Source organism: Cellvibrio sp. pealriver (assembly GCF_001183545.1).
Taxonomy (GTDB): domain Bacteria; phylum Pseudomonadota; class Gammaproteobacteria; order Pseudomonadales; family Cellvibrionaceae; genus Cellvibrio.
In genome coordinates, this window is record NZ_KQ236688.1 from 689,506 (window position 1) to 747,176 (window position 57,671).

Below are 57,671 nucleotides of genomic sequence, written 5' to 3' on the forward strand. Positions count from 1 at the left end.
TACCCTCGCCGAAATGCAGGAACACTTCGATTTGCTGCGCGTTTCCCTCGGCGGCCCGATTTTCGATGTGGAAAAACTCAGCTGGTTAAACAGCCTGTGGATTCGCGAGAATTTCACTATCGAGCAGCTGGCAGAGCGTTTACATAACTGGGCGCTCAACAAAGAAACCCTGTTGCAAGCACTGCCACACGCCCAATCGCGTATGACAACGTTGAGCGACTTTGCACCGCTTGCCGGTTTCCTCGTGAGCGGCATGATGCCAGTGACCGAAGCGAGTTTTGCAGGCAATAAGCTTGATATCGAAAAACAAAAAGAATATCTGCAATTTGCGCTCTGGCGTTTGGAAGCCTTACGCACTTGGGATCGCGATACTTTGTTTGCCGAATTGAAACTACTTGCCGATCAAATGGGCCTGAAAATCAAAGACGCCATCGCCCCCGTGTTTGTCGCCATCGCCGGTTCCACTGCGTCTTTCCCGGTAGTGGATTCCATGCAAATCATCGGCCCCGACATGAGCCGCGCGCGCATCCGCCACGCGATCAATGCACTCGGTGGCTTTGGTAAAAACAAACAAAAAGATTTGGAAAAGGTCTTTGATAAATTAGGCGCAACCCCCGAACAACCCGCTGCCTAATACCCACTGGCCTCAACACAGCCGTGCTGAGGCCAGCAAATACGGCATTGTTGTTAAGTAACTGGTTGATTTACAAACAAAATCAGCGCAGAGGGTGGAGTAAAAACTGCTTGACACTCCGCCAGTCGCTGCATAGAATGCGCGCCACTTACGACACAGTCGTATCCCGTTTTTGGGGCTATAGCTCAGCTGGGAGAGCGCAACACTGGCAGTGTTGAGGTCAGCGGTTCGATCCCGCTTAGCTCCACCAAATACTAAACCCGCGTTTCTCACGAAACGCGGGTTTTTTATTTGCGCGAAAATAAATGTTCGAAGTGGAGCTAAGTGGGTGAGAGCCGCTGATGCGGTTCACAAAACGGTAGGATAGCCGTTTTGCACAGCGAAGCTGCCCGCAGGGCGAGGCACATGGATGTGCCGAGTGCATCCCGCGGTCGGGATGTTTAAGCTAAGTCTATGGATTGGCAGGATTGTGGGTGGAGCAGACTTAGCTCCACCAAATTAAAAACCCGCTTATCGCAAGATAAGCGGGTTTTTTGTTTTGTGTTAGCTAGTTGGGTTGGTCTGTGCTTTTTCCTGTACTGACAGCCAATACATTCGGTTGTACCAGCCCTCGCGCGCAAGTGTGGGAGAGTTGATCTCAATTCCTTTTGGTACTTCTGTATCAAGCAAGATAAAAGCAAGTCGTTCAGCGAGGCGAGCTAAATGCCAGTGAGCTACAGCAATTGCTTGAGCGTTGTGTCCCTTTCGTAACTGGTGTGCCAGCAAGTCGCGGATTTGTTTTAAACCGGGTTTTTTTTCATTTCCTGAGATTGGCCATAAATCTGAAGTGTATCGGTTGAAATGGGGATAAGTATTTTGAAATTTTTTAAGTCTCACCATGAAGCTTGGTGGGGATGGATTTTTGACTTTAGAAATTAACCCATCTATTCGGGCTGTTAGTATCTCGGCATGAGTACGATTTTCGCCCTGGATGTCTAATTTTAACTTGAGCAGTGCTGAGATAAGTGCATAATCTGTTTCATGGAGTTTCTTTTTATCTTCCTTAGTTAATTTCTCAATCGATACCACTTGTTCTAAAACACTAAATAACGCAAAAAAATTTGCGGATGTCGTTTTTTCAAGATGTGGTGATAATGCGGCAGATAACAATGTCACGGCCTCTTTTATTTCGGCATTGGACGCAAGAAATTTTTCAACCATATTTTGTGCTTGAGACTGAAATTCTTTTTCAATGCAGAGATCCAGAATCGGTTCTATTGCCATGTCAGGTGCGAGATTAGGGTTAAGAGGATAAATCCAAGTAGTTTCCGTGCCATCGCTTTTGCACCATTCCCAGCCATGCAGGGTGATTGCTTGCCGAGTCAAGATTGACAGAGGTATGAGAATATCTCGGATTTGATTGGAAATCTCTGTAATGCAGGTTTTCATTGTTCCTGCGCAATTTACTTCTACTGCGAAGCTTGCATGAATTTCTGCTGTGATATCTTTTTTCTCAATATGGTGGATGTACCAGTGCTTTATGAATCGAATATCTCCAAGTTCTGTTGTATTCAGTTTAAACAGCTCTAGCTCCATGCTTGGAAGATTTGAATAATTAACAACAATTGCATTGAGATGCTCTTGAAAGAACCTTATTGGCGAAAGATTAAATCTGAGTCGCGGTAGGTTACTCTTGCAATGATGTGATCGTATTGAAAGTTGGCCTGCGTGTTCAATTTTAAAAGTTCCTCTTTCATGCTTCCTACGAGTCCTGCCAGCAGGCATTGATCGATACCAAAGGTCTTGAACTTCAATGTCATAGCTACTGTTTATGCTATGTAATATGCAAGGGTTTTCAAAGGAGGTGATTTCCTCACCCATTAAAGGAATTTCTATCGAAATATCTGCGGGTAAACCGCTTGATGGCGGTTCGGAGATTCTGCACTCTGCCTCCAGTTTTTTTCCGTTGGAATCGGTTATTACTGCGTCGAAGGAAATATTTTTAATAGTCATGTGTTCGTCTAGTGCCATGTAGTGTTGTTGGACAAGAAGTTCGTTAAGCGTGAGAGCGCCAAGCTCTCACTTTGCTAACATGCAATTCCAAATTCAACGACTTGAGCACTTTGAGAATTGTAGCGAAGCTCGGGTTGCCTTCACCTGATAAAGCTTTATAAAGACTCTCGCGGCCAAGGCCGCAATCTTTTGCCAATTGGGTCATTCCTCTGGCTTTGGCAACGTTACCTAAAGCTTTGGCGATAAAGGCCGCATCATAACCTGCTTCTTCAAAGCAGGTTTCCAAATAAAGAGCTATGTCATCTTCTGTTGTTAAGTGCTCAGCAGAATCCCATTTGCGCAGTTTTAATGCGGCCATTTTATAACTCCAATTCTTTGGCGAGAGCTATCGCCATTTTATATCTTTTGGTTGCGATGATTTGTCGCCACCAACTAACAACACAATAATTTCCAGTCCCGAGCGTTTGAAATAAATTCTGTAGCCCGCGCCATGATGTATGCGTAATTCAGATACACCATTGCCTACGGATTGGCAGTCACCAAAATTGCCGTCTTCCATACGATTGATTCTGACCTGTACCAGTGTTTTGGCTTTTCTATCGCGGAGTGAGGTGAACCATTTATCAAATTCTTCTGTGGTGAGAATGCTATACATGCTGAGTGTATCCTAAAGTATACATATTTCAATCCTTGTGTACTGCGATAGAGCGAGTAGTTTTGCTTGGTGGAATATACCTGAATTTATTTTGAGCCTCCTGCACTCGATTTGAATGCTTGAGGGAGGTGCGGCATCCAAGCTATATGAGATTGATTTTTAGTCACCCCAATGCTACAACTGTCCTTTGTCCTGAAACAAAGGACAGTTGTGTTTTGATGGTAAACCACCAAGGGTATAGCGATGAAAAGCCAGGACATACTGCTGTTGCTGAAATTGATAAGCATGGAAAAGTCCGGTGCGCCGGATGCGGATTATAGTGTGCGTCAATTGGAGGCGTTTACTGGTATCAGTAAATCGGAGCTTAGTGCATCGCTTAATCGCTGTATTCGTGTCGGGTTAGTTGCGCGCGAGCATCAAACTGGTGTGCCAAAAGTGAATCGCAAGGCGCTGTTAGGGTTTTTATTGAATGGTATTCGGTATGTGTTCCCGGTTCGACCTGCTGAATTAGTGCGTGGTATTCCAACGTCGTTTGCTGCGCCGGTGATGGAAGGTAAGGTGATGTCTGCCGGTGACATCATTAATGTATGGCCTGATGCAACCGGTAAAACGAAAGGGCAGGCAATTGTGCCTTTATTTAAATCTGCGCCCGCAGCTGCCAAAGCAGATCCAAAACTTTATGAATTGTTGGCATTGGTCGATGCTGTGCGTATAGGAAATGTGCGTGAAGCCCAGCTTGCGGCTCAATTACTTGAAAAGGAATTTGTTTATGAATCGTTATAACACTCACCGCGATATGATCGCTATAGTTGCCAAGGCGTTGTCAGGATTTTTTGAGTAGTCGTGATATTGAAGATATTCTCAATTTAGTTGATGGCCGAGTTGAACTTGGAGTAGAAGTTACCCAAGCTCCTGATGACGTTAAGGCTTATTTAATTTCGGAGTTCGCTAACTTTCTTGCTTCACCTGACGCTCTTTATGCCGTGCAATCCACGGCTAATGGCGATGTTGCACGCGAGAAAATTATTTTTGAGCGTATTGAGCATATTATCTTTCTTGGAAAAAACGATACGGAAGTGAGTAACCAGTTCCGACCATCGACATCACGATTAAGTGCGATTATTAAAGAGGGAGAAGATTTAATCGCGAATACAAAAGCGGATGATTTGAAAGGTTTTTCGGAGTAATTCTGCCCGGCTGCCTGATGAAAAATAAGACGTGATGGGTTTACCTAACCCATCGCATCATTTCCCAAACACCATTACCCCCACCACAATCAAAAACAACCCCCACGACAACGCCAGCAATACCCACGGCAAGCGGGTATTGGTTTGGGGTGTGGTGATTTCTTCTTGAGTGTTGTCTGGTTTTTGTTGCGACAACTGATTGGACAATTGTTTTACTTTTTTTACGCGTTTATCTAATTCGCGAGTTTTTTCGCTTTGTTGACGCAAAAATATTTCCATTCCCCGCTGGATTCCGTTGGCGATGGCTTTGGTTTCGACCGGGGTTTGGCCTTCGGATTTGATGGTGTTGGCGATTTTTAGCGCTTCAACGCGCAGGTCGCGTGCGTTTTTCTTTTGTTTGGTTTTAGTTGCGGGTTGTTGTTGCGTCATAACGGGATCTCAACAATTGCAGGGAGACGATTAAATAAAAATACGCATTTCTTCGCCGATTTTTTTGCGCATCTCCATTAATTTAATGGCGGTTTCGTGTTGTTGTTTATCGTCTTCGGTTTGTGGTATCCATGTTGGTACGGGAACCGGTTGGCCGGATTCATCGACCGCGACCATGATGACAATGCAATGTGTGGTGAGCCGTCTGCTCAGGGATTTTGGATCGCACGCGTTTACTTCAATGGCGATGTGCATGGATGATTTGCCGGTATAAATAATTTTTGCGGCGACCTCTACCAAATTGCCCACATGGATGGGTGATACGAAACGGATACCGCCTGCATAAGCGGTTACGCAATAGCGGCCGCTCCATCCAGCGGAGCAGGCGTAGGCTGCAAGGTCGATCCATTTCATCACGGCACCGCCGTGCACTTTTCCTCCAAAATTAACATCTTGTGGCTCGGCTAAAAAACGGAGGGTGATGTCGCGTTGCGGATTGTTCATAGTTGTTCTCGCTGGAAAATAGTGGTTGTCGTCATCGCAATATCGGATGATTTTATTTGTTTGCTGTTACCAAGCCAACACCGCCAATCACCAGCGCAGCGCCGAGTAATTGCACCAGTGTAATGTGTTCGTTTAAAACGAGTGCACCTAAAAATAAGGTGATCACCGGGCCTATGCTGCCGAGTACGGCTGTTTTGCCGCTGCCCAGTAAGCTGATGCCTTTATTCATTAAAAAGCTGGGGATAACGGTGCAGAAAAAAGCGAGCAACAGTGCGAGCACATAAACATGATTGGATTGGTGTAGTTCAGCAAGGTCACTCAGTGTAACGCCATGCACAATAACACCGGTGCAAGCCGATAACATTGCATAGGCGGTGAAGCGGCTGGAACCGACTTTGCGGATCATATCGCCTGCGAGCACGACAAATAATGCAAAGAAAATCGTGCTGAGCATCACCAGACCAGCACCGAGCAGTGTGAGGTTCCAATCGCTGGTGAGGCGTAAATCCTGAATAAAAACCAACAGCATACCGCTGTAGGCAATCGCTAATGCAATTTTGGTTTTGCCGGTTATTTTTTCTTTTTTCCAATATGCCAGCATCAATAACACCAGCGTTGGGTACACATACAAAATCAAACGCTCAAGTCCGGCGGAAATATATTGCAGCCCCATAAAATCCAGCAGGCTGGATAGGTAATAACTAAGCAGGCCTAAGCCGGCGATTTTCCATCCGTCGCCTTTTGCAAGCGGCGCTACCTTTTGGGCATGTATCCAGAGCGCGACGGCAGCATAAAACGGCAGTGCAAATAACATCCGCAATAACAATAAAGGTGCGGCAGTAATACCGTATTGATAGGCGAGTTTGATGATGATGCCTTTGCTTGCAAAACAAAATGTGCCGATAAATACGCACACAATACCGATAACGGTGGGAGAGAAACGGGAGTGGGAATTTTCCATAAGACAGGTGCACCGACAAAACAGGATTGCACCTTGCCACAGATAATAACGCTGGGCAAATTAACCTGCTCAGTCAATAAAGCAGGCGGCTAATAAAACAGAGAGCAACTAAAACTCGCAGTAAATAAAACAGACAGCAAGCAAAACGACGGCCGCCGTTTTGCTTGCTGAATTTTCAGCGGTAACGATTAACGCTTATAAGAACACTTGTTTGGATTGCCGCCCGGGTCAGAACCAAAGGCTGCTACGGTGCATGCAATACTGCCAGGCACGGATACACGTTTGGTCACCCACTTACCTTTGCGGCCAAAGGCAACCCAGCCATCACCAGAGGTGACTGAACAAGTGCCACCCAAATCTGCGCACTTGGAAAAACCATCAGGGTAATCGCCCGTACCGGTTAATACCGGCGCGCCAGATGAACTTGCCGCTGCGCTTGATGGAGTGACTGATGCTGCCGAGCTGGATGAGCGACTGGAAGAAACCGCTGCAACCGACGAGCTTGCAGGCTTGCTGGATGCAGCAATGGATGACGCTGTTCCGCTACAAGCAGCTGCAGTGAGTTGCGCACCGTTTTTACCCACGCCGGCATATTGCGCCAGCTTGTCCTTCACGCATTGCGGACTCACCGGCGAATAGCTGTAAGGGATGCTGATAGGGAAGGGGGCAGTGGTTGTCCAGTTGGTGGCATCGATGGTGCCGCCACTTGTCCAGGTGATGTTATAGGTCGCAAAATCGCCCGGGCTCGTGATGTTGTTGCCGCGCAATTCCCACTTGCCACAGTTGCTGCTATCAAAGCGGCAGGTCACCGGGTTAAGCGAATTTTGGAACCAGTTATTTTCAATCAGCGCGTAACCATTCTGGCGAACATTAATACCGGAGCCGGTGATGCCGTCGTAAAGGTTGTTGTACATGTGCGTCCAACCACCGCGTTGCAGTGGCAAGCGCGCATTTACGTTGCGATAAATATTATGGTGGAACGTAATCTCGCGCCCACCGGCAATATCGCTACTGCTGGAACCATCGAGCCCGACTTTTTTACTATCGCGGATCAGGTTGTAAGACACCGTAATATTGTGCGAATCTTTTTTAATATCGATTGCACTTTCAAATGTCAGATCGCCATCGGGTGAGCCATTACATTCGTTATTCACTGCAAATAATTCGTTGTGATCAATCCACACATTGCTGCCGCTATCGATGCGCAACATATCCGCATCGTTATTGGCACCGGCGAGCGCACCGATTTTCATATTGCGCACAATCACGTTATTAGATTTATTAATCACAATACCAAAGTTGGCAGAAGAACCATTTGCACCAACGATAGTAATGCCCTTGGTAAATTCTTTGATTTCCACATAGCGGTAGGCATCATTCCAGCGCGCTTTGGGGCAATTGCCGGATGAATCGACGGTGTGGTCACGAATCACTTGATTGATCAATGCATCTTCATTGCCGGTGTAAGTGATGATGAGCGGATAAGCGCCGCCCGTCACTTTATTGCCGTTTGCATCCAGCTTGGCATTGGCGATGATGGTGTTGATTTGCTCGTAAGTTGATGCAGTGAACGATTGCGCACCTGAAATGTTGCCGCCATCGGTTGTAGAGAAACCACCGGTTGCTGCAGCAAAAACAGTTCCGCTCGTTGCAAAAGCAACTGCTGTGGCGATGGATTTAATGCGGAAAGAAATTCCGTTTTGGTGTGATCCAAAAGGTTGAATAGTAAACATATTTACAATCTCGTCTCAGTTATTAATTGGTTTATTAATCAGGACGGATTGACCGAAATAGGCTGGAGATGGGTAAAACTTTTTCCAGTAACACAAGGCCGTATTATTGTTATTTATGCCTGCCCGGAGCGACTATCGATACCAACTGTACATCAGTGTCAGGGAAGTGCACGGTGCACTTTAATGCGCACCGTGTTTCTATTTTTACACCCGCGTAGGCAGAAATTCAAATTTTTAATTCTGGCGAGATTCACTTGTTTCAAAAAGTGACAATGCAAAAACTACGTCACACATTTATTTTTCCTTGGCGGGTTTAAGCGCAATAAAACCGGCGGCTGGCCGTGTCTCGTTGTAATCGCCGTGATACATATCCAAATACACACTGTGTGTAACGGCTCCTTTGTTGGTATCGCAAATCACATCATACAGATCGATAATGTTGCCGAAGGGGCCGATGCCCGCGTTGCCTGCGCGTTGGAATGCCGATACTGGCTCATTGTTGTCGCACACCAAACGCGAGAGATAATAGCGTTGCCCCATAGGGCCACTTACGCGCACAGGGTTGTCTTTTGAGCCCAGCGGATATTTGGCTACTGCTTTCTCATCCACTTTTTTACTTTCACCCAAAAGTGCGACGATTGCGGAGGCGAGTTCCTCGTCTGACATTTCCTCTTTTGCCGTTGGCTCAGGCTTGGTGGCGCAAGCGCTCAGCAACAAAACGATAACGGCAATGTAACTGGTTTTGATGATAGTCATGGTGAAATCCTTGCAGTGTATTGAGTAATTGTTTTTATTTTGGATGGCGTGATAACAAGTGACTTGCCACAATCATGGCCAAAGCAATCAACGCACCTAAAAATTCCCGCGCTTCTTCAATGTAAGGTTTTTGCGGATTCATGCTTTGCATCAGTGGCTCGGTGTTGCGGTGCAGGTAATAGTTATAAGCACCTTCGGCATACAGCCCCAATGTAATTCCACAAATCACCAGTGCAATCCAGAACACCGATTTCATCGGGCGGTTCATTAATGCCAGCAGCGGCACTGCGGCACAAATCAGGTAAAACAAAATCCAACTTGCAGGGTCCGGATCATTGATTTGTAACGCAGCAAATGCGAGTAAGCACAGAGCAAATAATAAATGAATGGATTTTTTTAAGTAGATCATAGTGGTTGCTGTTCCTCTAATCAGTGTTTGATGGCAACAAAAAATGCATTAGCTGCACCGGTTTCCCAAGGGGCGATGGTCGCGCCAGCGCGCATAGTTGCTCTGCTCGTGATAATCAATATCGGCACACATAAGATCATAGTAACCAGAGAGGTCGGTATAGAGCGCAGAGGAGGTTGTAGCAGCAGAGGGGGGCGTAACGGAGGGTTTGTTTGCAGTCATAGGGCAGGGTATTCCGGTTTGTGGAGCGCAAACAGCGCGGGGCTGTTTGCGCGAGCGCTTAAGGATCGCTCTTTAGGCGGCAATACACAATTACATATCGCCCAGCAGTGCTTTATCGTTAGGCGCTTGCAACCATTGGGCAACGTCCTTACCCATGGCTTTCATGGTACGGCCCAGTACGGAACAAGAACCTTTGTAGCCTGCAAACGCGCCACCCATTGATTGGCGGCGTGCTTCAAATTCCGCCACTTTTTTACCGTCCTCATAGAGCGTACCGCGCGCAGCGGCATATTTATTGTGGCCCATGAATGCGTTGCCCATGCTCACCGCTTCGGTAATCTCCATTTGCAATACACGGCCTTTAGCCGCGGTATCGATGGTGCCTGCCAGTTGTACCTCAACTTTGAATTTCTTACCAAACTCCTGGGTAAACTCGGCAAACTGTGTACCCAGTTTGGTACATTCATTGCGGATATTCTGGGCAATGCGCGAATCCGCTGCATAAGGAATAACCGATTGAACAACAACAGGGTCAGCAAAGCTGACTGTGCTAAATGAAGATGCCAACACTGCAATAGCCAATGTAGATTTTTTTAACATCGTGTAATCCTTGTTCCTGATTGAAAATTAAATTGTTATATAAGGCTTCGCCCGATAAGCCACGAAGGCTGGAGCAAATATACACGATAACGGTAAATTATCTATTCCGGCCTGTAATCCAATCAGGCAAGCGCCGTCTGCGCAGTACGAATGGAAACAAGGTGTTACAACCAGCATGTTTCAAACAAGGTAGGGTAGGTTCATACACTACAGACTATAAAATAAAATCATCCAGCCTTAAGGATATAAGCATGAACATTAAAGCAGTCATTGCCTGTGTGTTGGGCGTTCTTTTGTTACAGGGTTGCGAGTCAACTTACCAGTCATTCAATAAAGACATTCCTGATAAATATATTGAAGTCGTTCAGGACGATCCGAACGTGGATGTGGAGGAAACCCTTAAAGCATCAGGCAAGCCTTATGTGTGCAAAGAATTGTACTTTGGCCATAACTCCTCCCAAAACCGCCGCGCGTGTTTTATTAAATTACCGGAAGATGACCAGATCGAACGTCTGAAAATCAAAATGGAAGGTACCCCACAAGCCATGTTGTTAGATACTGGCAAAAACGTCCTTGTTGTCGGTGAGGTATTCCTTGGTTTTTTATTTTTTGGGTATGTGCCGCTGGATTAAATCAAAACGCGTAACCGGCTCCCACCATCACTACCAGTGGATCAATACTGGCATCGACGCTTGCGGCTTTTTTGCCATTAACGGAAATGTCGGCCGTTGTCTCGATATCAATTTTCCAGACGGCCGCATTCAAATACCAATTGTCGGTGAGTTGCCAATCTGCACCGACTTGAAATGCCAGCCCAACAGAATCATCCAGTGAAATATCCGTTTTGCCTGCAAGTGCGGTGTCTAAAGTGTTGCTGGTATCGTTACTAAAAAAAGTGGTGTAATTCAGCCCGATGCCAATATAAGGTTGGAATTTGCTCTCGCTAAGTGGGTAGTACTGCAGTGAAAGAGTGGGTGGCAAATGTTTGGTGCTGCCAATATCAACACCGTCTAACGCACCGGTACCCACAATGTCATGCTCGAACGGAAAGGCTGCCAATAATTCAATACCAATGTGCGGTGTTGCAAACCAGGTGCCGGAAAAGCCTATGCCTGTTGCACTATCTACATCCACTCCGCCGCCTAACACAGTACCGCTACTGGCATCGGGTTCAATCTGCACTGCACCCACACGCACAAAAAACTCGCCATCTTCATGTGCGAATACCGGCGCTGTAATACAGGCACTACCTAATAAAACCATTAATCCCAAATGACGCATTTGCACTACCTCTGTTGTTAATCACAGAGGTAGTGTTGCGAAATTTATGGCTGTAGTGATTGATGTATATCAACTGATAATCGGTATGAAAAAAATAAGCAAAAATAATAATAAAATTTGATCTGGTGCAAAGTGCTTAGCGTGTAAATGTACAATTGGGTCTGCTTCCAGAGTTAAGTCTGCGTAGTTTTTTTGTGCACTTGTATGACTTTCACTGCTGTTGCTTACAATTCAGTTGGGTGCGATAGGGGATGTAAATTACCAAATCGATAATGCCCGTGCGCTGCCATTTAACACGGTTGGAAATGCCGTCTAATTGAATATCGCAGCTCTGGCCGATGGCTTGGCGAAGCGTGTTATTTTCCTCCGCGATTTTCTTGATCACCTCGTAGCGGTATTTTTCTGGGTTTACAATGCTCAGGTCAGCTTCACCGCTTAAATCCAATTCTGTACGGCCAATCTTTTTGGCCGATTTAATGAATTTCTCAAGCGATGCTTCTTGTTCAGTGGCCGGTAATTGTGGATTGACCTTTTGCTTCACAGAAAAGTAAAAATAACTGGTATCTGCACGCGACCTGTCTTCGGTAAATACCAATGATTTATCTTTCGGGTCGAGTGTACGCAGGAATTCATCGCCATAAGACAGTTGCATATCCCCTTGCTTCTTGGCGGATTCTGCTAATGCCAACAGGGTTTCACGTATTTCCTTTTCACGCATTTTTTTATCGCGCGTATCGTTAATCATCTTAACGTCTTGCACCAAAAAATCGCCTTGCTTTTTCAGCGTAACTGCAGGCATTTCATAATAACCATCCGTCTCCATAATGCCGGTGACGATAACCTCTTCAAGCACATCGTCCTGCGCTTGGGCGATTCCGCAAGTTAATACCAGGGTGGTAGCGATTATTTTTTTAAGCATGATTATTCCTTTGTCTAATTGTTTGATGATTTTTCTGTACCCTTTAACTGCTTTTTTCTTTTGATCTGGTCATTTCATATATTTTTGTTCTTTCATTTATTCGCCTAAGTTCTGACTTGGAAAGATAGATCCAAAAAATAGTTGGCGGTAGGAGAATTAATAGAAAGATTAAGCTTTTATTGATTGACTTTTGTAGATACTCTTCGATGGAGTTGCTTGATTTAATTAGGTTGCAAAGTGCAGTGTGCTCATTTTTGGAAAGATATGAGCTTTCTGTGTTTTCGGTATTACAATCTGAGGTAAGTGAAAAATGACTTTCAAATATCGGTAGGTTGGTGACCGTATTGCTGGAGTTTATCAGAAGGTAGTGTTTGGTTTCTTTTGTTTTAATTAGTGCGAATCCAAATACTCCAGAAAGGTATGGCGTGCTGAATATTAAGACTGCGAGGAAAAATGATAAGGTAATCTGTGTTATTTGTAAGCTTTTTTCAATTTTTACAAAGCTTGGTTTTTTGAAATTAATGCCGTTGTTGTCTTTGTTGTAGATTATGCTAGAAGAATGAGCTCTTGCTTCTGTTAAAGATAAGTCATATTTTTCGCACCATTTAATTATTGCTTTTGCATGGTCTAGGCTTGTTATATTTAGCCCCCAGAAAGCAATTTTTATTTTTTCCAAGTCTAGTTGTTTTTTTACATGATTGTTTAGATCTTTGTCGTCGAGAGTGAAGTTTTGATTAAATATTTTATTCCAAAGATAATGGACTAACATTATGCGAGCGCGCGGGCTTGCTATCAAAATAAGCAGTGGAATTAATATATATGCCCAATCTTTTAGAAATGCGTATCCAAATTCGTATAGATTTGTGTTTTCCATAAATTTTCCCTTTTTCTATTGGTAATTCGGTGGTGAGAACCCCAACATGACCATGTGTTCGCAACCACCAAAACCAAAATCTGTGTGCTTATATTTGGTGTGTAAGTTATTTATCTTGTAAAAGCTGTTTTGAAAAATTAAGAAAATCATCCAAATGGTTGGCGATGATGTTTTCCACTATAGGCAGCAAGAGTTTTTGGTAATCGTGAACCGCAATATTGCGGAAACCGATCATTCGTTTCATGGTTTCGGCGAGGGTATCATCGATAAGACCTGCTTGAGCGAGCAGGGTAAATACATCGCGCGCACTTTGCGTTACGCCGAGCTGTTTGGTGCGAATAATGTGTTGCCCCATATCCAGAGAGGCTTCGCAGGCTCGTTGAATATTCAGGATTGCCGCATCTTGTCTGCTGTAATCAATCGCAAATTGGGCACCGGCTTTGGTGTACTCCTCGCGTACGCGATTAATGCATCGCTCTATGCTGGCGGCTTTATTGATTAATATGTCATTTACCATACACACGTCCAGTCTTGCGGATTTCATTGAGTTGTTCTGCGCGCAGTTCATCTAAAGCCATTTTTTCATTCAATACAAATACATCGAACAAATCGGCTTGCATATCTTTCGCCCACAAACGACGGCCAGTGGTGATGACTTGGTGCTGCATCACGGTAGAGGCGGCGCGCAGGTCGAGCAAGTCTATCTCGTAACCGAGTTTGTCGGCCAATTGGTTTGCCATTTCAAATAGCTGCAATGGGTCTGCATAACCTGTGACTAATACCGCTAAATCCAAATCGCTTTGGGCGTTGGCCGTGCCTTGCACGCGGCTGCCGAAGGCGTAAATACCGAGTGCATTGGAAAAGGCTTTTTGCAGCTCGGTGCAGATTAGGGCTTCGGCTTCGGGTGTTAATGAATGGTCGGTCATTGCAGCTCCAGGGTTATTCTTGTCACCATAAACCAAATCATCTTTTTCATGCAAATGTACTTTTGCATTGGGGTGATAGAAGCCACCGCGTTTGCCTTTGTTGAAATCGTATTCGTCGCGCATACAGTTTCTTCTAAATAAAATTGTGGGCGAAGTGTGCAGATAATCATGCCCAACCTAAGTGTTAGATGTAATCAAAAAACTTGCGGCGCTCTGTGCCCGCGCTGTTCGAATTTATTTTATTGGGGTGTTTGTATTCCCTCCAGCGGTCCACCTGCTTGCCCACGTTCAAGTGTGGGAACTCGCCAGCAGCGCTGCTATCGATACCTAAAAAAACCAATAATTGTTTCAAGTTGCCTGACTGACTAATGTCGATTGAAAGAAAATCATCGCGCTGGGAAAAATAGTTAAACACTGCTTTTTTGTGCGTGTTATAACAATTTTCCAGATGCGCTTGGGATAGTGGATTTTCACAGTTAAAAAGTGAAAAGGTATTATTCATGCAGCGTTTCAAGACTGGATTAAGATAGCCAGTTTTGGGCGCTAACTCCGGCAGCATTTTATTCAGGAGCCTTTGCATGGAAGGCACCCATGCGCTCAAGGCTCTATCCAGATACACAAACTTTGAGTTGGGGAAAAGCGCATCCAATTCTTTGTAATCAGCAAAACAGGGTGCATCTGAAATGACATCGGCCAATTCAAATGCACGCTTGGTGTAAGCCGTGTGTGCTACTTTAAATCCGTAATCCAGCAACGCAACACTAATACTGGTAGTGCCAGTGCGCGGTAGGCCGATGATGAAGATTTTATTCATGGATGCCTATATTGCCGGTTGAGTTTTCGTTTTCGTTAACGGTTGCGGTTCGTAAGCGGCGTAGGTTGGCGGTGAGGAACGAACCCCAACATAACCATACCTCCGCAACCACGGAAACCAAAATGTGTGCACCGTTGATTGGTTTTCCGTATTCACAAAACATTGTGCGATTTGCGAATACGAGTGTTGGGGTTCGCAAGCTCACCGCCAACCTACGCGAACTGATGAATGCTTGAATACGGCCAGTCTTGCGCGTTGCCTACGTAACCGTGTTTTACAGGGTTGTAATGTATGTATTCAATGTGATTGTAAAAATCCCGTTCGTCACGAATCGTATGCTCCCAAAAGCGGCGTTGCCAGATTCCGCGTTCGCCCTTTTTTAAACGAGTGGTTTTTATTAATTCATCTTTGGCAATGCGGCGGGAGAAGTTGGCTTTGATCAACGCCCAGCGGGTAGAGTAGTCGTAATCATTGCGTGGCAATGTCCACAAGCAATGCAGGTGATCGGGCATTACCACCATCGCATTAATCTCAAACGGATGGTTTTGTTTTACCGTTTTAACCGCCGCTCGCAAACAATCAATCTCCTTCACCAATAAATCGCTCTTACGATCCGGCAACGCCAAGGTAAAAAAATAATGCCCACCCTCAACATAAACCCGCCGGTATTTCATAAACTCTCCTTGTAAATAATTCAATTTATTTCATTGCACCCGTTGGTTGCGGCGGGGCGCGTAGCCTGAGGAACGAACCGCAACATGACCATATATGCTCAATCACCAAAACCAAAATGCATGTGCCGTTAATCGGTTTTTCGTATTCACAAAGCAATGTGCTGTTTGCGATTACGAATGTTGCGGTTCGCAGGCTCACCAGCAACCTACATCAGTCCAACCTACGTGCTATCGATTTTGCGGATTAACAAAAATGGGTGACCTAATTCAATAGCGCCTTCAAAAAACTCCTGCCCAATTAAATGTGGTTCCACATTTTTCCAGCCATAGCTGCTCTGACTACAGGCAGAATTCACCTTGCCCAGAGCCAAATCGCCAGCACGAATCATATCCCCATCTTCGACCTTACAATAGCCCTGTGGAATAGGATGCATTAATAATCTACCTAGTCTGATGCCCTTAAGTTAGTGCGTAATAAAAAATCACTACGCCCCCTTTAATCTATATGCTCAATCACCAAAACCAAAACCAAAACCAAAACCAAAATTCATGCACCTTTAATTGGTTTTTCGTATTCACAAAACATTGTGCCATTTGTGATTACGAATGTTGGGGTTCGCAAGCTCACCGCCAACCTACATGTTCTCGCGTAATTTGTTCAAGGTGCTCCGTAGGTTGGTGGTGAGGAACGAACCCCAACATGACCATATATCCGCAACCACCGAAACCAAAATTCATACACCGTTGATTGGTTTATCGCATTCACAAAACAATGTGCCGTTTGCAATTACGAATATTGGGTTTCGCAAGCTCACCGCCAACCTACATTCAGCCCAACCTACGTGCTACATTCAGCCCAACTTACAAGCTATGTGTTTTTGAGTTGCATTCATATTTCTAAGAACTTCTTCATTTGAATTCATTATTGTTGAAAATGCATCTTCTAGTTTTTTGAGTCTCGATAGGTCGTAATGTGGGTCAAAACTACATGCGTAAAGTAATAGGCTGGTGAGCTTCCATGCGGAGTCCAATGGCACTAGAAAAGTATCTGCAAATTGCTCGCTGGTTAATCGAGATTTAATAGATACTTTGGTTTCGTCAAACATATTTTCTTCGGCAAAATCTGTCAGCCGTAAAAATATTTCGGTGCCGCTGGTAAGCATTTTTTCTTTTACTGATTCTAGATTCTTTACGGAATGATTTTTCTCGTAGAGTTTTATTGGTTTTATTAATGCAATAATAACTTTCATGGTTTTTGATATTTCCGATGCGGAAATTCGATAGTCGCCGTGTTTTGCAAGAGGGAATAGCAAATTGTGCAATTTTCTTGAGTTTATGTTTATAACTCGGTTGCTTTGGTATGCGTCCATATATTTCGTAAAGAATTCTATGTGACTGTAATAATTCGAAAAAGTGTTTTGCTCTTTCGAAAGTCTATTCGATTCTTTGGATTGCTCTGAAATGTGGTTGGCAGCAAAAACTGCAAGAATGGGAATTAGGGTTGCTAGGATGCTAAGGGGAACTTTGAATACGGTTAGGAGTTGATTTATTCCTTTGTACGAATAGTCTGCTTCTAAATTTGAATTTTTTATAATTATAATGGTTACAGCAATAGAGGCCGCAGCTAATGCTCCAATAAATAACCTGACAATAAAAAGATTAAAAAATGATTTGTCAGGATCAAAGTATTTAGATGTTCTTTTGTGCACGTGCCATCCTTTTTTGTTCTGTAAATAACAAAAAAGGCAGCTTGCGCTGCCCGTTTTGTTTACAACGGATACACCAAGATCAATATTGCGGATGCTCTAATAATCGAGGCAATGTCTATCGTAATTGTGACTCTCTTGGTACTAAAAGTGAACATTGTGTGTTCCTCAATCAGTCCCAAGCCGGCTCAGGATAAAATTAATCACCCAAAGTTTAACGTGGTCGGCCACCACGCCAATTAGAGGTTTGCTGCCTCTTTCATGGATTTTTTGCTGATAGTTCGAATACCAGCATCGGAGTGTCGAACCTCTTGCGTTCAAGCCATATCGTAGGCCGACGAACAAGCACTGCTTGCATGAACACTCAAGCACTCCTCTTTGATGAGAAGGTTCACCCTAGCTCATCGCGGTTCTTTTTCGGCGAACGACACATCCAGTGTCATAGCGTACCTATTAAAATCAATGAGTTAGCCCTCTGTCGCGACGCAACCTACCACTTCAGTGCGACACATCATATGTCATTTTTCCCCAAAAACGACACAACCCGTGACATAAAAATATTTGCTTGTTTTTGCTATCATTATCAATCTTTTAATAATTAAAAACTATTGCGAGATAAGTGCTCTATCGGAGAGGTTAAGATGTTAATAGCTCCTTTCCGGTTAAAGCGGCCACCTTTTGCTGGCCCAGATCAAGCAGTGTTCGATGGAGAGATAGCCGAGGGGGATTTTCATCCAAGGGGAAGGTGCTGCCTTATCACGGCGCACGCTAAGAGCTGACATATGGATTTTTGCCTGCAAAATTATGTTTTAAATACGATATTTACGGCACGTTAGTATCTAACGTGATGAATTCATAACACTCTCCAGTGAGTTTTCATCACTCATGTTATTGGTCGCCCGCGCGCCCCTTAAAAATCCTTTGGACGAACCAACGGCTTTTTTCACAACTGAAATAACTCCCTTTCGATCTACGAAGACTGATACTTCATCACCCGGCTCGATACCTGCTAAGAGACACAAATCGATAGGCAATGTGACTTGTCTTTTGGAACTTACTTTTGACATAAGTACCCCTTTAAATATTGGCTCCCTTATCGAATGCGAAATTCAAGAACCAGATTTTTGATATTTGGAAAACCATACTTTAGCTCTTTATTTATAGGTAAGACAGATACCTCCGGTCTCGGCATTTGATTACTATATTTACATTTCAATAAAGTGGCTTCTATAATCGACTGGCCGATAAAGTATCTTCTCGACGACAGGCCAACTAACTCCTGGCATGTCCAAAAAGCCGCCTACCGAATAGGCGGCTTTTTGTTTTTGAGGGGGAGACTTTGAGAAAGCAGCATGTGATTTCTGAGCAGAGGTTTACATTGTAATAAAACGGCTTATAATCCAAGAACTGACTAAGTATCTGCATGACGATAGCCCAGCTCACCACTGTGTTGTCACAAAAAACCGCTGAAAAGCGGTTTTTTTGTTTTTGGAGAAATATTTTATAATAGGTTACAACTATCGATTATAACCTGGCTGATATCTGTACTGCTCGGTAAAGCCATAAGCACCGAAAGTGGTTAGATAGCAGTGCCATATAGTTTTACCTAAAGTCTCTAAATCTAGAGGAGATTATTATCTCTTGCTGTTTTATGTGCTCCTGCTCTGTAGTAGTAGGCTATAAAGAGCATTAAAACTCCCATTAATCCCCCAAGCAATACTTTGATCATACTTGGATCATCTTTAAGTAGGATCATTGTCGTCAGAATCATAAATACCATCCCATAGACCGTCATCAGCGCGGAAAAAAGAACCTCTACAATGACCATTCCCCAAGCCGAAATTTTTCGTGTTAAGGGCGACGGGGCAGGGATAGCGGAAAAATGATTTCTAGCTTCCTGTTTTATTCTAGTAACCATCAGAGGAATCGCTCTAACGAGGAGTCGGACTAAGTGATCGATTAGCCGATTGAGCTTTCCTTTCAGTACTGTGTCAAACAATCCAAATAAAAAAGCTGAAAGCACTATTGTTTTAAGTGGCTCGCTTTCAGTTAGCGCAGTAAACACATCAGGGCTTAGCATAATGAGATTTCCTTTTAGCATGGGTCAGCAAGGTAGGTAGTGTCCCGATCTAATCGAATCATGAGTCGGTTAAATAACATACTATCCTTGATTTACGGCATGGTCAAGAATACAGTATGTTTTTATATACAGTAATTGCTTGTACAGTTATACGCCCTATGTCTCTGATGAACATTATGCGCACTTCCAATTATCTTTCGGCGGCCATACCAAATTTTTCCTTTAAACGCAGAAAATTTATATCGTCTATTGAGTACAGGTCGAGCTTTTTCTCGGTATCGAATGGTGCGTGACAGGGTATTATTTGACCTCGCTTTTTAAGATTATTTATATGGGTGCGGTGTCGTCCAAGAAACCTGCTAGCTTCATATGAAGTAAAGTGAGTGTCACGTATATCAATCATCGTCTGCGCGTCAGAGAGTGACATCAGAGTCCAATATTTGTAATCGTATATGGGTAAAATTTCCTTGTTGATTATGTTGATGTAAAGCCATTGCTTGGTGCAGCCAATCAGCTTACATGCGCCGTTGATACTAATTAGATCTGTCCGATTAATTTGATGTTTTAGAAACGTAACAGACTCAAGAGTTATGAAAATTTTAACCTTTTCGCATGGATCTCTTTTTAAGATTCCCTTTCTAACCAGCGTGGCTACCTTTTGTTGGCTGAGCTCTAGCAGCTGAGATGCTTCTGGAACTGATACGCTTGTTTTAACGTTCTGTGCCTGCGTTCGAGATCCATTAGGCTTTCGGCCAGCATTGGTCTTGTAAACCTTAATACTGTTTATCATTTCCTTGGAAATTTTTTCTAGGTCGCTACGCCGAAATAATGTCGTTAGAAGTCCATCAATTGAGGGGCCTGCGATAGGCTCTATATCAATTGATTTGAGTTTTTCAGCAAGATTCGTTGAGTTTAGCTCAAGCTCTTTCGCGAGCGTCCCAACAAGCACGTATTGCGCATCAAAGTCGATGAGATCCTGTTTAAGGATGACTTTTCTGAATTGCCCATCGACCAGCAGCTCCTCCGTTTTAAGCCAATTGTGTTTACAGAGACTTCGGACATATTCTGTATTTATCATAAGCTCGTCACCAGCTGTCGGAAAATCGGTATATTCATTTGGTAAACTAAGCTTCTTGGGTTTGAAGAATGCCTTGCTATTGTGAATGGCTGCATTTGCCTTTTTTAGAATATCTAACGGTGCTTTTGCTTCCCGGCTTTTAGTCGTTGGCCAAACGACAATTTCTTTCTCTATGTAGGTATTTAATTTTTTTTGGCTTATTCGGAGAAGTTCGGCAGCCTGTTTTTTGGAGATGTCTGCTTGTATATACATTTGCAGGTCATTAAATTCTTCCCTGTTTATCAGCTCATGCAATAGCGGATCTATGAGACTTTTGGGTAGGTTGAACTGTAAATTAAGCCAATCCAGGAAATCATGAGGGTTTTTAACGCGAACTTTTGTGTATATGGACGAAGCTAGCAAGTTTGCCGCTTTGTTATGATCACAATACATCTCATACAGTATTTCGTTGGTTTCGTAACGCGTTAATGAGGTATTTAGCTCTTTGGTAAATTTCTCAATAAATAGCCAAAGATTCTTATATCGATCGGCATCATCCTGTGATTTGAAAATGTGGTTTTCAAATAGGAAGCGAAATTTGGACGCATCCACTGATGGTGAACTCGGCAGTTCAGCATCGCACCTCTTGCAATAGTTAATAGATCCGCGAAATGCATTGGTTTCCCTATGGCATTTTTTGCAAATTGTAATAATTTCTTTTTGATGGATGTGACATACGGAGTAGGGGATAAAACGCCAAATCTTTCTTAGGTATCCGTATTCCCTAATGCAGTCGGGGCAATATGCTATTCCATCTTTTCGAAAAAAGGATTGCGGATATTGAACGTCATTGATAACTATGTCTGAAAAGTTAGTGGAAATCAGTTTTGGATAAACCAGCTCGTGCGATAAACTAAAGCCTAAGAGTTTAATTAGATCATTAAAACGAGTTTGATCATGCAAGTCTCCGTGGTTGATAAATTTATCTTCACGATCCAATGCAAGAGTAAATAAACGGTGAACCGATTCATGGCCATTTGCTTGCGCTGAACGAATCAGCAGACTTGCTGCTGATTCGTCAGGGAATGGAATTGGCTTAACCGGGAGGTTAATGGACTCCATTTCCACCTCGCAAATGTGAAGCTAAAACACCTGGACTCATTTTGAATGGGTTGGTTTTAGTTCGGCTAGCCAGCGAGCATATTCCGTCCTCCCAAGCCAAGCCAAAATCATCTACAGTAACTATGCTTCCACCACTTTGTGTGGTGATATAGATTGCTTCTTTAAGCAGGGACATAACAAATGCTGGATTTCCGGAGGTCGCAGCATAAATTTGGTTGCAAGTATGGTCTTCAGAAAAATCGGAAGTAAAATCGATACCCAAAATTTTCTCGCAACGTAAGATTATTCCCTCAACAAACGGCTTTATTGATCCAGAATATTCCTGTGTTGAAGGTTGCAGTGGATGCATTCGAAATTCTTTTGGAAAGCGCCTACTGAGTTGAGAATCGTGTACTAAATGGCTAGGAAAATCAATATTTCCAACCAAACAGAACATTATTGCTGTGTCATTAACTATGGACTTAATCCAATTGCAAACCGCCGTATTCACTCGTGTTGAGTTTCGTAAATTGTCATAGAGATGATGAAATTCATCGAGGAAGACTAACCTTGTTTCACATTTTTTCAGTAAGTGACAAACTCGCTTGGTTAACTGAGCAGTTGTACCGACAAAGGGATTTGGATCTTTGAGTTGAATAAGTAAGGCGATTGCTACACTTTTAACGGTCGCAGGCGAAGGCACAGAACAGTAAAAAGCAGGTATCACGATTTTTTCATGGTTATCTACAATTTTTGTTTCACTGGGCATTTTGGACATGACAACTCGACAAATAGTTGTTTTTCCATAACCACCTTGACCAGTTAGCATGCACCCGACAGGTTCTCGGAAAGCACTACTTTTTTGCAGGCAGTGTTCAATACCCTCAATTGCTCTGTCAAAATCTGGATGACAGATAACAATTTTGTCGAGTTTTGCAATAGATTTGATTGAGTTATCGGTATTCATAGTCTTACTCCAGCTCGATAGATTTGAAAGAATTGTAGTTTTCGTTTTTGATACAAGGTTTATTGGACTCGCTCAGCGAAATTACCTCTATTGCAGGGGCAGGTGAGGCCACCTGTTTCCCTGGTTTACTATCTTGAGTTGGTGGTGAGATTGAATTGTTGATCTCTGATATCTTTCTCTGTGTGTAAACATTCCGAGATTCACCATTGGTGAGTTTTTTTATCCAGCGCTTCATTTTTATCGCTTGTTCCTGTACTCGCTCAAGAAGTTTCCAGCGAGACAATGCAAATGAGAGCTTTCCTAATTTAGAGATATCCGACTTTGTCATTTCCTTGCGAATTTTCTTGGCCTCTTGATGCTCATAAATAGTCAGACCTGTGGTGTACTCTGGATCATTGGATTCAGCAAGAATTAGAGTTGCTTTATCCTCAGGGTGTTGGACCAGAATAGAATTAAGGTTGAGATCATCAATAAGAATCGTCACATTGGTGTGTCCTTGGGCTTCCAAGGTGGCGAGAGCATGTGAAAAATATTCAATATAATCGTACTGAATTAACCCTTTGTTAATTGAACGTGTTTCAGGCCGGCGAGCGAGAGCGTTCACCTCGTCTTCTGACAGCGATATTGGAGCGATATTTTTGGTCTTTTCTTCCCAAAAACAAATTGGTGCTCGGCCCGTTTTGGTGTGTATCGTTTTGTGATATATCTCGTTGATCCACTCTTCTATAAAGCTACGGATTTGATCAATCGTAAAAACCGATTTTTTTAATGAGTCGTAGTCGCCAAGCTCGGTCGGGTTTGAAAATGTTGTTCCCGGAAGTTTCTGTACGATTCCGTGTGTCAATGTGCGGAATAGAGATTCAATATGTGCTTTACCATCTGGATCTCGAATTTGTGCTGGCGAAATTGTTACAGCAAGAAACTCACATATCCTGGCAAACGAAGTGTTAGCGAACTCCACTCCGTTATCTGGGACTATGCGAACTGGAATACCGCCTGGCAACCCTCTATTCGCGCGTGACAACATATCCTTAAGTGCTCCCAGTGCGGTTGTTGCACTTGGGGGATACATACATATATGAATACCAACAATTGCCCGTGTTGCAATATCCATTACGCACGTCAGAAATGGCCTTCCAATCACATCGCCGGTACTTTCATCAATCACATGTACGTCAAGGTAGTGTGTATCTATTTGCACGAGTGCCATAACAGCTTCGCTGATAACTTTTCTACCAGATGCCCGTGCCATTCTCTCGGCTGCCAGAGGTCCTTTCTTTGCTCTGGTGACAACGTATGGATCAAGCTGTTTTATTCGTCTTTGTATCGTGCGTGCTGTTGGAAATTGAATTTCTTCTCCTGATCGATTACATAAACCGATTTCTATAGCTCTACCTATAACATAGCCACAAACATCTCCAGCGGAACGACGCTCTTGAGTAAGATATATTTTTGATATTCCTTCGTTTATCAGATATTCGATCTCCGGGGAAAATCTCAGATTTTTATTGCCGGTATTCTGCCGATTGATAAGCCCATTTGTTCCACTTTGCCGGGTTTTTTTTACCCACCGCGCTACTGCTCGCGGGGTTGGCGGAGTAAGGTCGTTTATTTCATTACTAACTCTATTAATTACCGCGCGTAAACCTTTTAGGGATGTGGGGTGTATCAATTCAACGAGCGCTGCTTCTACATATCTGTGTCGATATATGACATGCGAAATATTTTTCTGTGTTACTTCGTTATCGGCGACATAATCGACTTGAATTTTTCCGGCTCTTTTTAAGGCATCGAACTGTTCAAATGTAATCTGGTGTGGTTTTCCACCTGCACTAGATGCGTAACGAATTAAATCATGCTCAGCAAACGCTATTTCGAAATTGGAACCATGAAGTGAAAAACGTGTGCCGATTTTTGGTGTGAAGTTAATGTCCATTTTACACCTCCTCACCAAGCATAGATTTTTTAAGTGCAGGCAAATTCACAATGTCATGAAATATCAGATACTCCAAGATATGTGCGGGAAGGTCGTTTTCCTGGAGTAGCTCATATCCTTCGATCAGCTGATCGACAGGGTTTAGCTTTAGAAGAGCAGCTCCTAACGAGATTTGACTTTTAGTCCAGTACCCAACGTGCCCACGTGAGTAAACCTCAAGTAATTTTTCAGTTTTTTTAAATGATGGAATATTAGATGAATCAATAATCCTAAAAACTATGCCTGCGGAGTGCAGAATTTTTTCTACGATTTTTAACTTTCTTATTGTCTGCTCATCAAGATAATAAATGTCAGGTTTTACTTCATGGACTTCATAAAACCCTGTATTTGTAAGTACAACGAAGTCGGGGTAGCAACATTTTCCACCCGGTAATTCAATACGAATAGCTTGGCTTCGATAATTTTTGGATGTCCGCTCAAGATTTCCTACAGCATGCGCTAGCTCAAGCTGGCTTTCGACGGGAACAAGTCCACCGGCTTTGCGACTTGGGAAAAGCGATGTTTTTCGCCCTTTACAGCCTTGCTTTATAAGTCTTTGGCCGGGCAGCACGTTTGCCTTTGTGGGTGGTCTTTTGAAAGCAAATTCAATCTGATCAAGTATTTTTTGATATTGGCATTCCTGGTAATTCAGTTCGTCATAAAAAAATTCGGGCAAAGAAATGTTGGCTGCCGACGGGGCAGAATTTGGGATGTGCAAGTACATAAGTATCTCCAAAAGCTTGAGTTGGTAGTCAACCTTTAGGGGTGTATAGGGGCGCCCCTAAAAAAAGGGGTAAAACGGTTGACTTATGGATGCTTTCAGATAACACTTATGGCGCTGACCTAGTAGTTATCTGAAAGACTTCTAGAAAAAATGCAAACGGCCCCTAATGGGGCCGTTTGCATTTACGGCCCTCGAACATATTTCATTTTTTGCCTCCTTCAGCTGCTATGTGTGGTTACTGGTCTACCTTCACTCTGTCTTTATTTCGCCGCCACAGCCCTATTAATAACGTTTGAAAAGTCTAGAGTAGTTTTGGAGGGCTCTTCTTTAAGGCCTAGCCTCAAAGCGATCAGGTGACTCTGTCCCCGCGACGGTACGTTTTTTGATCGAAGCACTCTGTACACCAAGTCGGGATTGAAGCCCTCGGCTCTTGCCCACTCGGCAATAGCCACACCTCGTGCTTTAAATTCATTAAGAACTCGCTCTGAATTTTTGTTCATGTCGATTTGTTCCAGTTTGATCAACTCTTATCTTTGGAATATAAGTGATGACCGGCCTCAGTGCAACATATTGATTTAAAAGGAAAAAATGTTAATTTTGCGTCGTTTGGGTTTTTTGACAAAAGCTAAAAAAATATTGTTAGAACGGTGATTTTTTTCTGCTCAGCCGAAAATGGCTAAAGTGTAATAAGGTGTAATTTACTAACCAGTAGATGGCACATACCTTATTAACTTGGGGGATCTCAAACCTGCTGTTTGCTACGATGAATTGAGCGACGAGATTGTTTGATGTGTATTCCCTAGTGCATCCTTATGTGACATATTTCACATTTCGTGTTCATAACAATAATGGAAATACAGGATGATGCATCTGCAAGAACGCCAGTGTAGTAGTGCCTTCCTACTCAATGAGTGGATCGAGTTAAGTAATTGTGAAACATCTGTTCAGCATGCTGTTGTTAGTGTTGTATTTACTAAAGATCACAACGGAGATTGGCGGTATCTATTAGGCCATTGCGAATTAGTTTCCAATGGGTCGCTTGACTCTGTAGAGGTCGTTTATCCTTCATTTTCTTTTATAAAAAGAGAGATACTGAATTTCTCTTTATCTGGGTTTGTTGCTGCATTAGAAGGCGACGGATTCATAATTTCCGAAAACTTCCCACCGTTAAAAAAAACCGATTCATCCCAGATAAATTGGATGAGAGGATTAATACCTAGCCATGCAACTAAAAGCGAATTTCCAGTATTGAAATATTCAGCAAGATTGGAAAGTGAATTATCTTTTTATGAAAGCCCTCTTATTGGTTTCGATCTCCCGTATGTCGATTCTGTAGGTCAGCATATTAAAAATTTTCTTGAGCTTGAACATTTCCATGGTAACTCTGATGGGCAAAAGGGCGAATTCTCTATAAAAATAAATAATTATTCGGCGCGTATAAATTTTGATGGCCAGTTCTTGTCATTTAATGCGAATGTATATGCTCGCTTAGTCGGAAAAAATTCATCTAGTCAGTTAATAAATCTGTCCGAAAAGCAACAGCTCCATATGACGGTGCAGGATTTATCGGATTCTGAAATATTTTTGATAAGTAGGAATAATGAAATTCTTGATTACAGATCAAGATCGTCCTGGAAATATAGGTTGGAGAGTGGCGCTGATAAAACTACTTCAAAAAAGCTATTGGCACTAATAGAAGCTGGAGAAGGCCAGTATCTGGAGTTTAAAAAATATATTGAGGTTACTAAAAATAGGAATCAAAAATCTGAAGAGCTTGAGAAAACGGTGTGTGCTTTTTCTAATGCTTACGGTGGTCAGCTATTGATTGGTGTTAACGATGAGGGAAATATTGATGGCCTCAATGACTTCCTGGTGCAGCATTATAATTGCGCTATAGAAGAAGCCGTTCCTCTTTATGTTAAGGGGATTAATAAACGACTATCTGAAAACCTGAAAAATAATCAATGCTACGATGTTAGTCACCTCGTAATTGGCGATAAATACATAATTGTTGTAGATGTTGAGAGATCTGAAGAGCTTAACTACGGGGTTACTCAAGAGTGGGCCTATGTTCGAGTAGGGGCTACCAGCCGGAAAATGCGCTCTGCGGAGTCAAGGCCGGAAAACAGAAAATTACCCCTGGAATTTTGATTTTATTTTTTTGCATGTCCATGGTAGGAGTCATGATAGATGTGGCCAGATAATGAAACAGAACGAGATTTTCTAAATTTTTCCGGTGTAGCAGATACTGTTGCAGAAATTATTGTTCAGGCGCGAGGACGTCCAATTTCTATAGGCGTATCAGGAGCTTGGGGCATTGGAAAATCCTCAATGATTAAGCTGACCCAAGCCTCTTTGGCCGAGCGGCCACGCCAAGAAGGCGAGCGTGAATTTATATTTGTCGAGTTCAATGCATGGCTCTATCAAGGATACGATGATGCGCGTGCTGCTCTTATGGATGTTATTGCTTCAAAATTGGAGATTGAAGCTAGGGCACGTCAAAAAGGAGTTGAAAAAGCGAAGTCATTACTTAAGCGCGTTAATTGGCTTCGCGCTGCAAAACTGGTAGCAGGATCTGCTGCTGCGATGTCATTTGGTTTGCCTCCTACAGGACTGCTTGGCGAAATCTGGGGTTTAGGTCAGCGCGCCATCTCAAGTGGTGTCGATGCAAATCTCCTTGAAGATGCTGGTGCGAAAGCCGGAGAGGTGGCAGAGGTTGGGAAAGGACTACTGAATCCGGCCGAACAAACTTCCCCTCCAAAAGAAATTCAAGCCTTACGTGATAATTTTGAGGAAACTCTGGAGGAGTTAGGGGTGACTCTGGTGGTTTTAATCGATGATTTAGATCGATGCCTGCCCGAAACAACTATATCGACACTTGAAGCAATACGATTGTTCTTATTTTTAAAAAATACGGCGTTCGTAATAGCTGCTGACAACGACATGATTAAACATGCTGTGAAGAAGCATTTTGAGGGTGTTCCAGATGATAAGCTCATTACCAATTATTTTGATAAGTTAATTCAAGTGCCCATACGTGTTCCTCCATTAGGAACTCAAGAGGTGCGAGCTTACATGATGATGCTGTTTGTAGATAACAGTGAGTTGAGCCCCGATATTAAAGAAACTATTAGGCAGGGAATATGTAGCCAGTTACGGCAAACATGGCAGGGAAAACGTGTTGATCGTGCGTTTGTGCAAAGCCTTCATCAAGCAATTCCTCAGAAATTAATTGGTAAATTTGATACGGCGGATCGATTGGCTCCCTTGATGACTACGGCCTCTGGGATATTAGGGAATCCTCGATTAATCAAACGTTTTTTAAATGCGTTGTCAATTCGCATGTCAATATCAAATGCGCAAGGCGTTGGAGTTGATGAAGCTGTTTTAGCAAAACTTCTTTTGTTTGAACGTTTAGGTAATCCAGCAGCTTACTCAGAACTGATGCAAAAAGTTAGTTTGAATGACGCTGGAAAACCAACCTTCCTTTCTGAGTGGGAGGAAAAAGCGAACGCTGGCAAAGAATTAACTTTAGATGATCCTTGGAAAGATCAGTTCTTTAAAGAATGGTTAACTTTGCCACCGGCTTTGGCGAATACAGATCTTCGAGGAGCTTTATATGTTAGTCGAGAGCACATTCCATTAATCACTCCAGAAGACCGACTTTCATCGGAAGCGGCTGAGCTACTTACTGCATTGCTACAACATCCAGACATGGCTGCAAATTTAAAAGATCGTTTAACTGCACTCGCACGATCTGAAACTACAGTGATCATGGACCGTTTATTGGATCGAGCACGGCAAGAGCAGGAGTGGGGCGTCCCTCCTATATTAATCGCGTGTTTAACTTTAACCGAGGTCGATCCACCGCAGGGGCCTAGATTGGCGGCGCTTCTCCGTGAGCGACCCGCTGTTCAAATTAGGGCGAACATCATACCTAAAATAGGTGATCAGCCTTGGTCTCAATCTGTATTTGATGAGTGGGAAAAAGGGCAGATTTCTGCTCCCGTTAAAGCGGCTATAAAAAAGCAAAGGAAGTGATAAATGGGAACATCACAATCAAGTAAAGGTCCTGGCTCTGGCGTACCTATGGTTCCTCCATGGGCGCCTGACCTTCTTTCCACAGATTCATCAGGTGACCAGTCGTCAGATTCGAAGGATGGTTCAGCGCCTCCTGGTGGCGTACCGATAGCTCCTTCTGGTCGTTTTGGAGGCGCTCGAAGGAGTTTGGGACGTTATGCTGGGTCTGGTGGTCGCAGTGACCTCCGTCAAGGACTTAAGCATTACATTCGATCTGGTTACGGAGGTTCAAAGACCGCTACCCGTCGATTTGCAGGCACAGCTAGCATCGCTGCTGTACTTAGCGGGGCCCTGACTGGATTGGCCTCAGGACAATCTTCGGTTGAAAATAATGGTCTAGATCCAGTTTTGTTAGCTGGAAAATCTGCTGATGAAGTTATGAGTGCAGTGACGGAGGCTGTTCGTCCGGTGGATGGTACTCAGGATGCTGAAGCGCAGCGTGCATCAATACGAGACTCCTTATCTGAGGTGCTAACCCGCTTTCCTGATGCTGATTTATTAAATTTAAATCCAGAGCACCGTGAATTTGCAATTGAAACTTTTACAGCCTTCGATGTTGTTCATCGTTTTGAGTTGGATGTTGGAAAAACAATTTATGAAAAATCTCCTAATGCAACAGCAGCTTTAGCCAGGTTGAAAGAAGCTCGCGATTATATTAAAGAAACCATATCTGCTGCATTTCGTAAGTTAAAAGAGGCCGGTAAAACTCTAACTACGGGGCGAATTAAGCATGTTGTGAAAGATGCCTTGCAAGAGACATTTGAAGTGTTTGAGGGATATATAAAATGAAGCTGATCTGCGGTCCTGCTAGTTTTAAATTACCAAATGTCTCTCAGGCTTTAAACGTTGTTTTATATGGTCAAGCTCAATCTTTAAAACAAGCGTGTGCTGGTGAGGCTGCTAGATCCGAAATTTTGCGTAGGCGCCTTGATCCCGCACCTCGATCTTGGGATTTATTGTCTATTGCTCTATCCGTTGTAACGGCAGATTTTGCAGTGTTGCGTGAGGATAGTCCTGATGGCTGGACACGAGAGATAGAGCTTCATATTGCTGTTGCTGAGCCTGAGTTTTGGTCGCAACAGAAGAAAGCAATTGAAGCAGCATTGGGTTTCCTGACAACTGACAGATGGACACTCAATTTTTATTCCGGCGGTGATGTGCAACCATCACAAAAAGAAGTTGTACATCCAACAGAAAATTGTGTGGTTCTGCTTTCTGGTGGGCTTGATAGTTTAATCGGAACCATTGATCTTGTTACAGATGGCTTTAAGCCATTCGCTATAAGTCAAACCGTGCGTGGTGATGCTGAAAAGCAGATTCAATTTGCTGAAATTATTGGCGGTGGTTTGAATCATTTGCAGCTCAATCACAATGCATCTTCTCCTGGTAGCGATGAGCCATCTCAAAGGTCAAGATCACTCATTTTTTTAGCATTTGGTGTGATGGCGGCTACTTGTTTACAGCAGTATCACGAAGGGGGTAGGGTTCCATTATATATGTGTGAAAATGGTTTCATCGCCATTAATCCTCCATTGACTAGTGGGCGTATCGGTAGTTTAAGTACTCGTACAGCTCATCCCGAATTTCTTTCCCGTTTTAAAAGTATCCTTGAAGCGGCTGGGCTGCGTGTTGATATTCGTAATCCGTATGAAGAAAAAACCAAAGGGCAGATGTTATTAGAGTGTAAAGATCAAAGCTTACTTAAGAAGTATGCAGCCCGTTCAACTAGTTGCGGTCGTTTTCAGCGTTTCAAGTATCGCCATTGTGGTCGATGCGTTCCTTGTCAGGTGCGTCGTGCGGCTTTTTTGACTTGGAATAAAAAAGATTCGTCTGGTTATGTGCATGACAATCTAGGGAAAAAAGATAAAGAACATGCCGCGTTTGATGATGTGCGTGCTGTTGCAATTGCGCTTGCCGCTGCTCGTGCTGATGGCACTGATGCCTGGTTGGATCAGGCGTTGTCTTATCCATCGATCAGCAATAAGAAAGGGCTTAAAGACATGTTAGTTCGAGGTTTAGCCGAGCTCGAAGCCTTGCATAAGGTCTATAAAGTAACATGATAGATTTTCACTGCCATCTTGATCTTTATCCTGATCCTCATGCCATTGCTAACGAATGTATTAATAGAGGCATTTATCTTTTATCGGTTACTACTACACCTTCTGCCTGGAAGGGAACCAGTGAGCTTGCATCTGGCGCTTCTAGAATACGAACTGCGTTAGGTCTGCATCCTCAGATCGCACATAACCGAAAACATGAGCTTCCCCTTTTCGAGCAGTTGCTTCCAGAAACAAGATATGTGGGAGAGATTGGTCTTGATGGTGGCCCTGAATATAAAGAATATTGGTCGGATCAATACCTGGTCTTTACCCATATTTTGAAGTTATGCCAGCGCTCCGGTGGCCGAATTATGTCTTTACACAGTCGCAGAGCTGCCAAGGCGGTTTTAGATGAAATTGAAGCCCACCCTGGAGCAGGCACTGCGATTCTGCATTGGTTCTCTGGAACGCAGCGAGAACTTGATAGAGCTATATCGCTAGGATGTTGGTTCAGTGTTGGTCCAGCAATGTTGGCCAGCAAAAAAGGTTTAGCATTGGCAGCTAAGATGCCGAGAGATAGGGTTCTCACAGAAACTGATGGGCCGTTTGTTCAAATTGACGGGCGTTCAGCTTTTCCTTGGGAGTCTGAAAATTCCATTCCTTTCCTGGTGTCACTTTGGTCGGTTTCCGAACAGGAAGTTAGGGAGCAACTTAAAAATAATCTACGAAATTTAGCGATAAATAATTGAGAGTGTAACCATGGCTCATATTGAGTTCGCAGAAACGTTGGAAGACTTAAATCATGACTGTAAAGATCACTTGCAGCTCTGCGTGAGGCATATAGGAAGCAAAGGTAATACGAGCTATATAAACCGCTGTACTTTCTGTGGAGTTCAAATCGGAAATGCTATTCCCAAGTCATCTATCCAGACTCCATTACATTTTTATGATGCTGAATTGATTAGGCGTTTTGAGGAAAAATGGAAAGAGCTTTTTACATTGAGTGTCGGTGAGGGATCAACTGCATATGAACAGCCTTTGAAATTCGAAGAGTTTGAAGAGAGGTTCGACCAATTTTTTCTAAATTTAAGTGCTGAAAAAAATGTAAATGTCGATTTGTTAATAAATTACTTGTGGCGGTACCTGAATAAAGAAACTGAGATAAGAAGACATGACTATAAAACTCCTTTTAAATCTGAAGAAGATCTTCAGGCTTGGCTATCAAATGAGTTATCGCGATGGTTTGAGGTTCATTCGGAAGTTAATGGAGTTGGTTTTGTTAATAGAGTTAAACGAAATGTCAGGATAGATTTTATTATAAAAGCGAAGCCAGAATTGGTAGCGTTAGGCTTTACAGATAAATACTTAGGGATAGAGGTAAAAAATTTAAATCCTGGAGAGCGGGATAGTTTTCACAAACGTTCTGCCCGAGGCATTTTTCAAGCATTAAGTTACTGGTATAGCGGCGCGCGCTGGACTGTGGGTACCAGAAATGATATTGAAATATGTGCGGTATTGTTTTTTAGTGATCTCTCATTTACAGATCAAAGAGATCAATTATTCGAATCAATTGATAAACACTACCGGAAATCCTGGAATGCTTATTTAGGTATTGCAAACCATGGAAATGTTGGTGAGTTAATATTTGACGGATCATCTGATAATTATTTCAAATGGCGAATGAATTTTGCACATTCCACGTATTTTACAGGGTACAAAAATGGTGATTTGATAATGGGTAATCATAATTTAATTGATAAGTTAAGAATTGGTAGCTCAAATCTATAGAGGTAATAAATATGGCAGAACCTACAATCAAGTGCCCTAATTGTAATACCGAGATTCATTTAACTGAATCCTTAGCTGCTCCGTTACTTGAGGCTACAAAAAGGCAGTTTGAACAAAAATTGACACAGAAGGATGCTGAAATAGCCCAGCGAGAAAAGGCAGCTAAAGATAAAGAGCGAGAGCTAACAGATGCGAAGGCTAAGCTAGATGAGCAGGTTGAAGATCAGGTTCAGGAAAAGCTCAAGCAAGAGCGCATTAAAATTATCGCTGATGCCGAAAAGAAGGCAAGTCTTTCTGTTGCTAATGACCTTGAGCAAAAATCTCGTGAGTTGGAAAGCTTACAGGAAGTATTAAAAAGCCGGGATGCTAAACTCTTGGAGGCGCAAAATGCTCAGGCAGAATTATTGAAAAAGCAACGTGAGCTTGATGATGCAAAGCGAGAGTTAGAATTAACTGTTGAAAAACGTGTGCAAGAAAATTTAGAAATGACTCGTCAAAAAGCAAAAAAAGAAGCAGAAGATGAGCAAAGGTTAAAAGTAATGGAAAAAGAGCAGACAATCTCTGCTATGCAAAAACAAATTGAAGATTTAAAGCGAAGAGCAGAGCAAGGCTCGCAGCAGTTGCAAGGTGAAGTTCAGGAGCTGGAACTTGAAAGCATGTTACGCTCAAAATTCCCGTTCGACTTAATTGATCCTGTGCCAAAAGGTGAGTTTGGTGGTGATGTAATTCATAAAGTTATGGGAACAAGTGGGCAGTCCTGCGGTTCCATTTTATGGGAGTTTAAACGTACTAAAAATTGGAGTGATGCTTGGTTAACAAAGCTTCGTGGAGATCAACGCGAGGCTAAGGCTGAAATAGCAATAATTGTTAGTCATGCTCTACCTAAAGATGTTGAAACTTTTGACATGATTGATGGTGTTTGGGTCACTCATCCTCGAGCTGTTCTCCCGGTAGCTTTAATTCTAAGGCAATCTTTATTGGATATCGCGTTGGCGAGACAGTCTAATGAAGGCCAGCAAACAAAAACTGAATTGATTTATCAATACCTCACGGGACCCCGCTTTCGATTGAGAGTGGAGGCAATTGTTGAAGCGTTCTCTACTATGCAAGAAGATCTTGATAAGGAGAGAAAAGCAATTATGAAACAATGGGCGAAACGTGAGCAGCAGATTGAAAGTGTTATGGGGGCTACGGTAGGAATGTATGGTGATTTACAAGGTATTGCTGGTAAATCATTGTTGGAAATCGAAGCTTTAGAACTTAAAAATATTGGTTTCGATGAAAATTAATAATTAATTAGGCGAAATTATGGATAACTATCACGATCCTGTAAGGCATTTAAAATATCTTCGTCAATCATTATCTCAAGATAATGAAGCTATTGGATTTTTCATATCAGCGGGATGCCCTCTGTCTGTTGCAATGCCAGAAAATGAGTGGCCTCTTATTCCTGATGTGCAAAACCTAACTATTCATATTAATAGCCAATTGGATGCTGATAAAAAATATAAATTGCTTATAAGCGAAATAGAAAAGGCCGGAAAAAATATCAAAAATATTGAAGATATTCTGAGCTTTTTAAGAAGTTTATTGGCTGTTTCAAAAGGAGGAGATGTTAGAGGGTTAACGGAAGATGACCTTTTAGGCATTCAGAAGAAAATTTGTTCCGAAATAATAGAAAAGATTGATGTGTCCCTTCCTAAAGAAGAAACTCCGTACCATAGACTTTGTAATTGGATTCGCTCAATAGACAGGAAAGTTGCAGTTGAAATCTTTACAACGAATTATGATTTATTATTGGAGCAAGCACTTGAAGATCTAGAGGTTCCATATTTTGACGGTTTTGTTGGAGCAAGTAGGTCATTTTTTGATTTAAGAGCTGTAGAGGATAATTTAATACCAACTCATTGGTCTAGATTGTGGAAAATTCATGGCTCTATAAATTGGTGCCAGGAAGAAATTAAGGGCGAGAGAAAGGTTTATAGATCATCTGAAGTTAAAAAAAATGTGTCTCATTTAATATATCCATCACATTTAAAATATGAAGAAAGCCGAAAGATGCCATATCTAGCATTGATTGATCAACTAAATAGATTTATAAGAAAAAAATCTTCTTTTCTTATTTTGTCTGGTTATTCCTTCAATGATGCGCATCTTAATGACACTATTATCAATGCTTTAAAGGCTAACCCAACCGGAATGGTTCTTGGGTTGATGTATGGAACTTATGAAGTGGCTGCAGAAACAGTAGAAACAGTAGAAACAGTAGAAACAGTAGAAACAGTAGAAGCAGTAGAAGCAGTAGAAGCAGAAAATATAATTTTAGTTGAGCGGTATCCAGAAGCATATAAGCTTGCAAAGAAGCAGCATAACTTAAATGTATGGACTTTTGATAAGGCAATCATAGGCACTAACTTAGGGGTGTGGAGACGAATTCATGAAAAAGATGATAGTGATTATGAATTAAATCAATTTATTGGAAATGAAAATAATTTAAAACTAGGTGATTTTTCAGTCTTTACTGATTTTTTAAAAAGAATTATAGGAAATAAAAAGGAATCATCAGGTGGCTAACAAAGAAACTTATTTGGGAGACGTGAAAGATGTTAATGGAACAACGGTAAGCATAGCCTTATCGAAAGACTCTTTAACAGGATTTATTTATATAAATGGTCAAGGTTACAGGGTTGGGCAAATCGGTAGTTTTATTAGAATACCAATCGGTTTCAATAATTTATTCGGAATTATTAGCCAAGTAGGTGCAAGTGCTGCACCAGATAATAAACCAGATGCCACCCTTATGAATCATCAATGGATGAAGATTCAATTAATTGGTGAAGCTCAAACTAATGGCACTTTTCAACGAGGAATGTCTCAATACCCCACTATTGGCGATGAAGTACATTTGGTCTCTGAAAAAGAATTAAAAAGCATTTATGGTCAGCCTGATAAACCTTATTTTGTTAAGGTGGGGCATATATCTAATGCAGATTCTATTCCTGCACTAATTGATATCAATAAACTAGTTACAAGGCATTCTGCGGTGGTTGGAACAACTGGGTCAGGAAAGTCCACAACAGTTGCCAGTATCATGAATGCGTTAACTGACGAGACGCGTTATCCGTCTGCGCGCGTGATTATGCTTGATTTGCACGGAGAGTATGCTCAAGCATTAGGGGATAAAGCAAATGTTTACAAGATTAATGCCAATCCAAATTCAAAATTTAAAGAAAAAGAATTGTATATTCCATTTTGGGCGTTAAATTTTGACGAGCTGTATGAAATATGTTTTGGTGATCAAGAAGGTGGCGAAAAAGAGCGTAATATAATAATGGAGCGCTTACAAAAATATAAACGAGATTCGCTATTGAAATATCCAAAAAAAGGTGCTTCTCTCGATACGTTAAGTGCGGATACTCCTGTTCCATTTAGTATTCATCATTTGTGGTATGAGTTGTATGTAGAAACTTTTGCAACGTACTACAAAGACAGGGGAGGCCGGCCATTCGATCATATTGCATATGAATTAGATGTTAATGGAGACGAATTGAAGGGAAATGCAAAAATGGGTATTCCGCCTGTTTTTAAAAATGTATCCAATGTGGCGGGCGAGGAAAAAATCAATTATTTGCCGAGTCCACCCAATATAGGAAAGCAAATCTCTCTATTGGGAACAAAGCTGAGGGTTCCTAGATATGATTTTATATTTCAACCCAAAGAATGGTTGCCTGATGACGATGGAAAAGTTGATAAAGATTTAGATGAGTTAATTAAAGGTTGGATAGGGGAAAAGCCAGTTACTATTTTAGATTTATCTGGGGTCCCAGCTGACATTCTTCAAACCACGATTGGAGCTGTGCTTCGTATATTGTATGAAGCTCTATTTTGGAGTAGGGATTTAAGTCAGGGAGGAAGAAATAGGCCTCTATTAATTGTTATGGAAGAGGCTCATATTTATTTAAATGATGATTTTAAAGGTATGGCATCAAGAGTTGTTCAGCGAATAGTTAAAGAGGGACGTAAATATGGCATAGGCGCTATGATTGTAAGTCAGAGGCCTTCAGAAATTAATTCGACAATATTATCGCAATGTGGAACTTTTTTTGCTTTGAGGCTCGCGAATTCATCAGATCGAAGTCACATTACATCTGCAATGTCGGATAATTTGGATGGACTGACTAATATGCTGCCAATTTTACGAACTGGCGAAGCTATAATTCTTGGTGAAGCTGTCAAATTACCTATGAGGACAATTATTGAGGCTCCGCCGAAAAATAGGCGTCCAGATAGCCAAGATCCAATAGTTTTCGACGAGGTCCCCACTGATGAATCAATGCATCCTGGTGGGTGGGGGAATAAAATGGAAGCAACTCCAAATTTTGAAGAGCTTATAGAGACTTGGCGAGCCCAAAATCCAAAAATAGATAAGGTAAAACCATAGGAAATTTTATGCAAAGACAATCTGTTAGTTCAAGTAATGTAGCATCTGTTGGTTATGATGAAGGAACACTAGAAGTGGAATTTAATAATGGAGCGGTATATCAATATTTTGATGTGCCGCAGCATATATTTGAGGAGCTGGTTGGTGCCGCGTCAGTTGGGGCTTATCTTGCCGCACATATCAAAGGAGTCTATCGGTATTCCAAGGTTTAGCTAGGTAATTATTTATATAAAAAAATGCCCCATCGAATGGGGCATTTTTTTTGATATTTCCAATGTTAATGACAATAGATGCGTCGCGCTATGACATCGGATGCGTCGCTTATGACACAGGTCGTGTCGTTCGCCGTTTTTAAAAAATTAATCCCAAGAAAGCGCCCCACCTGTTTGGTATTCAATCACGCGCGTCTCAAAGAAATTCTTCTCTTTACGCAGATCCATAATTTCGCTCATCCATGGGAATGGGTTTTGAGCGCCGGGGAATTGTTCTTTTAAGCCGAGTTGTGAGCAGCGGCGGTTGGCGATGAAGTGGAGGTATTCTTCCATCATGGCGGCGTTCATGCCGAGTACGCCGCGTGGCATTGAGTCGCGTGCGTATTGGATTTCCAATTCGGTGCCTTCCAGAATCATTTGGATCACTTCTTGTTGGAATTCTGCGCTCCACAAGTGCGGGTTTTCCAGTTTGATTTGGTTGATTACATCGATACCAAAATTCAAATGCATGGATTCATCGCGCAGGATGTATTGGAATTGCTCGGCAACGCCAGTCATTTTGTTGCGGCGGCCCATGCTGAGGATTTGGCTGAATCCGCAGTAGAAGAAAATACCTTCAGTGACTACGTAGAATGCAACGAGGTTGCGCAGCAATTCCTGATCGGTTTCTGGTGTGCCGGTGGTAAAGGTTGGATCGCCCAAGGTTTGAGTGTGCTTCAAGCTCCACGCGGCTTTGTTCGCAACGCTTGGCAATTCGCGGTACATGTTGAAGATTTCGCCTTCATCCATACCGAGCGATTCAATGCAATATTGATACGCGTGAGTGTGGATCGCTTCTTCAAATGATTGACGCAAAATGTATTGGCGACATTCAGGGTTGGTGATCAAACGGTAAATCGCGAGTACCAAATTGTTTGCGACGAGTGAGTCAGCAGTAGAGAAGTAACCGAGGCTGCGCATGACGATGCGGCGCTCGTCATCGGTCAGGCCGTCTTTACTTTTCCAGGTGGCGATGTCGGCAGTCATGTTCACTTCTTGTGGCATCCAGTGGTTGGAGCAGCCATCCAGATATTTTTGCCATGCCCAGTCGTATTTGAACGGAACGAGTTGGTTCAAATCCGCGCGGCAGTTGATCATGCGCTTTTCATCTACTTGAATACGCGCAGCGCCCATTTGCAATTCTTCAAGGCCTGGTGCCGGGTCAAGTGCAGCGAGGCTTGCGCGCGCTTTTGCCAATTCAGGGCTAATGCCTTCTTCTTTCGCGGCTTCAGCAAAGCTGGTGTTTACCACGGTATTCTGAGGTGCATTAGCTTGTGCTTGGGCAACTTGTGCAGGCTGCGCTTGTGATGCAGCAGGTTTATTTAAATTGGCTGCAATCGCCTCTTGGCGTGCGGTTTCTTTTGCTGCTTCTTCGGTATCAAAATCGTCCCAACTTAACATGGTGTTCCTCGTTCTCTCTGTTTGGTTTCTACCCTCACCCTAGCCCTCTCCCAGAGGGAGAGGGGACTTGATCGCGCAAGGTTTTAGTCTGCGCGTATATCACCAGGTGAGCGCTTTATTCCCCTCTCCTGTGGGAGAGGGGCTAGGGGTGAGGGCCTACTGGCACGCCTCGCAATCCGGATTATCAATCGAACATGCCAATGGCACTGGCGCTGCTTGGGCAAAGCTCGCTGCTTCCACTTCTGATACGGCAGGTTTTGCTGCAGCAGGTGCTGCGGATAAACCGCCTGCGCCACCGGCCGATACCGCGTTCAACGCGCCAGTATTGATGGTGGATTTTTCAGTGGTGGTTGCGGCCAATGCACGCAGGTAATACGTAGTCTTTAAGCCAGAGAACCATGCCATGCGGTAGGTAATGTCTAATTTTTTACCGTTAGCGCCAGCGATGTACAGGTTCAAACTTTGCGCCTGGTCGATCCACTTTTGACGACGGCTTGCTGCTTCAACAATCCAGCGTGGTTCTACTTCAAATGCGGTGGAATAAATCGCTTTCAAATCCGCAGGAATGCGATCAATTTTTTGCAACGAACCTTCGTAATATTTCAAATCGTTAACCATTACTGCATCCCACAATCCACGCGCTTTCAAGTCGTGAACGAGGTGCGGGTTAACCACGGTGAATTCGCCGGAGAGGTTGGATTTCACGTACAGGTTTTGGTAAGTCGGCTCGATCGATTGGGTAACGCCAGTGATGTTGGAAATGGTTGCTGTTGGAGCAATCGCCATCACGTTGGAGTTGCGCATACCTTTGGCTTTCACTTCAGCGCGCAGGGTGTCCCAATCAAAAGTTTTGCTGCGATCTACTTTGATGTAATTCTCGCCGCGGTTTTGTACCAGCAATTCAATAGAGTCGATGGGCAATACACCTTTGCTCCACAGCGAGCCTTCAAAGGTTGAATACTTGCCGCGCTCTTGCGCCAGTTCGCACGACGCTTTGATCGCGTAGTAGCTCACGGCTTCCATTGAGGTATCGGCAAAATCAACCGCTTGTTGTGAGCTGTAGGCGATGCGTTGTTCGTACAGCGCATCCTGGAAGCCCATGATGCCGAGGCCGATAGGACGGTGACGCAGGTTGGACTGCTTGGAGGTCGCCACGGCGTAGTAGTTAATATCGATCACGTTATCCAACATGCGGATTGCAGTTTTAACGGTGCGCTCCAGTTTTGCTTGATCGAGCTTGCCATCAACAATGTGTTGCGCCAGGTTAACGGAGCCGAGGTTACATACGGCGATCTCATCGTTCGCTTTGGTGTTCAAAGTGATTTCAGTACACAGGTTGGACGAGTGCACCACACCGGCATGTTGCTGCGGGCTGCGCAGGTTGCATGGGTCTTTGAAAGTGATCCATGGGTGGCCGGTTTCAAACAGCATGCCCAACATTTTGCGCCACAGGTCTAATGCGCGCACGGTTTTGAATACTTTGATTTTGCCCGCTGCAGCTTCACGCTCGTAGTGCTCGTAGCGCTCTTCAAACGCTTTGCCGTACAAGTCGTGCAGGTCAGGTACATCGTTTGGCGAGAAGAGCGTCCACTCTTTGTCGTCAAACACGCGCTTCATAAACAGGTCAGGTACCCAGTTGGCGGTGTTCATATCGTGGGTGCGGCGACGGTCATCACCGGTGTTTTTGCGCAGCTCAAGGAATTCCTCGACATCCATATGCCAGGTTTCCAAATAGGCGCACACAGCGCCTTTGCGCTTGCCGCCCTGGTTTACTGCTACGGCGGTGTCGTTCGCCACTTTCAAGAAGGGAACTACACCTTGTGATTTACCGTTGGTGCCTTTGATGTAAGCGCCCAGAGCGCGCACTGGCGTCCAGTCATTACCCAAGCCGCCCGCGAATTTGCTCAGCATGGCGTTGTCTTGCATCGCGCCGTAAATACCGTGGAGATCATCGGGTACGGTGGTCAGGTAGCAAGAGGACAACTGCGGGCGCAAAGTGCCGGAGTTGAACAGGGTTGGGGTGGAGCTCATGTAATCGAACGAAGAGAGCAGGCGATAGAACTCAATCGCGCGGTCTTCTTTGTTGGTTTCCTGAATCGCTAAGCCCATAGCGACGCGCATAAAGAAAATTTGCGGCAGTTCGATGCGGGTATCGTTGCTGTGGATGAAGTAACGGTCGTACAGGGTTTGCAGGCCGAGGTAGGTGAATTGCAGGTCGCGCTCGGCGATCAATGCTTTGCCCAGCTTTTCCAGATCAAAGTTCAACAGCTCTGGCGATACCAGCTCCAGCTCAACGCCTTTTTTGATGTAGAGCGGCAGGGTTTGCGCGTAGAGGGTTTCCATATCGGCCTGAGTTGCAGAGGTTGCAACGCCAAAGAAGCTCAGGGCTTCAGCGCGCAGTTTGTCCATCAGCAGGCGGGCGGTAACGAAGGAGTAGTTAGGCTCTTTTTCTACCAAGGTGCGGGCGGTGATCACCAGTGAGGTGTTGACGTCTTTCTCGGCCACGCCGTCGTAGAGGTTGCGCATGGCTTCATCGAGAATCGCTTTCTCTTCCACACCAGCCAAACCAGCACAGGCTTCATGCACGATGGTGCGCATGCGGGCGATGTTCAATGGCGCACGGGTGCCATCGGCCAGAATAACGTTCAGGCTTGGGTAGTCTGGATCGGGCTCTTGTGATGCCGCTTGTTTTTGGGCGCGCAGGCGAGCGTGCTCTTCGCGGTAGAGTACGTAATCGCGTGCGATTTTTTGCTCGCCAGAGCGCATCAGAATCAGCTCAACTTGGTCCTGGATCTCTTCAATATGGATAGTGCCGCCAGAAGGCATACGGCGTTTAAAGGTGGCCGTAATTTGTTGGGTGAGGCTGCTCACGGTTTCATGAACTCGGGTAGATGCCGCCGCTGTGCCGCCTTCTACCGCCAGAAACGCCTTGGTCATGGCGATGGCGATTTTGCTGGCATCGAATGGAACCACCGTTCCGTTGCGCTTGATTACACGCAATTGCCCTGGCGCGGTTGCCGTCAGGCTCGACGAGCCGCCGTGGATGTCGTGTTGGACGTTGGTTGTGCCGGTGGTTTGTTCAATGTCAGTGTGCATAGACGTCTCCCGCGTGAGGTCATTCCTGGTTGAATTTGCTACGTAATTAAAAGGTGTTGCGTATTGCTAATAAGCGTTTGCGATCTTGCTGACCCGCTGGATGGCGTTTGAATCGGCCATCTGGTTATTAAAATCAGGGTTCAGAACACCGTTTTCTGCGATTTAATGACCACTAGATATAGTGGTCAGCCTGCAGCCGCTTGTGCCCATACTACTGATGCCTGCCGATGTAGAGTGAAACATCGCACTGGCCGTTAACTTCAGGCTGCTTTTCAGCACACATTGTGATTAACGTTCAATTGGGTCAAAAATTTGCTTGACGATTTGCCCGCCAAGGGATAGGGGCTGCTTGTGGGTTTAACGCAAGCAATACCTATATCTAGGGGTAAATCGTGAATGGGCTACAAGATAATGCGGTTGGGGGTTTTATGCAAGCTTGAAAACCTGTGGATAAGATGTGGGTGGCGCTGGTAAAAACTGGGGGCAAGTCGCGCTAACGCCTTGAACTAACGGTAAATCCAGCATTCTGGCGGCTCATAATAAAAATGACAGATGCTCGATTGATTTAGATTTTTTTGGCATACATCGCCGGGGCGATTATGACTACATATTGTGTTTGTACTTTTTGGGTGAAATAACGCGTTTGCGGCCAATAAAAAAAGGGGCCTAAGCCCCTTGATATGCCCCACATCCCGGTTGGTTTATTCGCCGCATCCCTGTGGTGCCGTCTTTTTATGGTGAGTGAGTGTTGGTAAGACGGTTATGTCCGGCAGCATTTACGATCCAATCATGCCGCCGTCATTCTTGGTCACAATCACTGTGGCTGAACGTGGGCGTGCAGTACCGCCTTCTGGCCAGTGGCTGGTGAAGTTGGTGGAGGTAGAGCGGTCACCGGGGTGTTGGATATTCACAAACAGGGTTTTCATATCCGGTGTACCGGTCACGCCAGTCACTTCCGCATCAATCGGCCCAACGAAGAAGCGCTTCACTTGTTTGGTCACAGGGTCGGCGGCCAGCATCTGGTTGTTGCCGTAAGGGCCGGTGCCTTGTTGGCTGCCACTCATATCGGTTTGAATCCAGAGCACGCCGCGCGGGTCAATCCACAGGCCGTCGGGGCTGGCAAAGTGGTTGTCGGCGGTCAGGGTGACAGCTTTATCGTCGGTGCCAGTGGTGGTGCCTACATCGCCACCCAGCAGGAAGATGTCCCACTTGAAGGTGGTTTTGCCAGCTTCTTCGTTCCAGCGGATGATGTGGCCAGTGGCGTTGTTGGCGCGCGGGTTAGCGGCATCAATTTGCTCGGCGGTGCGGCTGGTGTTGTTGGTGAGGGTGAAGTAAACCTCGCCAGTGGTAGGGTGTACTGCGCCCCACTCAGGGCGATCCATTTTGGTTGCGCCCATAATGTCGGCGGCCAAACGGGTGTTGATCAACAAATCAGCCTGGTTCGCAAAGGTCACACCTGCCGCTGCTGCCTTGGCAGTGAAGGCGCTGTTGGTGATATCCAGCGGCAGCCACTCACCGGTGCCATCGGCATTGAACTTGGCAACATAGAGTACGCCGCTGTTCAGCAGCCAACCGCCAGCGGTCGCTTTATGGAAAGGTTCGGCAGAGACAAATTTATAGATGTATTCGTTTTGTGAGTCATCGCCTGAGTAGCACACTACAGGTTGGCCTTCGACTGCGGGAGCGAAGATCACACCTTCATGGCCAAAACGGCCAAGAGCGGTACGTTTTTGTGGACGGGCTTCCGGGTCAAATGGATCGATTTCTACCATCCAGCCAAACGTATTGGGCTCGTTGCGGTAGTCATCCAGTGCGGTTGCACCTTTGGTTGAGGCATCAAAACGCACGTATTCATCGGCACCTGAGTCTGCCAATTCCCAGAAGTAGCGGCCATTTTTGGTGCCTACGCCGTAGCGTTTGTGTTCGCGTGGTTGGGTTGCATCTTTGTTAACAAAGTAACCTGCCCAGTTTTCTTCAGCAGTCAGGTAGGTATTCCAAGGGGTATAGCCCATACCGCAGTTGTTCAGGGTGCCGCGTGTAGCAGTACCGTTCGGGCTGTATTTGGTGGCCATTTTTGCATAACCGGAAGCGGGGCCGCGGATATCCATTGGCGTTGCGCCGGTGATACGGCGGTTAAACGGGCTGCCGTTAACGACTTCCCAGTTGCTGCCATTCTTTTTGATGTGAATCACGCTCACACCATGACCGGCGATTTCCTTGCGTACTTCATCGGCAGGGCGGGTTGCGCCAAGGGTTGCGCCATTGGGGTGGAAAATTTTGTCATCCAGGTATTCGTGGTTCATCACCAGCAAACCTTCGCTGGAATTGGTGCCGGTGGTTTTGGCATCCATCGGGAAAAAGTGCACGCCATCGTGATGCGCGCCCACTTGTTGTTCCTGATCGGCACCAGTGTTGCTGGCATCGCCTTTGTACGCTGGCATGCTGCCGGTCAGTGGCGTGCCCCAAGGGACGAAGGTGGTTGCGGTATAACCTGCAGGAACGGTAATCGCATCGTTACGGTTGGCCGCGATAGCGGTAAAACCAAGCAGGGGAGCCAGTGACGATGAAACGCTTGAGCTGCTGGAAGATGCCGGAGCACTTGAGCTGGATGCACTTGAAGAGCTGTTGCTTTTTTTGTCGTCATCATCGCCACCACAGGCGACCAGACTCGCGCCCATAAATGCCGCTACCGCAGTGCCCAAACTGCCTTTCAGGAATTGGCGGCGCTGGGTCATGACTTCGGCAAAAGTAGTGTTGTTGGAATTGTTCGACAAAGGCTCAATGCCGGAATTGTCGATCTCATAAATAGTATGGTCGGTCATCGGTTGCTTCCTGTTGTTTTCTTGAAGGGGATTCGGATGCAAGGATTAAAGCGACGCTCTATGTCAGTTAGACGACAGTTTTTTGAAGATTTGGTAACAGTCTGATGACGCTGTACCTGCCGGGTATGTAATTAGGGGGGCTGCTTAGTGGATTGAGCTGATTACCGCAGCAGGTAAATCTGCTAACCTTGGCGACAACGATCAGTAACAAGATTAATGAAAACGATTAATTAAAAATCAGCGTGATATGGAATCCAGTGTGGAATCAGTGCAATCAGATTATTCAGTGTATCGCAGTGTGATTAGCGATCTATTAAACGGCAAAGAACAATTGCCCAGTCTGCCGTCTATTACCTTTGAAATCCGCAAGGCGATGGGGCAGCAAGACCTGTCTATGGTCGAACTCAGTAAGTTACTTGCGAAAGATCCCGCGTTGTCGGCTGTGTTGTTGAAATACGCTTCAAGCCCCTTGGTTGGCAGCCAAACCCCACCGCAAAATCTTCTCGATGTGATTCGCCTGTTGGGGATGAACCAAGTGGAGCGCATCACCATGGTGCATTCCATCAAGAGTTTATTTTCTGTTCACTCGGTGAAACATAAACGTTTGTTTATGGAGGCATGGCGTCGCCTGGCATTAAAGGCGAGTTTGAGTACCTATATTGCCAAGCACATGCATTTTAAAAATGTATTACCCGATAACGTACTCATGGCGGCGCTGCTGAGTGAAGTAGGAACGCTGGCGGTATTGTCAGCCTTTAAAAATTCCGAGCAGACTCCGGATCTTCCTGCGTACGTGTCGCTCTGTCGCGAGTATGCAAAATCACTGGGTGTGATCACGCTTAAACAGTGGCAAGTGGATGAGCAGTATTTAAAAGTCGTGCAAGAAATCGGTAACTGGACCGGCGAAAACCCGGGTGCGCCGAATCTTACCGATTTGATCAATTTGGGGTTGTATCACTCACTCAAACTCACCCACACCAAAACCGATTTGCCGCCCATTCAAGAATTGACGGCCTATAAAAAATTGGAAGCGCCAGAAAATTCTGTGGTTGCCGGTGGCCTCACCTTTGTGATGACCAACGTGCAGGAAATCAAAATGGTAGCGAAAAGTTTGTTTTGAGTGGCGCACTTTACGTGCGCTTTTTCCAGTGAAGTGGATTTTTGCGAGCGTGAATAACACCAATAACCAATAGAGTGTTTTCAAGAATCACAAAATAGATGCCATAAGGAAAACGATTAATAAAAACTCGTCTAACGTGACGGTGAATTTCTTTGTATAAGAGCGGATTGTTCTGAATTTTTTCTAACGATTCTTCAATGCTTTGAAGAAAGCTTTGCCCCAGATTTTTTTGGCAAAATTCATAATATTCAAAAGCTTCGATAATGTCTGCTTCGGCTTCTTTCCTTACCAACAATTGATAGTCCATCTTACTTGTCTGTAATCCTTTTTTTCACGCTTTCCCAGTCGCTGCCTGCCTCTCCATCCGATGCTAAGGTTGCCAGCCGTTCATCCAGTAGCGCGATAAGCTCATCAGGAACCTTGACTTCATCGCTTCTTGTTCTGACGCTATCCCATAATTGTTCTGCAAGCAAAATTCTTTCTGAAATGCTAAGTGACTGAATATTCATAGGATTCACATTGGGCGTAGTGTGGATGGTTCAAAGTATACACCCAACCTATCAAATCGGGTTTAACCATTTTTTTGACTGCTATCAGGGATATTATTGATGGTTCTGAAGCGCCCGCGCCAGTTCGATCACCGACAAAGGCGCGGAGCCTTCTGCTTTATTGCTCAGCGTCACAAATACATTTTGCCCACCACTTGCAGTGCCGCGAATGACGTTTGTTAATGCCATACGTGTTTCGGTATCAGGGTCGATGATTTTATCGTAAGGCTCATAAGCATCTTTCGCATCTTCATAACCAAACGCACCGTGCACTGGGTTTAAATTCCAGCGGCACACCAACGGCCCGGGCCAGAGTGCGCGCAAAATTGGAAGTTGCTCGCTAATGCGCGGCATTTTTGCATGCAAACCCATGCAGTAGGTGGCACCGGTATCGCGCAGAGCATTCACAAATTGCGGCGTTAACCATTGCGGGTCGCGCACTTCTACCGCAACTACGCCATCGGGCGCGGTGTTTTTTAAGTTGGGGATCGAAGCTAATAACTGATGCAAACGGTCAATCAGTTTCGGCATTTGCCCAAGCCATGCAGCGGGCAGGGGGCTTATCTGAAAAACCAATGCGCCCAATTTATGTTGCAAACCTTCCAGCGCTGGTTCCACAAACATTTGCACTGCTTCTTCCGCATATAAAAAATGCGCGTTTGTGCGCATGCCTCTGCCGGATTCATCGCGCACCAAAGCATCGGTAATCAAACTCGGTGCTTTCACCACAAAACGAAAATCGTCACCAACTTGCGATGCATACTGCGCGAACTGCGCAACGTTGAGCGGACGATAAAAACTGCGGTCTATACTCACGGTGCGCAACAGCGGGTGTTTGCTGTAAGCCGCTAATCCGTAACGCGATAGATTTGTCTCGGCGTATTCCCCATCCCACACCAAACCATTCCAGCCCGGGTAATTCCATGACGATGTTCCCAGCCGCAGATGCGACGGCAGTGAATCCGCCAGCGCAATCCATTCCGCATCAGGAACAACCGGCTCAACCTGTTTGCCGGATTTTTTAGCGGGTTTTGCGGGGGGATCTTGTGGTTCACCGAAGAGAGAATCTTGCATATCCAAATCACTTGAAGCTGATAGTCATTAAGGCTAGGGCAGGATATAGAAGAGGTTTTTGGATGTCAGCTTTTACTAACATTTAATCAAATCCATCTCTTCAGCGTTGACTCCTGTACATCAAGCGTTTTTTTATTTCTTATGGGAATAAAAAGTATGATCTGAAATACCGTGTTATTTGTTTTTGTTTGGGAACAGGCTAGTCTTTCATACATGTTTTATTGGGCGGAATTCAAATGAAAATTAGGGGCGACACTATGTTTTGGGTCAAGGTTGTTCAGCAAATTTTTTCTAGCAAAATAAATAGTATCAAGGTCACTTTATGGAGATTGTTACTCGTCTCGCTAGCGCTGGCTACGACTCAAAATGCAATGGCATTTTCAGGTACGTTGAATTTTTCAGGCAGCGATACTGCGCTCGGAAGCACCGTAAATGATGGTGAGGCTAATTCAACGGACATTGGTGGTGTTGTAATCGAGATCTACAGCGCAAGCACCGGCAATACCAATAATGGCCACGTCTGGGCTTACTACAGTGACGTTTACGCAAACGGAGCAACAACAACCTCAGATGAGGGCATTGCTGATGACTCGGGTGTCGGGGCGCCCACGCTGATCATCCGCAGCCAAGGTGGCACCGATTTTTCGTTCAGTGGCATTCGAATCATTGACTACCTGCAGGTCTACATCGCTAGCTCTGGTCGAACATTGCGCTTCGAGGGCTTCCTGGATGGATCATCAACCGGTGCGGTAAACCTCAACACGGCGACAGGCACTACTCCTACCAGCTTCAACCAGGGTAACGGACTCACAGCGTCTATCTTTCAAAATGTTGACGAAGTGCGGATCACCGCATCCGATGGTACTGACGTCGCCCTGGCGATGGACGATATCGTATTTGCAAATGCTGTTCTTCCTGATTCCACCCCACCCACCGTTACCAGTGTCAGCGTTCCCTCGAGCGCAACTTATATCACTGGGCAATCACTAACGTTCACCGTCAACACCAGCGAAAATGTGGTCGTAAATACTGGCGGTGGTACCCCCCGAATTGCATTGACCATTGGTGCCACAACCAAATATGCAGCCTATTCGTCGGGCACTGGAACCTCGGCGCTGGTCTTTAGCTACACGGTTGAGAGTGGTTTGGTTGATTCAGACGGTATTACCGTGGGTGCACTCGGTGTGAACGGCGGAACCATGAAAGATGCCGCTAACAATGACATGACGCTGACCTTGAATTCTGTCGGTTCCACAGCCAGTGTTCTGGTTGACAGCACCGCACCCACCGTTTCATCGGTGACTGCAAGCACCGCTAACGGTACCTACAAAGCTGGTGATTTGATCAGCATTCAAGTTAATTTCAGCGAAGTGGTCAATGTCACCGGTACGCCACAACTGACTCTGGAGACGGGCACAACGGATCGCACCATTAATTATGCGAGTGGTAGTGGCTCCAGCAGCTTGACCTTCAGCTACACCGTTCAAGCGGGCGACAACAACAGCGATTTGGACTACGTATCAACCAGTGCACTGGCGTTAAACAGTGGCACCATTCGTGACGCCGCTAGCAACAACGCAACGCTGACACTCGCGACGCCTGGAGCGGCCAACTCTCTGGGTGCTAATAAAGCGTTGGTGGTCGATGGTGTAACACCTTCTGTGACGAGCACTGCGCCATCGGGTGGTGCGGTATCAACCGATGTCAGTGTTGATTTCACCGTAATTTTCAGTGAGTCCGTCAGCAATATTTCTACCGATGATTTTGCGCTTGGTACTACCGGTGGCGCGACCGGCACTGTCGCCAGTGTCTCTGCGACCTCGGGTTCCAGTGTGACTGTAACGGTAAGCGGTATTTCCGGTAACGGTACTATCAAGCTGAACCTGAATGGCGCAACGAATATCAGTGATGCTGCTGGCAACGTAGGTCCAGCCGCCTATACGAGTGGTTCCGCCCATACTGTGGCCATTCCGACAGCGCCCGATGCACCAACCATCGGCACTGCAACTGCAGGTGATGCTCAAGTATCCGTTGCTTTCAGTGCTCCTGGCAACAATGGTGGTTCTGCTATCACTGGTTATACCGTGACCTCTAACCCCGGAGGTTTTACAAATACGGGTGCCAGTTCGCCGATTCTCATCACCGGTCTCACTAACGGTACTGCCTATACCTTTACTGTGACGGCGACCAACGGGATAGGCACAGGCTCAGCCTCGGCGGCCTCCAATTCGGTAACCCCCAAGGCCGACCAGACAATTACCTTTGGCCAACCTACCAACTATAACTTTGGCACTACACCAACCCTGACGGCGACTTCTAGCTCTGGGCTAACGGTCAGCTTCTCGTCGTCTACCACTGGTGTTTGTACTATCACTTCCGGTGGCGCATTGACCTTTGTAAGCGCAGGTACCTGTACGATCGATGCCGATCAGGCCGGTAACGGCGCGACCAATTTGGCGGCGACCGTAACCCGTAGCTTCACAGTAAATGCGGTCGTTCCCGGTGCGCCAACGATTGGTACGGCAACCGCAGGAGACACCCAAGCCTCGGTCACCTTTACTGCGCCAGCGAGCACAGGTGGTGCTGCGATCCTTGCGGGCGGTTATACCGTCACCGCTAACCCTGGCGGTGCGACCGGCACCGGTTCAAGCTCGCCGATTACCGTGACCGGCTTGACCAATGGTGTTTCCTACACCTTCACAGTGACTGCGACTAACTCGGCGGGCACGGGAGCGGCTTCGGTAGCATCCAACGCCGTTACGCCTAAAGCAGCCCAAACCATTACCTTCGCCAACCCAGGTGCGCAAAACTTTGGCACCACTCCTGATTTGCGGGTTGTCAATGGTGGAGCTTCAGCAACATCAGGACTGGATGTCACCTTTACGTCATCGACTACCGGTGTTTGTACTGTGACCAGTGAAGGTGTATTGACCTTCATCACTATTGGAGTCTGTACTATCAATGCAGATCAGGCGGGCGATTTCCAATATTTGGCCGCAACTCAGATAAGCCGTAGCTTTACCGTGAGTGCAGTTGTTCCCGGCGCTCCAACCATAGGGACTGCTGTTGCTGGTGATACCCAGGCAAGCGTGGCATTTACTGCACCAGTTAATACCGGTGGCACAACCATTACGGGGTATACGGTTACCGTCAGCCCACCGGATGTAGCACCAGTAAACGGAGCTGCTTCACCGATTGTAGTATCCGGTTTGAGCAACGGGCAGCCCTATACCTTTACCGTAACAGCCGATAACGCAGCCGGTACTGGCCCTGCATCGGGCTCATCCAACTCGATTACACCCAAGGCAGCACAGACAATTACCTTTGCGAATCCAGGTGCACAGACTTTCGGTACATCGCCAACCCTTACTGCGACGACAAATGCCACTGGTCTGACCCCGACCTTTACGTCTTCTAGTACCGGTGTGTGTACCATCACGACCGGTGGATTGCTTACCTTTGTAAGCGCAGGGGACTGTACGATTAATGCCGACCAAGCGGGCGATAGCACTTATCTGGCCGCAACCCAGGAGAGCCGCACTTTTACCGTCAATGCCGTGGTTCCCGGTGCACCGACGATTGGTACTGCCACCGCAGGCAATACCCAGGCTACAGTGACGTTCACTGCGCCTGCCTCTAACGGTGGCTCAGCGATCACCGGCTACACCGTCACCGCCAACCCCGGTGCGATCACCCGCGCGGCAACCAGCTCGCCTTACACATTCACCGGCTTGACCAACGGCACTGCCTATACCTTTACCGTCACTGCAACTAACGCTGCTGGTACCGGTGCGGCATCGGCAGCATCCAACGCGGTAACGCCATCGGTACCGCCAAACAATGCACCGGTAATTACACAGGGCGGTTCCGTCAGCGTCACCATGAGTGAAGATGGCACCCCAACACCGTTTAGCCTGAGCCTCACGGCTACCGACGGTGACAACGATCCCCTCACTTGGAGCATCACCAGCCCTGCCCAGAACGGCAGTGCCAGTGTGTCCGGGGGTAGTGTCAGCTATACCCCAACGGCTAATTTCAATGGCAGTGACAGCTTTACTGTTCAGGTCAGTGATGGCAGTGCAACGGCCAGTACCAGTGTCAGTGTCACCGTCACACCGGTGAATGATGCGCCGGTGATCAGCGGCACCCCATCCACCAGTCTGGATCAGGATACGGCCTACAGCTTTAGCCCAACCGCCAGCGATATTGATACCGCCGATGTGCTGACTTTCAGTATCACCAACAAGCCAACCTGGGCCAGCTTTAACACCGCAACCGGTGCCCTGACCGGTACACCGGCCGGAACCGATAGCGGCAAGACGATTGGTATTGTGATCAGTGTGAGTGACGGCACTACCAGTACGGCCTTGCCGGCGTTTGATATTGAGGTCATTTCCACCATCGACCCACTGCAACCCATCGTTACCGCACCTGCAGAGCTGAGTGTGGATGCAACAGGACTGTTTACGTCTATCACCCTGCGCCAGTTATTGGGTGCAAGCCCCAATGCCTCACAGGCCGAGGTTGATGCAGCGATTAAAGCCTTGGCAAAAGACGGTGTAACCGGCAATGACTGTTGTACCACTACAGTAGAAGGGCTGACAGCGACAAATGCATTACTGCTGGCACCTGGCCGTCATGAGATCAAGTGGAAGGCTACCAACGCTGTAGGTGTAAGTGGAGAAGCGGTACAGGTAGTTAATATCTGGCCGTTGGTATCCCTGAGTAAGTCGCAGGTTGCTGTTCGCGGCAGCGATGTTGAATTCAAGGTGTTGCTCAACGGGCCATCGCCGGTTTATCCGCTGGCTATTCCCTACGTCATTGATACCGCAACCACGGCGACCGCAGCAGAGCATAACCTGACCAGTGGCACAGCAACCTTTACCCAGACTGGGCAGGTGGAAGTGGCGATCCCGGTAACACTTGCGGATGTAACAGGCTTCAGTGACAGCAAATTGGTGGTTGCTTTGGGCTCCGGTATCAATACCGGTGCGGCCAGCACCCACGTGATTGATATTCGTCAGGGTAATGTCCCGCCCATTGTTAGCCTCAGCATTACACAGGGTGGCATTAACACCAGCCTGGTATCGCCAAGCGGCGGACCGGTGACGGTAACAGCGACAGTAGTGGATGCCAACAAGCAAGACACGCATACCTATGATTGGTCTGCCACGAGTGGCCTTGCCGATATCGATGGCAACCCTGCCAACGCCAGTCGTACCTTTGATCCGGCAGGTTTGGCTGGCAGTCACCAACTGAAAGTAACGGTGTCTGATTCTGCCGGTGCCAGTGTCCAGTCATCCGCTTATTTCCGCGTAGTAAGCAGCCTGCCGGTGTTGGATGTGAATACCGATACCGATAAGGATGGCATTAATGATGAGCTGGAGGGTACCGGTGATACTGACGACAACGGCATTCCGGATTATCTGGATAACATGCCATCAAGCAACATCTTGCCGCAGCAGGGTAATACCACTAACGCTTTCCTGATTGAGTGTGATCCGGGTGTTCGCTGTGGTTTGGGCTTGTTTGCACGTAGTGGCGCTTCCGGTGGTGTCCAGATTCTGGATCAGGAGATTGGTACGCTGGATGATTTGGTGATTGACCCTGCCTTCGAGCCGGTGGGCGGTGTGTTTGACTTCGCCATCCGCGATTTGCCGACACCGGGGCAATCGGTGCGTATCGTTATTCCGCAGCGTTCAGCGATTCCGGCCAATGCGGTCTATCGCAAGTATCAACGTGGCAGCTGGGTAAACTTTATCAGCGATGCCAACAATGCGGTGCACTCTACAGCAGGCAACCCCGGCTATTGCCCACCGCCCGGCACCGCAGAATGGACTAGCGGTTTAACCGCAGGTCATATGTGCGTGCAGTTAACCATTCAAGACGGTGGCCCGAACGATGATGACGGCTTGGTGAACTCAGCAGTCGTAGACCCGGGTGCAGTGAGTCAGGCGAAAGCCGTTGAGCCACCGGAACCCAAGCCACCGAAGGAGGTTAAGACCAGCGGTGGTGGCGGTGCAGCAGGCGCATGGCTGCTGCTCGGACTTGGGCTTTTATTAATACGCAGAGTGAAGAGAGGGAAAACCATGAGAAAAGTCATTGCACTGCTCAGCTTCGGCCTGATTGCCTCCGGCACCCAGGCCAGTCCGGCGGACAAACTGCACCTGCGTATCGATGCCTATCAGGTCAACGGCAGCCAGAAGGCCGGTGATTTTAACGCGGCCATGCAATCGGACTTCAACTACAAGTTGAGTCAATACGATGTGGATCGCAATGGCTACCAGCTGTCGTTGGGTTATGCGTGGAATAAAGTCACCTACACCGAAATAGGCTATCTGGATCTGGGCGATGTCACTGTCAACCTGATGCTCGATGGCGCGACCGATGGAGCCGCCTTTGGTAATGCGGTTGTCGGCCATTACCCGATCACTGCCGATGGTATAACTCTGGTGCAGGGATATATCTGGAGTTTTGCCGACCACTGGCAATTATCCCCCGAGCTGGGTTTATTTATGTGGAGCGGGGATGTTGACACCAAGGGGGCTGCGTTCAACGTGAAATACGATGACAGCACGGATTTACTCACGGGCTTACGTCTGGATTACCTCTTCAACGATCACATAGGTCTGGGAGCCGGTGCGCGCTACATCCGACTGGATGACCAGCATGTAACCCTGTGGGGTGTATCGGGGCGGTTCAGTTTTTAAATCGCACCTATTGCGTGTGTTGCGCTGCAAAAAAATCCCGCTGTGTGCGGGATTTTTTTATGGTGTGTTTTTTTGCTGAATGAAATTATTGTGCTCATAAAAAGCGTTACGCATTAATATGCGCAACCTGTTTTCTTTTGATATTAATTTTCTACGCTGGATTTTTTATGTTGAGCGAATTGCTCGCTATTCTCGCCCCTATTGTTATTTCTGTCGGTGCTGGATTTATTTGGGGGAAAACCGGTACCGGTTTTCCGTCGGATTTTATTTCACGCATTGTAATGAACATCGGTTCGCCTTGTTTGATCATCAGCGTAATGGCGAAGGTCGAAGTGCAACCGGAGGTGATGGGGCAGGTTGCCCTTGCAACAGCATTCACCATGACGGCGATGGGGTTGTTTGGATGGCTATTGTTGCGGTGGATGAGGCTGGAAATCGCCACCTATTTGCCACCGCTGGTGTTTCCTAATAATGGCAATATGGGTTTGCCACTCTGTTTATTCGCCTATGGGCAAACTGGACTCGCGCTTGCGTTAGGTTCTTTTATGGTGATGATGATTGCGACTTTCACTGTTGGTTTATTAATTGTTGCCAATAGCGAAGGCGGAATTTTTAAGCGCATGGAATCTATCGCTAAACAGCCCGTGATTTATGCGATGGCAATTGCTGTGATTTTATTAATCACAGATACCGACTTGCCGCGTTGGATAAGCAATACAGTAGATTTGTTGGGTGGAATTGCTATTCCATTAATGACAATTGCCTTGGGGGTATCGCTTGCAACATTAAAAATCCATTCCTGGAAACGCAGCTTATTATTCAGTGTGATTCGTGTTGGTGGCGGTTTAGTACTCGGATTTATTGTGTGTGAACTGATGGGTTTGACGGGCGTGTCGCGCAATGTGGTGTTGTTACAATCTGCAATGCCAATTGCAGTATTTAATTACTTATTAGCATTGCGGTACGGACATAAACCGGAAGAGGTGGCAGCGATGGTTGTAGTATCAACGCTTGTTGCTTTTATGGGGCTGCCATTTTTATTGATGGTGATTTTGTGATGATAATAGGCAAATTCTGCCAGGAAATATTGAAAAACCATAATCCACAATCAGTAGGTGATCATAATAATTGGGTAACAAAAATAACGAGGTTATAAAAATATCAAGACGATGAAAATAGACAGACAAAACAATTGCCCAATAAAAAACCCGCGAACTTTCATTCGCGGGTTTTTTATTGGCGTTTGCTAAAACTTAGTTTTTAGCAGCGGCAGCTTTCTTTTCTTTCTCTTTCGCGATTACTGCTTCAGCCACGTTTGCAGGGCATGGAGAGTAGTGAGCGAATTCCATAGAGAATTGGCCACGGCCAGAGGTCATAGTACGCAGGTGGCTGATGTAACCAAACATTTCTGACAGCGGAACTTCTGCTTTGATGCGTACGCCAGTTACGCCAGCGTCTTGGCCGTTGATCATGCCACGACGACGGTTCAAGTCACCGATCACATCACCTACGTGATCTTCGGGGGTGAACACGTCTACTTTCATGATTGGCTCAAGCAGTTGTGGACCCGCTTTTGGCATAGATTGACGGAAAGCGCCTTTTGCTGCGATTTCAAACGCGATTGCTGACGAGTCCACGGCGTGGAATGCACCGTCGAACAGTTCAACTTCTACGTCCAATACCGGGAAGCCAGCCAATGGGCCAGTGCCCATCATGCCTTCAAAGCCTTTTTCAATCGCTGGGTAGAATTCTTTTGGAACGCTACCACCTACAACGGTAGTGGTGAACTTGAAGCCAGAGTTTGGCTCGCCCGGACGGATGCGGTAATCGATCTTACCGTACTGACCAGAACCACCCGATTGCTTCTTGTGGGTGTAAGAGTCTTCGATCTCACGGGTAATGGTTTCGCGGTAGGCTACTTGTGGTTGACCAACATTCAGCTCTACACCGTAGGTGCGCTTCATGATGTCCACTTTAATATCCAAGTGCAATTCACCCATACCTTTCAGGATGGTTTCACCAGAATCCTGATCGGTTTCAACGCGGAAGGTTGGATCTTCAGATACCAACTTACCGATAGCAGTCGCCATCTTCTCGATCATGCTCTTGTCTTTTGGTGTAACAGCAATAGAAATCACTGGCTCTGGGAATACCATGGGTTCCAAAGTACAAGGAACTTTTGGGTCACACAGGGTGTGGCCGGTCTGCACGTTCTTCAAACCAATCAGCGCAATAATGTCACCTGCTTGCGCTGTAGTCAGATCGGTGCGGTCATTGGCGTGCATTTCAACCATGCGGCCAACACGTTCGGTTTTACCGGTGAAGGAGTTAAGAATGGTGTCGCCTTTGTTCAGAACACCGGAGTAAATACGTACGAAAGTCAGGGCACCGAAGCGGTCATCCATGATTTTGAACGCCAGCGCGCGGAAAGGCTCGTCAGCAGAAACGATAGCGTATTGGCCAGTTTCGTTGCCTTCTTCGTCAGTCAATGGCTGTGGGTTAACTTCGGTTGGTGCTGGCAGGTAATCAACTACACCGTCCAGCAGTAATTGCATACCCTTGTTTTTAAACGCGGAACCACAGAAGGTAGGGAAGAAGGCCAAGTCACGGGTGCCTTTACGGATGCAGCGCTTGAGGTCTTCAACAGAAGGCTCTTCACCTTCCATGTAGGCCATCAACAGGTCATCATCCTGTTCTACCGCAGTTTCGACCAATTGATTGCGATACAGCTCAACGTCATCTGCCATATCAGCAGGGATATCAACAACTTTGAAGTTTTCTGGCAAGCCTGAATCATCCCATACGTACGCTTGACGATTCAGCAGGTCTACAACACCTACGAAAGTATCTTCGCGGCCAATTGGCAAGGTCATGATCAACGGGTTTGCGCCCAATACATTTTTTACTTGTTCGGTTACGCGAATAAAGTCGGCACCAATACGGTCTAGTTTATTTACGAAAATCAAACGGGATACTTTAGAGTCGTTTGCATAGCGCCAGTTGGTCTCTGATTGCGGCTCTACACCACCAGAACCACAGAATACGCCAATACCGCCGTCCAGTACCTTGAGTGAACGGTAAACTTCTACGGTGAAGTCAACGTGTCCGGGGGTATCAATTA

50 protein-coding genes and 1 tRNA gene (2 of these 51 only partly in view) are annotated in these 57,671 nt (G+C 45.5%); 18 read left to right on the top strand and 33 right to left on the bottom strand.

The genetic code is table 11. From position 1 onward, the window contains the following. Both gltX and VC28_RS02830 read left to right on the top strand, forming a co-directional pair. A protein-coding gene (gene gltX, locus VC28_RS02825; RefSeq protein ID WP_049629310.1) for a glutamate--tRNA ligase crosses the window boundary here: on the top strand, positions 1-634 show its 3' end. Its footprint begins 872 nt before the window's first position; 634 of the gene's 1,506 nt are visible here — the last part of the coding sequence; the start codon falls outside the window, past its left edge; its stop codon occupies positions 632-634. Positions 635-808: 174 nt separating this feature from the next. Further along, a tRNA-Ala gene (locus tag VC28_RS02830) sits at positions 809-884 on the top strand. A 293-nt stretch (positions 885-1,177) separates the two neighbouring features. On the opposite strand, the gene VC28_RS02835 is transcribed toward VC28_RS02830, so the two are convergent. Genes VC28_RS02835 through VC28_RS02845 form a run of 3 tightly spaced genes read right to left on the bottom strand, consistent with a single transcriptional unit; the run spans position 1,178 to position 3,281 of the window. After that, positions 1,178-2,626, bottom strand: a complete 1,449-nt coding sequence (locus VC28_RS02835) for a hypothetical protein (RefSeq protein WP_156184268.1) — start codon at positions 2,624-2,626, stop codon at positions 1,178-1,180. A gap of 43 nt (positions 2,627-2,669) precedes the next feature. Further along, on the bottom strand, positions 2,670-2,984 hold the full coding sequence (locus VC28_RS02840; RefSeq protein ID WP_049629312.1) for an addiction module antidote protein: 315 nt from the start codon (positions 2,982-2,984) through the stop codon (positions 2,670-2,672). A 27-nt stretch (positions 2,985-3,011) separates the two neighbouring features. Continuing rightward, positions 3,012-3,281, bottom strand: a complete 270-nt coding sequence (locus VC28_RS02845; protein WP_049629313.1) for a type II toxin-antitoxin system RelE/ParE family toxin — start codon at positions 3,279-3,281, stop codon at positions 3,012-3,014. Positions 3,282-3,524: 243 nt separating this feature from the next. Here VC28_RS02845 and VC28_RS02850 point away from each other — a divergent pair, with 243 nt between their 5' ends. Together VC28_RS02850 and VC28_RS02855 are read left to right on the top strand one after the other, a co-directional pair. Further along, positions 3,525-4,064, top strand: a complete 540-nt coding sequence (locus VC28_RS02850) for a MarR family transcriptional regulator (RefSeq protein ID WP_049629314.1) — start codon at positions 3,525-3,527, stop codon at positions 4,062-4,064. A gap of 50 nt (positions 4,065-4,114) precedes the next feature. Further along, the gene (locus VC28_RS02855) at positions 4,115-4,468 is read left to right on the top strand and encodes a type II toxin-antitoxin system Phd/YefM family antitoxin (RefSeq protein WP_049629315.1); all 354 of its coding nucleotides are present in this window, start codon (positions 4,115-4,117) and stop codon (positions 4,466-4,468) included. 57 nt (positions 4,469-4,525) lie between these two features. Here the strand turns inward: VC28_RS02855 and VC28_RS02860 are convergent, their stop codons facing one another. The 7 genes from VC28_RS02860 to VC28_RS02890 form a co-directional block, all read right to left on the bottom strand. Further along, positions 4,526-4,897 carry a DUF2956 domain-containing protein gene (locus VC28_RS02860; RefSeq protein ID WP_049629316.1) on the bottom strand — a complete coding sequence of 124 codons (372 nt, stop codon included), beginning with the start codon at positions 4,895-4,897 and terminating at the stop codon, positions 4,526-4,528. A 30-nt stretch (positions 4,898-4,927) separates the two neighbouring features. Then, the gene (locus VC28_RS02865; protein ID WP_049629317.1) at positions 4,928-5,401 is read right to left on the bottom strand and encodes an acyl-CoA thioesterase; all 474 of its coding nucleotides are present in this window, start codon (positions 5,399-5,401) and stop codon (positions 4,928-4,930) included. A gap of 52 nt (positions 5,402-5,453) precedes the next feature. Beyond that, on the bottom strand, positions 5,454-6,362 hold the full coding sequence (locus VC28_RS02870; RefSeq protein WP_049629318.1) for a DMT family transporter: 909 nt from the start codon (positions 6,360-6,362) through the stop codon (positions 5,454-5,456). A gap of 188 nt (positions 6,363-6,550) precedes the next feature. Beyond that, positions 6,551-8,095: a pectate lyase family protein gene (locus VC28_RS02875; protein WP_049629319.1), complete on the bottom strand. Its 1,545-nt coding sequence runs from the start codon at positions 8,093-8,095 to the stop codon at positions 6,551-6,553. 294 nt (positions 8,096-8,389) lie between these two features. After that, complete coding sequence (locus tag VC28_RS02880) at positions 8,390-8,851, bottom strand: hypothetical protein (RefSeq protein WP_231591625.1); 462 nt, start codon at positions 8,849-8,851, stop codon at positions 8,390-8,392. A gap of 34 nt (positions 8,852-8,885) precedes the next feature. Next, entirely contained in the window at positions 8,886-9,260 is a 375-nt protein-coding gene (locus tag VC28_RS02885; RefSeq protein ID WP_049629320.1) for a transmembrane 220 family protein, read from the bottom strand. 312 nt (positions 9,261-9,572) lie between these two features. Beyond that, positions 9,573-10,082 (bottom strand): hypothetical protein, encoded by a 510-nt coding sequence (locus VC28_RS02890; protein WP_053094148.1) that lies wholly within the window; start codon positions 10,080-10,082, stop codon positions 9,573-9,575. 251 nt (positions 10,083-10,333) lie between these two features. Between VC28_RS02890 and VC28_RS02895 the strand changes: the two genes are divergently transcribed. Next, positions 10,334-10,714: a hypothetical protein gene (locus VC28_RS02895; protein WP_049629321.1), complete on the top strand. Its 381-nt coding sequence runs from the start codon at positions 10,334-10,336 to the stop codon at positions 10,712-10,714. A 1-nt stretch (position 10,715) separates the two neighbouring features. Here VC28_RS02895 and VC28_RS02900 read toward each other — a convergent pair whose 3' ends face one another. The 16 genes from VC28_RS02900 to VC28_RS20080 form a co-directional block, all read right to left on the bottom strand. Next, positions 10,716-11,363: an OmpW/AlkL family protein gene (locus tag VC28_RS02900; RefSeq protein WP_049629322.1), complete on the bottom strand. Its 648-nt coding sequence runs from the start codon at positions 11,361-11,363 to the stop codon at positions 10,716-10,718. Positions 11,364-11,574: 211 nt separating this feature from the next. Beyond that, positions 11,575-12,282, bottom strand: coding sequence for a hypothetical protein (locus VC28_RS02905; RefSeq protein ID WP_049629323.1), 708 nt, complete (start codon positions 12,280-12,282; stop codon positions 11,575-11,577). A gap of 43 nt (positions 12,283-12,325) precedes the next feature. Then, the gene (locus VC28_RS02910; protein WP_049629324.1) at positions 12,326-13,156 is read right to left on the bottom strand and encodes a DUF6216 family protein; all 831 of its coding nucleotides are present in this window, start codon (positions 13,154-13,156) and stop codon (positions 12,326-12,328) included. 106 nt (positions 13,157-13,262) lie between these two features. Continuing rightward, entirely contained in the window at positions 13,263-13,673 is a 411-nt protein-coding gene (locus tag VC28_RS02915; protein WP_049629325.1) for a type VII toxin-antitoxin system HepT family RNase toxin, read from the bottom strand. Further along, complete coding sequence (locus tag VC28_RS02920; protein ID WP_231591626.1) at positions 13,663-14,205, bottom strand: type VII toxin-antitoxin system MntA family adenylyltransferase antitoxin; 543 nt, start codon at positions 14,203-14,205, stop codon at positions 13,663-13,665. Before VC28_RS02920 ends, VC28_RS02915 begins: the two co-directional genes overlap by 11 nt. A 61-nt stretch (positions 14,206-14,266) precedes the next feature. Beyond that, complete coding sequence (locus VC28_RS02925; RefSeq protein WP_049629326.1) at positions 14,267-14,896, bottom strand: sulfotransferase; 630 nt, start codon at positions 14,894-14,896, stop codon at positions 14,267-14,269. A gap of 212 nt (positions 14,897-15,108) precedes the next feature. After that, positions 15,109-15,570, bottom strand: a complete 462-nt coding sequence (locus VC28_RS02935) for an REP-associated tyrosine transposase (protein ID WP_049629328.1) — start codon at positions 15,568-15,570, stop codon at positions 15,109-15,111. 221 nt (positions 15,571-15,791) lie between these two features. After that, positions 15,792-16,004, bottom strand: coding sequence for a hypothetical protein (locus VC28_RS02940; RefSeq protein WP_049629329.1), 213 nt, complete (start codon positions 16,002-16,004; stop codon positions 15,792-15,794). Positions 16,005-16,421: 417 nt separating this feature from the next. After that, positions 16,422-17,279, bottom strand: a complete 858-nt coding sequence (locus tag VC28_RS02945) for a hypothetical protein (protein WP_049629330.1) — start codon at positions 17,277-17,279, stop codon at positions 16,422-16,424. A gap of 836 nt (positions 17,280-18,115) precedes the next feature. Then, positions 18,116-18,343 (bottom strand): AbrB/MazE/SpoVT family DNA-binding domain-containing protein, encoded by a 228-nt coding sequence (locus VC28_RS19465; RefSeq protein WP_082191381.1) that lies wholly within the window; start codon positions 18,341-18,343, stop codon positions 18,116-18,118. Positions 18,344-18,897: 554 nt separating this feature from the next. After that, positions 18,898-19,356, bottom strand: a complete 459-nt coding sequence (locus VC28_RS02950) for a hypothetical protein (protein ID WP_049629331.1) — start codon at positions 19,354-19,356, stop codon at positions 18,898-18,900. A gap of 190 nt (positions 19,357-19,546) precedes the next feature. Then, positions 19,547-21,535 (bottom strand): TniQ family protein, encoded by a 1,989-nt coding sequence (locus VC28_RS02955; RefSeq protein WP_049629332.1) that lies wholly within the window; start codon positions 21,533-21,535, stop codon positions 19,547-19,549. Beyond that, the gene (locus VC28_RS02960; protein ID WP_049629333.1) at positions 21,522-22,481 is read right to left on the bottom strand and encodes a TniB family NTP-binding protein; all 960 of its coding nucleotides are present in this window, start codon (positions 22,479-22,481) and stop codon (positions 21,522-21,524) included. The genes VC28_RS02955 and VC28_RS02960 overlap by 14 nt, the downstream gene beginning before the upstream one ends. Before the next feature lie 4 nt (positions 22,482-22,485). Beyond that, positions 22,486-24,417, bottom strand: coding sequence for a DDE-type integrase/transposase/recombinase (locus VC28_RS02965; RefSeq protein WP_082191382.1), 1,932 nt, complete (start codon positions 24,415-24,417; stop codon positions 22,486-22,488). 1 nt (position 24,418) lies between these two features. Continuing rightward, a complete protein-coding gene (locus VC28_RS02970) occupies positions 24,419-25,180 on the bottom strand; it encodes a hypothetical protein (protein WP_049629334.1) in 762 nt (253 codons plus the stop codon). Between the two features lie 260 nt (positions 25,181-25,440). Further along, positions 25,441-25,680, bottom strand: coding sequence for a helix-turn-helix domain-containing protein (locus VC28_RS20080; RefSeq protein ID WP_049629335.1), 240 nt, complete (start codon positions 25,678-25,680; stop codon positions 25,441-25,443). 361 nt (positions 25,681-26,041) lie between these two features. Here VC28_RS20080 and VC28_RS02980 point away from each other — a divergent pair, with 361 nt between their 5' ends. The 10 genes from VC28_RS02980 to VC28_RS03025 are packed head-to-tail and all read left to right on the top strand — an operon-like array spanning position 26,042 to position 37,740. Then, positions 26,042-27,331 (top strand): AlbA family DNA-binding domain-containing protein, encoded by a 1,290-nt coding sequence (locus VC28_RS02980; RefSeq protein WP_049629336.1) that lies wholly within the window; start codon positions 26,042-26,044, stop codon positions 27,329-27,331. A gap of 39 nt (positions 27,332-27,370) precedes the next feature. Next, entirely contained in the window at positions 27,371-29,221 is a 1,851-nt protein-coding gene (locus VC28_RS02985; protein WP_049629337.1) for a KAP family P-loop NTPase fold protein, read from the top strand. 3 nt (positions 29,222-29,224) lie between these two features. Then, positions 29,225-30,049 (top strand): Qat anti-phage system associated protein QatB, encoded by an 825-nt coding sequence (qatB, locus tag VC28_RS02990; RefSeq protein ID WP_049629338.1) that lies wholly within the window; start codon positions 29,225-29,227, stop codon positions 30,047-30,049. Next, on the top strand, positions 30,046-31,320 hold the full coding sequence (gene qatC, locus VC28_RS02995) for a Qat anti-phage system QueC-like protein QatC (protein ID WP_049629339.1): 1,275 nt from the start codon (positions 30,046-30,048) through the stop codon (positions 31,318-31,320). Before qatB ends, qatC begins: the two co-directional genes overlap by 4 nt. Continuing rightward, on the top strand, positions 31,317-32,048 hold the full coding sequence (gene qatD, locus VC28_RS03000) for a Qat anti-phage system TatD family nuclease QatD (RefSeq protein WP_049629340.1): 732 nt from the start codon (positions 31,317-31,319) through the stop codon (positions 32,046-32,048). Before qatC ends, qatD begins: the two co-directional genes overlap by 4 nt. A 10-nt stretch (positions 32,049-32,058) precedes the next feature. After that, positions 32,059-33,087: a hypothetical protein gene (locus VC28_RS03005; protein ID WP_049629341.1), complete on the top strand. Its 1,029-nt coding sequence runs from the start codon at positions 32,059-32,061 to the stop codon at positions 33,085-33,087. 11 nt (positions 33,088-33,098) lie between these two features. Further along, positions 33,099-34,376, top strand: a complete 1,278-nt coding sequence (locus VC28_RS03010) for a DUF2130 domain-containing protein (RefSeq protein ID WP_049629342.1) — start codon at positions 33,099-33,101, stop codon at positions 34,374-34,376. 19 nt (positions 34,377-34,395) lie between these two features. Further along, on the top strand, positions 34,396-35,661 hold the full coding sequence (locus VC28_RS03015) for an SIR2 family protein (protein WP_049629343.1): 1,266 nt from the start codon (positions 34,396-34,398) through the stop codon (positions 35,659-35,661). Next, positions 35,654-37,528, top strand: coding sequence for an ATP-binding protein (locus VC28_RS03020; RefSeq protein ID WP_049629344.1), 1,875 nt, complete (start codon positions 35,654-35,656; stop codon positions 37,526-37,528). The genes VC28_RS03015 and VC28_RS03020 overlap by 8 nt, the downstream gene beginning before the upstream one ends. An 8-nt stretch (positions 37,529-37,536) precedes the next feature. After that, positions 37,537-37,740, top strand: a complete 204-nt coding sequence (locus tag VC28_RS03025; protein WP_049629345.1) for a KTSC domain-containing protein — start codon at positions 37,537-37,539, stop codon at positions 37,738-37,740. A gap of 147 nt (positions 37,741-37,887) precedes the next feature. Here VC28_RS03025 and VC28_RS03030 read toward each other — a convergent pair whose 3' ends face one another. The 3 genes from VC28_RS03030 to VC28_RS03040 form a co-directional block, all read right to left on the bottom strand. Next, a complete protein-coding gene (locus VC28_RS03030) occupies positions 37,888-39,180 on the bottom strand; it encodes a ribonucleotide-diphosphate reductase subunit beta (RefSeq protein WP_049629346.1) in 1,293 nt (430 codons plus the stop codon). Positions 39,181-39,336: 156 nt separating this feature from the next. After that, positions 39,337-42,276: a ribonucleoside-diphosphate reductase subunit alpha gene (locus VC28_RS03035; RefSeq protein ID WP_049629347.1), complete on the bottom strand. Its 2,940-nt coding sequence runs from the start codon at positions 42,274-42,276 to the stop codon at positions 39,337-39,339. Between the two features lie 776 nt (positions 42,277-43,052). Continuing rightward, entirely contained in the window at positions 43,053-45,098 is a 2,046-nt protein-coding gene (locus VC28_RS03040; protein ID WP_049629348.1) for a PhoX family protein, read from the bottom strand. A 259-nt stretch (positions 45,099-45,357) separates the two neighbouring features. On the opposite strand from VC28_RS03040, the gene VC28_RS03045 reads away from it, so the two are divergent. Continuing rightward, the gene (locus tag VC28_RS03045; protein WP_231591627.1) at positions 45,358-46,218 is read left to right on the top strand and encodes an HDOD domain-containing protein; all 861 of its coding nucleotides are present in this window, start codon (positions 45,358-45,360) and stop codon (positions 46,216-46,218) included. Between the two features lie 10 nt (positions 46,219-46,228). Here the strand turns inward: VC28_RS03045 and VC28_RS03050 are convergent, their stop codons facing one another. The 3 genes from VC28_RS03050 to VC28_RS03060 all read right to left on the bottom strand — a co-directional run bounded on the left by VC28_RS03050 (position 46,229) and on the right by VC28_RS03060 (position 47,840). Next, the gene (locus VC28_RS03050; RefSeq protein ID WP_049629350.1) at positions 46,229-46,525 is read right to left on the bottom strand and encodes a type II toxin-antitoxin system RelE/ParE family toxin; all 297 of its coding nucleotides are present in this window, start codon (positions 46,523-46,525) and stop codon (positions 46,229-46,231) included. A 1-nt stretch (position 46,526) separates the two neighbouring features. After that, on the bottom strand, positions 46,527-46,727 hold the full coding sequence (locus VC28_RS03055) for an addiction module protein (RefSeq protein ID WP_049629351.1): 201 nt from the start codon (positions 46,725-46,727) through the stop codon (positions 46,527-46,529). A 93-nt stretch (positions 46,728-46,820) separates the two neighbouring features. Then, positions 46,821-47,840, bottom strand: a complete 1,020-nt coding sequence (locus VC28_RS03060; RefSeq protein ID WP_049629352.1) for a DUF72 domain-containing protein — start codon at positions 47,838-47,840, stop codon at positions 46,821-46,823. A 257-nt stretch (positions 47,841-48,097) separates the two neighbouring features. On the opposite strand from VC28_RS03060, the gene VC28_RS19255 reads away from it, so the two are divergent. Beyond that, on the top strand, positions 48,098-54,550 hold the full coding sequence (locus VC28_RS19255; protein ID WP_053094149.1) for a beta strand repeat-containing protein: 6,453 nt from the start codon (positions 48,098-48,100) through the stop codon (positions 54,548-54,550). A 167-nt stretch (positions 54,551-54,717) separates the two neighbouring features. Next, entirely contained in the window at positions 54,718-55,608 is an 891-nt protein-coding gene (locus VC28_RS03070) for an AEC family transporter (RefSeq protein ID WP_049629353.1), read from the top strand. Between the two features lie 195 nt (positions 55,609-55,803). On the opposite strand, the gene fusA is transcribed toward VC28_RS03070, so the two are convergent. Next, positions 55,804-57,671, bottom strand: partial view of an elongation factor G gene (fusA, locus tag VC28_RS03075; protein ID WP_049629354.1) — the 3' portion only. The gene runs 226 nt beyond the window's last position; the window shows 1,868 of its 2,094 coding nt (coding positions 227-2,094); its start codon lies beyond the right edge, outside the window; the stop codon is at positions 55,804-55,806.

Bases quoted from the DNA above. Each gene is read 5' to 3' on its own strand.
- VC28_RS02835 (WP_156184268.1), bottom strand. From the start codon at position 2,626: ATGACTATTAAAAATATTTCCTTCGACGCAGTAATAACCGATTCCAAC.
- VC28_RS02840 (WP_049629312.1), bottom strand. From the start codon at position 2,984: ATGGCCGCATTAAAACTGCGCAAATGGGATTCTGCTGAGCACTTAACA.
- VC28_RS02845 (WP_049629313.1), bottom strand. From the start codon at position 3,281: ATGTATAGCATTCTCACCACAGAAGAATTTGATAAATGGTTCACCTCA.
- VC28_RS02850 (WP_049629314.1), top strand. From the start codon at position 3,525: ATGAAAAGCCAGGACATACTGCTGTTGCTGAAATTGATAAGCATGGAA.
- VC28_RS02860 (WP_049629316.1), bottom strand. From the start codon at position 4,897: ATGACGCAACAACAACCCGCAACTAAAACCAAACAAAAGAAAAACGCA.
- VC28_RS02865 (WP_049629317.1), bottom strand. From the start codon at position 5,401: ATGAACAATCCGCAACGCGACATCACCCTCCGTTTTTTAGCCGAGCCA.
- VC28_RS02870 (WP_049629318.1), bottom strand. From the start codon at position 6,362: ATGGAAAATTCCCACTCCCGTTTCTCTCCCACCGTTATCGGTATTGTG.
- VC28_RS02875 (WP_049629319.1), bottom strand. From the start codon at position 8,095: ATGTTTACTATTCAACCTTTTGGATCACACCAAAACGGAATTTCTTTC.
- VC28_RS02880 (WP_231591625.1), bottom strand. From the start codon at position 8,851: ATGACTATCATCAAAACCAGTTACATTGCCGTTATCGTTTTGTTGCTG.
- VC28_RS02885 (WP_049629320.1), bottom strand. From the start codon at position 9,260: ATGATCTACTTAAAAAAATCCATTCATTTATTATTTGCTCTGTGCTTA.
- VC28_RS02890 (WP_053094148.1), bottom strand. From the start codon at position 10,082: ATGTTAAAAAAATCTACATTGGCTATTGCAGTGTTGGCATCTTCATTT.
- VC28_RS02895 (WP_049629321.1), top strand. From the start codon at position 10,334: ATGAACATTAAAGCAGTCATTGCCTGTGTGTTGGGCGTTCTTTTGTTA.
- VC28_RS02900 (WP_049629322.1), bottom strand. From the start codon at position 11,363: ATGCGTCATTTGGGATTAATGGTTTTATTAGGTAGTGCCTGTATTACA.
- VC28_RS02905 (WP_049629323.1), bottom strand. From the start codon at position 12,282: ATGCTTAAAAAAATAATCGCTACCACCCTGGTATTAACTTGCGGAATC.
- VC28_RS02910 (WP_049629324.1), bottom strand. From the start codon at position 13,156: ATGGAAAACACAAATCTATACGAATTTGGATACGCATTTCTAAAAGAT.
- VC28_RS02915 (WP_049629325.1), bottom strand. From the start codon at position 13,673: ATGGTAAATGACATATTAATCAATAAAGCCGCCAGCATAGAGCGATGC.
- VC28_RS02920 (WP_231591626.1), bottom strand. From the start codon at position 14,205: ATGCGCGACGAATACGATTTCAACAAAGGCAAACGCGGTGGCTTCTAT.
- VC28_RS02925 (WP_049629326.1), bottom strand. From the start codon at position 14,896: ATGAATAAAATCTTCATCATCGGCCTACCGCGCACTGGCACTACCAGT.
- VC28_RS02935 (WP_049629328.1), bottom strand. From the start codon at position 15,570: ATGAAATACCGGCGGGTTTATGTTGAGGGTGGGCATTATTTTTTTACC.
- VC28_RS02940 (WP_049629329.1), bottom strand. From the start codon at position 16,004: ATGCATCCTATTCCACAGGGCTATTGTAAGGTCGAAGATGGGGATATG.
- VC28_RS19465 (WP_082191381.1), bottom strand. From the start codon at position 18,343: ATGTCAAAAGTAAGTTCCAAAAGACAAGTCACATTGCCTATCGATTTG.
- VC28_RS02950 (WP_049629331.1), bottom strand. From the start codon at position 19,356: ATGCTAAGCCCTGATGTGTTTACTGCGCTAACTGAAAGCGAGCCACTT.
- VC28_RS02955 (WP_049629332.1), bottom strand. From the start codon at position 21,535: ATGGAGTCCATTAACCTCCCGGTTAAGCCAATTCCATTCCCTGACGAA.
- VC28_RS02960 (WP_049629333.1), bottom strand. From the start codon at position 22,481: ATGAATACCGATAACTCAATCAAATCTATTGCAAAACTCGACAAAATT.
- VC28_RS02965 (WP_082191382.1), bottom strand. From the start codon at position 24,417: ATGGACATTAACTTCACACCAAAAATCGGCACACGTTTTTCACTTCAT.
- VC28_RS02970 (WP_049629334.1), bottom strand. From the start codon at position 25,180: ATGTACTTGCACATCCCAAATTCTGCCCCGTCGGCAGCCAACATTTCT.
- VC28_RS20080 (WP_049629335.1), bottom strand. From the start codon at position 25,680: ATGAACAAAAATTCAGAGCGAGTTCTTAATGAATTTAAAGCACGAGGT.
- VC28_RS02980 (WP_049629336.1), top strand. From the start codon at position 26,042: ATGATGCATCTGCAAGAACGCCAGTGTAGTAGTGCCTTCCTACTCAAT.
- VC28_RS02985 (WP_049629337.1), top strand. From the start codon at position 27,371: ATGTGGCCAGATAATGAAACAGAACGAGATTTTCTAAATTTTTCCGGT.
- qatB (WP_049629338.1), top strand. From the start codon at position 29,225: ATGGGAACATCACAATCAAGTAAAGGTCCTGGCTCTGGCGTACCTATG.
- qatC (WP_049629339.1), top strand. From the start codon at position 30,046: ATGAAGCTGATCTGCGGTCCTGCTAGTTTTAAATTACCAAATGTCTCT.
- qatD (WP_049629340.1), top strand. From the start codon at position 31,317: ATGATAGATTTTCACTGCCATCTTGATCTTTATCCTGATCCTCATGCC.
- VC28_RS03005 (WP_049629341.1), top strand. From the start codon at position 32,059: ATGGCTCATATTGAGTTCGCAGAAACGTTGGAAGACTTAAATCATGAC.
- VC28_RS03010 (WP_049629342.1), top strand. From the start codon at position 33,099: ATGGCAGAACCTACAATCAAGTGCCCTAATTGTAATACCGAGATTCAT.
- VC28_RS03015 (WP_049629343.1), top strand. From the start codon at position 34,396: ATGGATAACTATCACGATCCTGTAAGGCATTTAAAATATCTTCGTCAA.
- VC28_RS03025 (WP_049629345.1), top strand. From the start codon at position 37,537: ATGCAAAGACAATCTGTTAGTTCAAGTAATGTAGCATCTGTTGGTTAT.
- VC28_RS03030 (WP_049629346.1), bottom strand. From the start codon at position 39,180: ATGTTAAGTTGGGACGATTTTGATACCGAAGAAGCAGCAAAAGAAACC.
- VC28_RS03035 (WP_049629347.1), bottom strand. From the start codon at position 42,276: ATGCACACTGACATTGAACAAACCACCGGCACAACCAACGTCCAACAC.
- VC28_RS03040 (WP_049629348.1), bottom strand. From the start codon at position 45,098: ATGACCGACCATACTATTTATGAGATCGACAATTCCGGCATTGAGCCT.
- VC28_RS03050 (WP_049629350.1), bottom strand. From the start codon at position 46,525: ATGGACTATCAATTGTTGGTAAGGAAAGAAGCCGAAGCAGACATTATC.
- VC28_RS03055 (WP_049629351.1), bottom strand. From the start codon at position 46,727: ATGAATATTCAGTCACTTAGCATTTCAGAAAGAATTTTGCTTGCAGAA.
- VC28_RS03060 (WP_049629352.1), bottom strand. From the start codon at position 47,840: ATGCAAGATTCTCTCTTCGGTGAACCACAAGATCCCCCCGCAAAACCC.
- VC28_RS19255 (WP_053094149.1), top strand. From the start codon at position 48,098: ATGTTTTGGGTCAAGGTTGTTCAGCAAATTTTTTCTAGCAAAATAAAT.
- VC28_RS03070 (WP_049629353.1), top strand. From the start codon at position 54,718: ATGTTGAGCGAATTGCTCGCTATTCTCGCCCCTATTGTTATTTCTGTC.